We start from the raw sequence: 57671 nt of genomic DNA, 5'->3' as shown, positions 1-57671 counted from the left end.
CGAGACCTGTCATTCTCCATTTGCAGATGTGTAGAAGTATTAATCCATTAATGGACAATAGGGCATGTAAAGGGCAGATTTTCCGTATATTCGCCTCCTTATCCCCGAATTATGGGCGTAAGTCGCATGGTCATGGAGATATATCTATCCTTTAATGAGGAGAACAGCCGGCAAATATCTGATGGAAAAGCCCCACAAACCACAGGAAAATAGCCACACAACGGTATGATACACAATAATTATTGAAGAAACGTGCTCCGCTCCAGCGGACAGCATGTTGTGTTTTCGTTTAACCGAAAATGAACGGTTTAACGGAGGATACACCGATAAATCGTTACTTATTTCAAGCTCCGGCGTCGCTTTTTACATATCTAACTATAATTCATTTGAAATCACAAAACAGATTGAACCGAATGTGGTTAGTTTGTCTGTTTGTTTCATGTCCGAATCATTAGTATGCTATGTTGCAAAGTTCGTATTCATTATGAAAAAATCCGCTTACGAGAACAAGGTATTCAGGTAATTTGCCATCCTTTCCCCAAAGAAGTTCGATGTTAAAAAGTTCAGCAAGCGTTTTGGCTATGTCAAATCCGAAGGCTTCGAGTGACGGACGCACTTTTTCCGGGTGTCGGCATGGTGTGCCGCAGTTACGCGTACACTCGTTATTGGGGCAGTGAAGACATTTACCTATATAGGCAAATGAACGCCCTCCATATTTCCGTTCCATATCCAATAATTCGCTCTCGATTCGTATTCGTTCCGGTAAAATGAGTTTTTGTGTATATTCAATCGGAATATCTTTGTCTTCAGGGATTATCTTCGTTGCCATAAGATGTGCATACTTGTATTGCCGGAGAAACGATTCCGTATCAAAATCAAATGGAGGACACCCCCAACTTTTGCCATAATTGGTACATTGTTTGCAAAGTTCAAGAAAATGTGGTTCGTCACGGAATTCGGCGATATATCCTTCAACAGTGATGTCTGAAGTAAAATTTTCTACAGTGTATGTACTCATTGTTTCAAAATCATTGTACCGCATAAGGAGTCAAAACGAATGTTCTCATTTTGGAAAAGTCTGTCAATGTATCCGCTTTTCCGCATTTCAGACGCGGTCAAGCAGTTTAAATTCAGGGTATCTAACAATACTATCGAATCGCACATGGACAACGCGATGTCAAGTTCATGTGTCGAGAACATGATACATTTTTTCTCGTCGTGGACAAGCCTACGAAGCAACGCCACAAGTTCGTAGCGATTAGGCATGTCAAGAAAGGAAGTCGGTTCATCAAGGAGAATGATAGGAGTATCCTGTGCCAATGCACGAGCAATCATCACACGCTGGCATTCGCCATCCGACATTTTATCCATCGTGCGGTTTGCATAAGCCTCCATTCCCACCGAGATGAGCGATTGCATGACTATCTCCTTATCCGCCTCTTGCATCCTGCCTATCCAGTTGGTATAAGGAGCACGGCCTATGGCTACGACATCTTTGCACCGCAGGTTGGCGATGCGCGTGCGCTCGGTCGTGACGACGGCCAGCGTTTTTGCCATATCTTCGGTTCTCATGCAGGCGATGTCGTGCCCGTCGAGAATGATTTTTCCGGAATAACACCGGTTCAGACCGGCTATGGCGCGGAGTAGCGTCGATTTCCCTGTCCCGTTTCTTCCGATAAGGGCTGTCAATTGACCTTTTTTTATCGTGGCATTTACCTCGTGGAGCAACGAGTTCTCTTTGTAACCTATGGAAAAATGCTGTAATTCTATCATGCGGTGATGGATTTGTTGCGTAAAACCACCCATACGACGATTGGGATTCCCAATAGAGCTGTAATGGCGTTGATCGGCAAGGTGAATATTTTGGAAATGACGTCGCAAAGAAGCAATATCGATGCTCCTGAAAGAATTGTTCCGGGTAGAAGGACACGATGATCGCTATTTTGGAAAAGCATTCTTGTGACATGAGGCATAGCGAGACCTATGAAACCTATCGGACCGCAAAAAGCGGTTATCGTTCCGGCGAGCAGCGTTGTCGAGAGAAACAATAGGCCGCGTGAACGCTGAATATTCAGTCCCATCGTTATGGCATACTCTTCTCCAAACAACAAAAGATTAAGCGACTTGATTGTTATTACAGCCAATAACAACCCGACTAATACTGATGGAACAAAGATGGCAAGTTGTTGCGCTGTCACATCCCCTAATGCTCCCATCGTCCATATCACAAACATTTTTAGAGACTCGTCATTGGCTATATACTGCAAAATCTGCACGACAGCGCCTACGCCCGATGAGAACATCATACCCAGAATCAGGATTACCATGATGTCTTTTATTCGCTGTCCAACGGCAGTTATCACGAGCAATACGACAGCCGCACCCACCCATGCAGCTCCGGCAATGCCTATTGATGAACCGAGCCCAGCAAGTACCACGAGTGCCACACCGAGACTTGCACCGGAACTGATACCGAGGACATAGGGACCGGCAAGAGGATTACGGAAGAGGGTCTGCATCTGAAGACCGCTGACTGATAAGGCAGCCCCGGCCAACAGTGCCACTATAGCTTTTATGAGGCGTATGTTGAGTACGATCTTTTCCGTGGCACGGGGACAATCTCCCCCAGTCAGCGCTGCCCATACATCGCGGATTGGAATATTGACAGCTCCCACGGCCAAGTCCAGTAAAAAAAGACCGACCGTGAGCGTAATCAATATGGAGGACAATATAGTCGAACGGGAACGCATCTATTTCAGTTGCTTGTAATACACACACTCTTCCTGCGCCAGTTCGGGATGGAATATCTTCACAAGGTCGCGGAGCACGATGTCAGGATTCACGACAGCAGACTCGTAATAGTCGTTACCCCCGGCTGTGTTGATACGGGCGTTGTTATTATACACCTCTCCATTTTTGAAACATCGGGTATCGGTGAATTTCGGACATGATGCCTTCAATTCGTCAAGGGAGTTCGCCATTCCCACGTTCAGCCACATGTCCGCATCCGACGCGAGTAGGTATGCTTCTTCCAAGTCAACGGGGATAGAAGCGTTTCCCGTGTTCTTCTGGTAGATATAGCGACCGCCTGCATCGGCAATCAAGCGGGCGACATAACTTTGGGTTGAAGGCATGAACCACGAGTCTCCATAAGGGACATTAAGCATAACCGAAGGAGTGCCAAGGATACTGTCGGCCACTTTCTTTTTCAAAGTGTTGTATCTGACCGGGATTGCGGCAAAGGCTTTTTCACCCTTCTCACGTTTCCCTGTGACTTCAGAAAGCACTACCATCCATTCAGCCTTACCGAGAGGCGACTCTTCGAGATAATCGCCGACATACATGAACGGTATGTCGAGTTCTTCGAGTTTGCTTTCCATTGCGCTTGCGCCGTTCACCCCATAGAGCAGAACGAGGTCGGGATCGAGCGAGAGCAGCAACTCGTAGTTGATGTTTCCTTCATAGCCGATGTCACCAATACTGTCGCGGCGAGCTTGGATGTCGGGGTTGGAAATGTAGTCGATTCCCGAAACGCCGGTTATGCGCTGGACTTCACCGATCGCGTCAAGCATGGCGATATGAGTGGAAGACATCGCCACGATGCGTTTGGCGTCTCCTTCGAGTACCTGTCCGGCAAACCCTTCGGGAACCTCTTCGCCGTTGCGGACGATAAACAGCCATGTGGTTACGCTGTCTGCTCCCTGCCAGGGATTCCTGACGGTTATCAGTACGCTTTCCTTCCCGTCCGCCCCTTTGATGTCGAAGCCGGAGGCATATTCGGGAGCATAAAGCAGCAGGTTGAAATCATTGAGTTTTGAACTTTTGTTGTGGCAGCCTGTAAATGCCAGAGAAAGCAACAGAATCAGGCTTAAATTCTTTAATGCGTTCATATTGATGCAGATTATCGTTTACTATTTTTGTTTTTTCCGAACTTGGGCGTTATGCCGATGAATATCTCGAAATTGATGCCCGGCATGGGACGGGACAATACGGAAAGGTATTCTTCATCGAACAGGTTGTTGATGCTGCCCTTTAGCGACAGGTCGGCCCATCGAAAAGAGAGCTGTTTTTCCAGTGTCACGTTATTCATGAAGTAAGGAGGCAGATAGCCCGTCAGGGTATAATCATTACTCGACATGGTATAACGCTGGCTGTAATAACACCACTTGTAGAGCAGGCTCCATGTCCGCCATGACAGACATCCGGTCACCGCTGCGGAAAACTCCGGTACGTATGGCAACTGTTTGCCGACGGATTGGTCTGCCGGACTCATAGGTTCGCTCTCGTTGATCGAGGGAGTCCACGAGAAAGTTCCGTTCATATCCAGTTTCCATTCCCTTCCGAGCATTACATCAAGGTGGGCGTTGGTCTCTGCCCCGTAAGCATGTACCTTCTTGAGGTTTCTGGGAGAGAAGAATCCCTTGGTTGTGGGTAGCCAGATGATCCAGTCGTCGATGTGCGAATCGAACCAGTTGATACCACCGCTCAAAGCATATACATTTTCTTTCCCCACCGAGAATGACAACCCCACGTCGTATGTGAAGCCGTGCTCGCTTTTTAGGTCGGGATTACCGCCCGGCAGAAAATAGAGATCGTTCAGCGTGGGGAAACGGTAGTTTCGGGAGATGGATGCTTTCGCCACGATATTGCCTTTCTTCGACAGTACCCCGTCGATGAAGAAAGCCGGGATAACCGGGGCCCATTCCGTACCGAACATATCCTCGCGAAGAACAAGCGAGGCGGCAAAACGATCGACAGGCCGCCATTTCGCAGAAACGGAACCGGAAAACTCGACACGTCCCTTGTCATACCCGACAACAGCCTTGTTACCTTCCTGCGAGATGATATTTTTGTCCGCGCTTTCCACCAAATGTTGGTGTACGGAAACACCGGCCGTGAACAGCCATTTCTCTGAAGGTGCATAATCCCCGTCCGCACTTCCGTAGAACGTGTTAATCTTACTGCGCGAGCGGGTCATCGAAGCCATTTCGCCGTTTCCCTTGTCCCGCCTGTAATCATAGGCCATCCATGTGTGTATATAGCCACCTTTTACACCGACCTTCCATTTCTCCCGCACGCGTTCCCACGAGAGGACGCTGCGAAACGTCTGCTCCCTTTGGCGGTTCTCGAAGTCCATGCCGTTCCCGTAATCCGTGGTGAGCATCGCCAGTTCCCGGTTGGAATTGATATACCAGGCGTTTAGCCCGAACTTGTCACCTTCGCCCGTGTTATAATAAATTTCCTGCAAAATGTGCAGATCCTTATAAGCCCCGCTGCGGTTGCGCTCCGTCGGATAATAGGAACCGATGATGTTCTTGTCCTCGTCATAGATGTTTTCCTTCTTGTCCCGGTTTCGGTATTTGTAGTCGTTGGGAGAAGAGGAATATACCACACGGGTGGAGGACTGCCAGTGTTTGTTACCGTAGGTCAGGCGGAGAAACTCGTCGAACGTGCTGAACGACCCCACTCCCTGCACGTACTGCAACCCGAATCCTTCATGGTTGGCCGGAGAAGTGGAGAGCCTGACCAGACCACCCAAGCCGCCGCCCGTTTCGTTTACCGACGAAGTTCCGTGCAGCAGCGAGGCATCATCGATAAAGTAAGAAGGGATGGTGGAAAAATCTGTCATGCCCAGCATCGGGTTGTTGATGCGCATACCATTCCACGTCACTTGAGTATGCGAGGGAGAGGTACCCCGGAAAGCTACAGTAGATAACGTGGCGCGTCCGTAGTTCTTGACAAAAACGGATGAGTTGAATGTCAGCACATCGGCCATAGATAAGGCGATGTTCTCTTTCATGGCGATGGAATCGAAACGGGTTCGTTGCACGCCTATATCCTTCATCGGTCGTTTGCCTACCACCGTAACCTCCGGAATACGCAGCACCCTTTTGGTAATGCTGACGGAATTTTTTTGCTGGGCGGCAAGCAGAAAGGGCAGGCTTACCCCCACGAACAATAGAATAAGATGTCTTTTCATTTTTGTCCTCCTTCCTCGTTATTTCCAGCAGAAAGCTCCCGGAATGATTCCCACGTAAAATTCATCGATCAGCTTACCTTGCGGCGAATAGCGATACACGATACCTTGCTGCTGGTAATCAATAGCGTCGGCCACATATACTTCCCCGTTGTTGGGATTGACCGTAAGGCCGTAGTATTTGGTGTCCCGAAACTCCAGAAAAGGTCGGACGGGAACACGGTCGGCTTCCACCGGCATTCGCCAAATATCGTTATTGATCCAGTAAAGCGTATCCCGTGTACCGTTGAGCTGGACTTCCGAAGGCCAGTCGCCCAGCTTGAACTTGAACTGTTTCTCTACGGTGAAAGTCTCGGTGTCTATACGGTAGAGAGACGGTGCCTCGTAGCCGTATGGGCTGCCCTCGTAACCGCCATCCGTGATGGTCCACATCTTGTTGTATTTGTCCATGACCAGCGAAGTAGGCTGTATGCCGATGGTCAGTTCGTCCACGACCTTGTCCGTCTCCGTGTCGATTTTCAGGATGCGGTTCTGGTACGACCAGCAGTTCACATAGACGTACTTGCCGTATTGCACCATTTGTTCGGTGGAACCCGATTCCATGTCCATGTCTGGACATTCGATATAGCCGGTAATCTCGTATGTCTTGGGGTTGATGATGAAGATGCGGTAGTCCCATATTTGCGTCACATAGGCTTTCTCATCCGACAGGAAATGGATATACCGGGGTGAGGTGAAACCTGTGATACGGCCCACTTCCTTGAAAGTATTGATGTCGATGGCGAAAATCACATGCGAGTTGTTCACCACGACCCAGCCTATACCGTCCCGGATAACCATAGATTGGGCCACATCGCCCAACTTGAACCCGTTGGCACGGTAAAACACTTCATTCTCCACTTCGCACGTGGCAGGATCATAGTAGGAAAGCGAGGCATTGCCGTACTGGAAATTTCCCTCGTTGGTGATGAAAAGACCGGAAGCCGATGCCGAGAAATTCTCCATCTCCCCATAATCCCATTTCATGCAACTGCCGAAAACTGGCAGGCAGAAAAGAAAAAGGCAAATCCGTTGTATTGTTCTGCTCATTGTCATTCAGATAAAAAAGAGTACCCGAATCATTACGGGTACTCTGGTTAAGGTATAAGGTTTAATCCTGCTGCGTATATTGTTTGTCCCTCATTTTTTGGAAGGTTGGGTTATACCCACATTTCGTCACACTCCAGCTTTCCTCCGTAATCATTCCGTTTTCTATGAACTTACCGAAGAAAGTGTAGTCGGTGAATTTTGTCAAACCGTCAAAAACAACCCCATGCAAGGTCTTCAACTTCTCCATGGAAAATGTTTCCTGAGAAAGAGATTTCGCTTGTTTTATCTGTAACGTACCATCTATTGTCTGTAACTTAGCACAAGTAATACCTGTTGCTTGATTAACGAACAACCCTTCACCTCCTACGTGAAGCAATTCCGGAAGATTCAGTGATTTACTTTGTAAAGTCATTGCTAAAGAACCTTTTCCCTCTTTATAATATACAGGAGAGGCTGAGCAACAGATTTTGGATAACAAAGGCAACTCACAACTGGTTAGATTGCCGGACAAATAAAATTGTCCACCCACCTCTTTCAATACAGGCATTGAAACAGTCCCCATCATAGGCATTTGGATGTATCCATATCCGTCTACGATTTCCAAGTCAGGGAATTTTGCCTTGCTTCGCATTTGGCCTGTCACATACAGATTTCCATGTACATGTTGAATTGTCGATATGGTATAATCGGGATTGTTAGTGGTTGGCTTACAAGTGAAGTCTTTGATATTCTTGAACATGATTTCAGGGAACTTGTTATTCGTAAGACTGGTGATGACAAAATTTACATTTGACAAATCTTCGGCTGTTTCAATTTTGGAGAGCTGCACCTTGTTTATAATTTCAATCTGGGGAGCTGTTTCTCCGAAGGTTTCAAATCGGGCGTTCGGCAACATCAGTGTTCCGCTCACGTCTTCAAGATAATCCAACGTAATGCTTCCAAGTGTGGTGATTTTACTCCAGTCAGGAAGCTGCTTGAGCGCCGTGAAATTTTTTATCTTTATCTGCCCCTTCACCGTTGTCAGTTTGTCCATTCCACCGAAAGCCTGAAGCACGTCATTTCGTTGGGGAACAAAACTACCGGTAGGAGGAGTTTCCATGTTGGCTTCCATAATAATACTTCCGTTTACTGTCTCGACTTCCGGTAGATTAATGGTTTCCAACATCACGGGGACGGTGTGGAAATCAAAGCCACCGGTCTCTTTCAGCTTAAGGAAGCTCATGGAAGTCAGTTTGGCAAGATTGTTCACGGACAAGACACCTCCGACACTTGTCAGTTCCGATAATTCTAAAGAAGCGATTGTTCCGGCTGCCTTGTTTTCTTCATTGAGTCCCTGGATATTCAGATCCTGACCTACAGTGGTCAGAACCGGAAACTCAAAACTCTGTAACGACGGCGCATTGAACATCACGCTTCCTTCAATAGTTGCCAGTTTCTCGAATAGGACATAAGTCACTTGGTCGTTATATACCGATATGTCTCCGGAGAGCATTTCCAGAGCTTTCATGGAAATCATGTGAAGCTCCGTAGCTTTCGAGGCGACATCGACCGAACCTAACTGCAAACCTCCGGCTGAAACGATATTATCCAACCCTGTCAAGTCTGCACCGTTGTAACTGTTACGAATGACAATGTTGCCTGTAACCTCTTTCAAAGATGCCAATGCAGATATGTCAGTGATTTTTTCTGCCTCTTCCGCATCAGAACCGATAATCAGGTTCCCTTTGACAACGGTTGTTTTGGTTGCGGCAAAAGAAGCTACCTCCTCGGTGGTCTTCAACTCTACATCTCCATCAGATTCTATTTCGCTTTTCACCACCTTATAGGCATATTCGCGGGCATCTCCGTTATAGGATGTCACCCGGAAGGTCCGTTCGTTATCCCAGTCCGTTACCGTTTTTGGATTAGGTATGATTGTTGCAGAAGTGGTGTACTTGAATTCCACTTCGGCATTGTTCAACGATACCGTATAAGGAACGGTTATCGTTACTGTATTGTCCGTAATATCGGCCGTGTACGATTTTCCGTCCACAGTCATCACAACTGACGTGATGAAATTCTCATCTGCATCTTCAGGTATAATTTCATCGTTTTTGTCACATGCTCCCAAAAAGAACAAGGATAGGAGCATGGGAAGAAAATAATTTTTCATACTTGTATTTATTGTTATTTTGTTAAATCCTCAAAAGAAAATACTTCCGTTGAAACTTCGCCCAACCAGCCGCTTTTGGCCAAGACACCGCATTGCACTTTGATAAAATCAATATATTGCAGATTGGCTTCCGTTCCATCGGCATGGATGGCATTGGAAATTTTGAAACCGTTCCTTTGCCCGCTTCCATCTACCGTACTGCCGCCTTCTATCTGGTCGTTTCCAAAATTATCCACATACCCCCAGTCATAACTCTGATTATCCCAATAACCGGTTTGTGAATCTTGGGTGTTGCGGGCGGCCAAACAAGTGCCTGTCAGGGTATAACTGTTTTCCGAAATCCAAGCCGGATAATAATAGTCCTGTGTATGATAAGCGGACAGATAGTCTACCCAGCCGTTTCTACCGTCGGAACTGATCCATTGGACATCCATTTTTTTGCCTTCCGGACGGTAATAGGTCACTTCAAAATTCTGTATTGTTTCTTCCTTGCCTGCTTCAGATCCTTTCAGTTCGTACCACTCGTCATCCGGCAATCCGTTTCCGTTTATATCCTGCATGACCCATACGATACCCGGTTCGGAACTTCCGTCAAAGGCGTTCCCCTGAACACAGAAATCATATTGGTTACCCGAATTGGGAATACTGTGGTCGAAACCGACGATGATATAACCGCCGAAAGAACCTAAAGAGACGTGCAGTTTGTCTTTTAGACGCTGTGTTGCCCATGCGACAGCCGCTTCAGGGGATGTCTCATTGCCGGTCATACCGCCTATCGTGCTCGTTTCGTTGATAAATTGGCCGGGAGCCGGGGTATATTCATAGACTTTATTCCAGAGCTTGGAACTTCCCGAAGCCAAGAATCCGTCCTGCTCTTTTTTGTCCACACAGACGACTTTTACAGTGGCAGTGACAGCCGTCTTTCCTTTGTCGATATTCCTACTTATTTTTTCCGTCGGTGTGTCTTCCAAAACAGTACAGGAGACGGTGTATTCTCCGGGTGCGGACGGCGTGAACTTGAACATGCGTTCCACTTCTCCTTCCATGACCTGACCGTCCACACTCCACTCAAAACGGGGATTATCGAAATACTCCAACAATGGGCGCAGGAAAACAGGACGGTCGGCAAAAGTGTACCTGTCCGTGGATGTTTGCTGGTAAGACGGGGTCGGGAATTTGACAACGTAGGGCATCGTTTCCACGACCTCTACGCTTACGTCCTTTGTTGTTGTCCCATCTATATTGGAAGCGTTGATTGTCACCGTATAAACACCGAGTTCTTTTTCATTGAAGGTATAAGTATTCTCGGTGGAAACGATTTTTCCTTCCCGTACCCATTCGATTTTGAACCCTTCTACATCCGAATGCTGAATATCGGGAGTAAATGTGTAATCGGTATTCCGGACGACTTTTAATCCCTGCGAAGGAAGTGCCAGTGAGATAACCGGAGGGGTGAGTTCTTTCACTTCTACTTTCAGTTCCTCTTCGGCATAGCTTACCGCATTGTCTACTCTTAGTTTGACGTAAAAATCCCCGCATTCATTCCATGTACGTTGAAGAGACGGACCCGAAGAAACCAGCGTACCGTCTATCGTCCAAGCAAAAAGAGCATCTTCAACATTCTGGTATGTCGGGGCGATAGTCAATTCATGACCGACCTTGACCGTGTAAATGCCGGTCTCGCTGTCAAGTTCTATTATAGGTTGTCCTCCTACTTCTTCGGTAATGACTTCATCCTTGTTGCAGGAGGTAAACAGCATACAGGCAAAAATAATAAAATAGTAAAAACGATGCATAATGTGTGGATTTTAGAAAAATAACAGGGATACCCCGACAGAAGGGATATCCCTGTATTCTTTTTATTGTATGGTGATATCATCGATACAGATATAAGCCGGAGTATTCAAACCGTATGCTCCCGAATCCGAACCCTCGAAGTTGAATTTCACACTTTGCACCTCTTCGGCATTGATTTCCCAATAATCCCATGTCGTGATAGGATCAACCTGTTGTTGGCCGTCACGATAATCGGCTAAAAGGCGTTTGTAAGTGCGGATCAGACCGCCATCCGCATCATAACACTCCAGATTCACTTGGAAATACCCTTTCATCTCTTTCAGAGGAGTCGCTACCCCCGTAGGACCGAACTGATTACCATAAGTGATGACACCATAAGTGTATGAGGTGTTGCAGATCCACAGGCCGACCAATTTCCGGGGAACATTGAAATAAAATTCTGGTTTAGCCATCCATGCCTGATTGTAAGCATCCACATATCCGTAAACGACACCGAAATTGGAGCCGCTATGCCCGGCTTCCTTATCCTGTCCTTCCGCTTCCACCGCAGTGTTATAGACAGAACACTGGTTCAGATAGGAATACCACCAGTCTCCGGTATTCCCCGATTGATTGGAGCGGATGTTCCAGTTGGAAAGTGCGATGCCGCCGCTGGAATACTCTGTGCTTCCACCTACTGTATTAAACATTGAAAGAAAGAGATATTCTTCCGGAGTATTGTCATAAATGGTGGTTACTTGAGGATACCCTTGGTACGAATAAAGATTTTCTCCGGCCGAGGTAGGTCCTGCCAACATGCCGGGATTGAAATCATCGAAAGTGACAGTTAAAGTACCGTCCGGATTTGTCACAGCACGGGTTTGCGAAGTTCCGGAATCAACCGGTTCCATCAAAAAGTCATCGTCCGAGCTACAGCCGGAGAACAAGGCGGTTGCGGTAAATAGACAGGCACCTGCCAGAAAGCGTAATTTTCTTTTCATAGGTCACTCATTTTAATGTAAACATATTATTAACAAACACAAAAAAAACGTTCGTGCGAACTTACACGAACGGGAATATGTCTGTCTTCAAATATTGAATGGCCAATGAGCTATTCCTTATTTGATTACGACCCGTATATCCCGCAGGTGTAAATCTCATTCCAGTCATGGCAGGTCTTCTGACTCGTCCCGGTCATCGTGCCTTCCCGGTATTACACCAGTGGCAAAAGTTCGATGTCCGTTTTTGTGGACTCACAGCAGCGGGTACTGTCCCGGATTTTCACCGGGTTCCCTTTTCATTCGGAAGACGTAAACCTCCCGAAACCATTTCTTGACTGCAAAATTATCTATATTACATATCAATTCCAAATAATTCATAATATTTATAATAAAACACACAAAGCATGACAACCGTACTGTTTTAATTAGAGCATTCAAGTTTACGACAAACGAAGACGGCAATTATCATACACAATATCCATAAACCACCAAAACAGCTTGCCATTTTCCATAACAATGCGTTTTGGAATAGATAACTGTTAGCTGCAATTATGCAAGCAAAAAAAACAGACAGAATAATGACTATTAATATTATGCACCAGAAATTAATCCTATAAATTTATGGAAAACAAGTAAGGGAATGGAAGTTCCGTTGCCGCATGGATGCAGGTGAAGGGCCTTCTCTTTTAACGTTAGATACGCCAATGCACGCCAACGGAAGACTCTGATATTATCTGTTTGGAAAGGATATAGGATGTGCGTTACTTTGTCGCATATTCAGAATCTTAAAAAGAATTTTAGTATGGAACTGACAATTATTGAAACAAGCGCGTATTAGGAGTTGAGAAAGCTGGTCAGCACGCTGGTCGTACAGATGGGCGACTTCCAGAAAAAGATTGCCCCGTCTGCGCCGGACAAGTGAATGGATGTGCAGGACGTATGTGATGGACTTATGCCCAAACACTTTCTGAAGGGTTTACAGCAGCATCCTCTTGAGTATGGCCAGAACGGCAAATGCGTGGCGTGCAAGATACGGGATGACCTCGACCCGGCAGTTGCATTTCCTGCCTATGATTCCAAGGCTGAGCCGCATGGCATTGTATTCACCTACCGGAAAGGCACATTCAGGAGAGTCTTTCTTTTCATCCGTACCCCTATATTTTTCAATCAGTTCGATAGCAATAGGCAATAATTTTACGACATACGCCACTCCCGTTTTTATACGGTTGCCCATCAGCCATGTGCCGCCGTGGAGTCGGTATGGATATTATCGTATGTTATGGCTTTCAGGTCCACATAGGAAAGACCGGTGAAGCACATGAAGAGAAACATGTCTCGCATGGCACGCTGGCGTTTGTATTTCAGCTCCACGTGGATGATTCTCTGTAATTCCTCTTCAGTAAGAAAAGACCTTTTCTTGTATTCCGGCTTGCACTCGAAGGATGTGAAAGGATGGACTCGCAACCAACCCTTTTCCTGCGCGATGTACATCGGCCATTTCAGGGTATTGACACGGTTGAAAGCGGTGGCATTCGCATTGCCTGCCGTGCCGAGCATCCATGTGTAATAGTCCTCAATGAACGACTTTTCAAGCTCGTCAATAGCTATATCCTCGATGTTCTTTTTGGTTTTCATGAAAAGCAAAAGACTCTTGTAGTCGGCAACCAGTCCACGGTAAGTGCTTTCCGCCTTTCCTTTGCCTATCTTTTCTTTATACGATTCAATCTGTTCTCTGAAGAGTACCATAAGAGTATGGCATTCCTTTGAGAAACCTGCATAGCGGTTATATACTTTCTTGGCCGTAACAAAACTGTCATGATCGCAAATGTACTGATGTATCTTTAGGAAAGGCATGGGCGGAGGCTTGCAACACGCCCTATGCGTATTATAAAATGACTACAGCGGAAGGAGGTATTTGTGTACCATTGATTGTTTCTGGTCTGGATGTACAGCGAGGCAAGATAGATACCAGCAACTTGATGCATGTCACTGATTTGTTTCCTACAGTACTGGATTATGTCGGGATTTCCAGACCGGATGTGTACAGGGGCAAGAAGCTTGCACCACTTTATGGAAAATCTCTCCGTGCTACTTTCTCATCAGAAACACCGTCACGCACGGATAACGAGGCCATCTGTTTTGAAATGGCAGAAAGCAAGGCAGTCATAAAGGGACAGTGGAAAGCGACCCTTCTACTTCCTCCTTATGGGGACGGTATGCACTGGAAGCTGTATGATATAAGTCGTGATTATTCCGAGAAAAAAGATTTGTCTCATCAATATACCGACAAACTGAAGGAGTTAGTTTCCGATTGGGAACGTTATGCTACATCTGTAGGATATATTTCATCAGATGGTACACATATTATCGAAGAAATCGGGGCAGAAGATTTTTATGAAATCCCTCTCCATGACGGACATTCTCAAGGTAACTAAAAGAAAATAGTCATTTTTTCCGTACATAAATAAACCACAGATGATTGTGCCAAGAAGAGAAATACCTTATTAATGTGTATTTCTCTTCTTTCTTTTTAATGTCTCTGTGTTTTGTTACAGATAATGTATATAATTAAAGAACAGAAAAAATATGATCTCTATAGAAGTTTTTTCTTCCGGGATGTTGTTCAAGTAAACAATGCGGATGAAATCATCACGGACAAACTGGCTCTCTGTTCCGGAAGTATATGCTGCCTGTGACGTTTCTGATATGGCGTATAAGCAGATTGTCATATCCATGGGGAGAAGGGGCAAAAGCTGCTTAGTCCGCTTTTACTGACCGGATCAGAGTCGTAAGCATGTAGTGTGACCGTGTAATTAAAGAAGAAGGCAGATGCTCTTAATTTATAGGGCATCCGTCTTTATTCTTTCAGGTGCTGATATGTGCTTTGCAACCAAGTTGTATGAGATATGTTCTACCTTTGCAGTGTGAAAGAAAAATATATCTCAGTATGAAAACAATACATTCTAATCCGTTTCAACAACTACATGCAGCAGAATCCTGCTGCCAAGCCCAGTATGTATCCCCATCTGTATCTTCACCTCATGCCGACTCTTGCTGTGCCCATCATCATGCCGATGGAGTGTCCGGTAAATGGAGCTCTCTTGTTTCGGGGATGTTGTTGTTGGCAGGTATCGTGATGAGCTATATCCAGCTAAGTTGGTTTCAGGGTACAATCCAGTCTGTGTGGTATCTGTTTGCCTTTATGCCTGTAGGTTTGCCGGTGTTGCATGCTGCTTGGCACAGCATGCGTGACAAGGATTTTTTCAATGAGTTCACTTTGATGCTCATTGCTTCAATCGGAGCTTTCTGTATCGGTGAATACCCCGAAGCTGTAGCTGTAATGTTACTCTATACAGTAGGGGAGATGTTGCAGCATGGAGCTGTGGAACGTGCTACTAAGAATATTGGAGAACTGCTGGATGTCCGTCCGGAACGTGCCCAGGTATTCCGGAATGGAGCTTTTATCGAAGTGGCACCCAAGGAGGTGCAGGTAGGTGAGCGCATCGAGGTGAAACCGGGAGAAAGAATACCGTTGGACGGTACATTGATAAACGAATCGGCACTGTTTGATACTTCGGCTTTGACAGGTGAAAGTATGCCTCGTTCTATTGAGGTAAACGGTGAGGTGCTGGCAGGCATGATTGCCTTTAACCAGAAGGTTGATTTAGAAGTGAAACGTCCTTACGAGCAGAGTGCATTAGCTCGTATTCTCTCTTTGGTTCAGGAAGCATCCGCACGGAAAGCTCCGACAGAACTGTTCATACGGCGTTTTGCCCGGATTTATACGCCTTTGGTGCTATTCCTTTCGGCACTGGTAGTTATAATACCTGCAGTGGTGGAATGGTTAGCTCCTTCTTTCGATTATGTATTTGCCGACTGGCTTTATCGTGCACTGGTTTTCTTGGTGATTTCCTGTCCTTGTGCCTTGATCATCAGTATTCCTTTGGGATATTATGGTGGAATCGGTGCTGCTTCCCGTGCGGGTATCCTTTTTAAAGGAGGTAATTATCTGAATGCTATCACAAAATTAGACAGCATTGCTTTTGATAAAACCGGAACATTGACTACCGGGCAGTTTGAAGTAGCATCTGTCCAAGCTGCTACCTTGAAGAAAGAGGAATTGCTTGCAATCATCGGAACGGCTGAACAGAAGAGTACTCACCCTATTGCACAAGCCATTCAGCAGTATGTGCGGGGGCAGCATATTTCCTTACATTCGGCCTTATCCATGCAGGAAATAGCTGGATATGGTGTGGAAACCATTATTGATGGAAAAAATGTACTGGTAGGGAATCCACGACTACTTTTGATGCGGAAGACGGTAGTACCATCTAAGGTACTTGAATCTGAAATGACGGTTGTCGTATGTGCTATAGACGGAGTATATGCCGGAGCTGTATGGTTGGCTGACAAATTGAAAGAGGATGCGGTACAAGCTATCCGGCATCTAAAGGAATTAGGCGTAAAAGATATCCATCTGCTATCAGGCGACAAGCAATCATTAGTGGAAAAAGTGGCTCGCGAACTGGAAATTCCGCAGGCACATGGTGACTTGCTACCTGAAGACAAAGCTACCTATATTCAGAAGTTGTCATTTCATGCTACTCGTACTGTAGCTTTTGTAGGCGATGGCATGAACGATGCACCTGTATTGGCTCTTAGCAATGTAGGTATTGCCATGGGTGGTCTAGGGTCGGATGCAGCCATTGAAAGTGCTGATGTGGTAATTCAAACAGACCAACCATCGAAGGTGGCTACAGCCATTGAAATAGGACGTGCCACACAATGTATAGTATGGCAGAATATCATTGGGGCTATCAGCATGAAAGTTATCATTTTGTTGGCAGGGGTCTTGGGATACGCTTCATTATGGGGAGCTGTTTTTGCTGATGTAGGAGTGGCTTTATTAGCTGTGTTGAATTCAATCCGTATTTTGGCTAAAAAATTTAAATAAGATGAAGAAAGCAAAGTATCAATGGCATCCCATTCCGGGCATGCCTTTGACAGAAGTTGATAAAAAAGTGATGTATTGGGAAAAAAAGGCAGACTGGTTCCCTCACGAAAACTCATTAAATTGCCGGAACAAATTGAAGGAATAAGGAAAAGTGGACTGTTGAATACAGCTGTATTGGATTGTGTGGAGGAAAATATTCGGGAAGGTATCAGTACCGCAGAAATAGACCGTTTGGTGTATGAATATACCATGGATCACCAGGGTATTCCTGCAACATTGGGGTATCACGGTTTTCCGAATAGCTGTTGTATTTCGGTTAATGAAGTGGTGTGCCACGGCATTCCTAATGAGAATCAGGTGCTCCATGAAGGTGATATTGTAAACGTAGACTGTACAACGATAGTTAACGGTTTTTATGCAGACGCTTCACGGATGTTTATTATTGGGAAAACCTCTTCAGAAAAAGAAAAGCTGGTACGTGTTACTGAAGAGTGTCTGAAAAAGGGAGTGCAAGCCGCTCAGGCGTTTACTTTTTTGGGTGATGTAGGTCATGTAATAGAGTGCCATGCCAAGCGCAATGGCTTTTCTGTAGTTCGTGATTTTTGCGGTCATGGTGTAGGAATACAGTTCCACGAGGAGCCGGAAGTGTTGCATTATGGTAGAAAGAGCTCAGGTATGCTATTGGTTCCTGGTATGACATTAACCATAGAGCCGATGCTTAATATGGGTACTTGGAAAGTCGTGATGGATCAATCAGACGGATGGACTGTTTATACAGAAGACCGCCTGCCGTCTGCACAATGGGAGTATACCATTTTAATCACAGAGTCAGAGCCCGAAATTTTAGCCCACTGACAACAATGATGATAAAGAAAGAGTAACTCCATAAGAATTACTATAAGGAGTCTCTTTCTATATTAAACTCAATATTTACACCTATGTGGTATTGTCTTTCTCCTAATTTGTCAATACCTTTCGTTGTTGACATTGGCATTCAGGACATACCCCTTTTATGGTATAATTGATGTTTTCGATTGCATAGCCATTGGGAAGGCTGATTATTGGGATTTTATGCTCTTTCATACAGAATGTTCTGTTGCAAGCTTCACAATGGAAATGTACATGTTGCTCTTCTATAGGACAATGTTCCACCGTACTTCTGCAAATCTCATATTTGGTTGATCCGCTTCCATCTTCAAATGAATGAATGGCATGACGTTTCAGGAGTACAGCCAATGAACGGGAAATGGTAGACTTGTCCAATGTGTCAAGCATAGTCTCAAGTTCAAGCAGAGAAACAGGATATTCCAGTTCGGATAATTTACGTAGAGTTAGGATTCTTGCCGGGGTCGGACGTAGTCCCCTGTCCAGCAGTCTGTCTTCACATTGCTTTATTGACATGGATATGAATTTTTAAAGTTCAACAATCAGTAAAGCTATCAAGTGGAAAAGGCGGTATTTTATACCGCCTTTTCCATGCAGTATTCTTTATCTGTTTTAGCACTGCAAAAATACATTTTTTTATTTGCAATCTTGTTGCAAATATGTTTAGAAATAACATTAATTATTGAATTACAGTTTTTTATCGAAACAACAAAAAAACATGCAACAAGATTGCAAATAATCCGCTCTAACTTTGCCGATAAAAGATAAAAATCAAACATTAAAATATTGATATGAAACTTTCTGATTTAAAAAGGGATGACAAAGGAATCATTACGAAAGTACTCGGTAGAGGGCCTTTCAGAAAGCGCATTATCGAGATGGGATTTGTACAGGGACAAGAAGTGGAGGCTGTCCGGAGTGCGCCTTTGGGCGATCCTGTCTATTACAAGGTGATGGGCTATAATGTTTCTCTTAGCAAAAGTGATGCAGAGCTGGTGGAAGTTGTAAGCATGAATGAATATCAACACGAATATGGTACAATAACAGACACGGAGTCACAGGTTAATACACTTACTACTCTGTCACACGAAGATTTTATTCGATTTGCTAAAGACAGAGGGAAAACTATCAATATCGCACTGGTCGGTAATCCGAATTGTGGAAAAACATCTATGTTCAATTTTGCATCTGGAGCGTATGAGCATGTAGGCAATTACAGTGGAGTCACGGTAGATGCCAAAGAAGAGGTGTTCACCCAGGACGAATATACATTTAAAATCATAGATCTTCCGGGAACTTATTCCTTGTCCACCTATATTCTGGAAGAACTATATGTCCGTAAATACTTGAAAGAGGACTAGCCAGACATTGTTGTCAATGTGATTGACACATCGAATCTTGAACGGAATCTATATCTTACCAGCAAGTTGATTGACATGGATACCCACATGGTCATTGCCGTGAACATGTATGATGAACTTGAGAAGAAAGGCGACAGGTTCGACTATGTATCTCTGGCACGGATGATAGGTGTACCGATTATACCCACTATCGGTAAAACCGGTTTCGGCATAGACAGCTTGCTGAAAAAAATCATAGAAGTGTATGAGGCAAAGAACCGCTGACGCGCCATATACACATAAACTATGGCAATACGCTGGAAACGGAAATTGATAGAATGCATAAGGAATTGAAAATCTACGGGAACGTAGCCGAGCGTTTTTCCAAACGTTTCCTTGCCATCAAACTATTGGAAAAGGATGTGGAGATAGAAAGAATGGTCAAGAGATGGGGGAATTATTCCCGGCTGATGGCAGTGAGGGAAAAGGCTATAAACACCATTCAAGATTTGTTGCAGACTGATTCGGAAACCGCTTTCACAGATGTCCGTTATGGCTTTATATCAGGAGCACTCCGGGAGACTTATCATGAAAATCCCATGCATAAAAAAGACAAAACAAAGTTGATTGACCATATTGCCACCAGCAAGTTGCTTGGTTTTTCTCTGTTCATTTTCTTCCTATGGCTCATGTTCGAAGCCACTTTTGTCATCGGAGAATATCCTAAAGGATGGATCGACTCCTGGATGAGCTGGATGGAACAACTGGTACAGGAGAATTTTGCTCCCGGTCCGTTGGCGGATTTGCTGACTAACGGAATTATAAACAGTGTGGGCGGTATCATTGTGTTCCTGCCGCAAATTCTGATTCTGTACTTTTTCATATTACTGATGGAGGATTTCGGATATATGGTACGGACAGCATTTATTATGGACAAATTGATGCACAAAATGGGCTTGCATGGCAAGTCGTTCATTCTGCTGATTATGGGATTCGGATGCAACGTATTGGCTGTAATGGCTACCCGTACCATAGAAAGCCGGAGTAGCCGCATGATAACCATGCTGGCTGTCCCTCTGATGAGTTGCAGTGCCCGTCTGCCTCTCTATGTATTAATATGCAGAACTTTTTTTGCGGAATATGCGGGAACCATGCTTTTAGTCTTATGCCTTACAGGTATTACAGCTGCGGTATGCATGGCCAGATTGTTCAGAAAGTTTTTATTCAAGAACGAGGATGTTCCTTTTGTAATGAAACTGCCTCCTTACCGGATGCCTACTACACGCGCCATCTGTATACATATGTGGGAAAAAGCCAAACAGTATCTGCATAAAAGGGGAAGTGTCATTCTTGTAGCTTCTGTCATCGTATGGTTTCTTGGATATTATCCCCATCATTCTGAAAAGCTTGATGCCCTCGACAAAGAAATCAGCCGGATAGAACAGACAGAAAAAGACTTTTCAACAAAAGAACAGAAGATAAAGGAATTGACTGCCTTCCGAAACTTGAAACAACAGGAAAATTCCTATATCGGCAGAATAGGTCATTTTATAAGTCCGGTGATGAAACTGTTAGGATTTTAAAAAAAAACACCTTATTTTATTCCGTTTTATAATGTGAATATTTGTTCTTATTTCCTTTTAGATACACTATATACAAATTATATGTTCTATTTCTCTTCTTAATATTGTTAAAATTGAAAAGTTCGTGTAATTATAAAAACAAAAAGAGCTTTAATGTATAGTAAAATTTGATTGTCAATCAGCTAAAAGCACTACATTATCAGTGCAATTTATCAATACAAGATGATTTAGTATTAGTGTCACTATATACTAATAAGTTTTTTATTTTGCCTTTTCAGATATTGCACTTATTGATGTGAACATTATATAAATTTACAGTCGGTATCATTATGTGGTTAAAGTTAAAAATATGCTTCGGTTATGCTATTTTAGTTTTACTGTTAGCTTTCATTGTCTATCAGTTCCGCAAGGAACAGGTACTAAGACACATGCTGCGCAAAGAAGAGAAGGAGTTGGCAGCGATACATAGTCTAGCAGAAAAAAGTTACATAGGCCTATTGGATCTTTCTACTCATGCGGAAATTGCCATAACATGGGATGACAACGATTTGAAGAACTACAGTTATAAACGATATGGGGTTTGTGACAGTCTGCAACTCCTAAAGGAGTATGTCCATACTCCCTTACAAAAAAACCGTATTGACTCATTGTGTCTTCTTCTTTGGAATAAAGAAATTCTTCTTTCCAAGACAATGCATACTTTCAATGAATTGCAGAGTATTGGCGATATTGTACAGGAAAGTATCCCTTCCATTATTTTGACTGCTGGGAGACAAGCTGTGCAGCAAAAGAGGAATATGGTCTTGTTTAAATCCGGTACGAGAGATAGTTCTAAGAAGGGAATTTGGGATATTTTTCCATTAAAAGAGAATAAATTTGCCTGTCAGCGACAGAAGGAAGATGGCGAATGTAGGCATTGCTCTTTGTTCATTGTCCCTTCAATCGGAATGGCAACATGTATGCTCCACTCTCTGTCCTTGGAACAGGCTGAAAGATTAGTGCAAATACAGGCACAGATGGACAGCTTATACGTTGGCGGCATGGAACTGAACGAAAGGATGAACAGCATAGTCTCTGAATTTGAACGGGAGAATAACGAACGTTTTGCTGCACGCTACAGAACCTTTGTCCTTGAACGGAATAATTCCTACTATGTGGTAGCCGGCTTGGCTTTGTCTATCTCTTTACTGGCAATTGTATTGTATATCCTCATTCACCGGGATTTGAACCGTCGTCTTCGGTATGAGAGGGAATTTGAACAGTCCGACAATCGGAATAGAGAATTGCTCCGTTCACGTAAGGAGCTGATGGCCTCAGTGGCCCATGACCTGCGTGCTCCGCTGGCAGCTATCAGAGGCTGTGCGGAACAGTTGTCTTCGGAAAGCGATGGTAGTTGCAGGGTCGGTTATCTGGACAATATCCTGCATTCGTCCGATTATATGCTCGCTCTGGTAGACACGCTGATGGAATATCACCGGATGGATGAAGGTGGGACGCACTCCAAAAACACACTCTTCAGCTTGAAAACTCTGTTTGAAGAAATAGCGGACAGCCACCGTCTTGCCGCCCGGCAGAAAAAACTTGCGTTCACTGCATCTTTCTCCGGTCTGGATGTTATGGTCAACTGTGACAGCTCGCATATCCGGCAGATAGTCGGCAACCTGCTGTCCAATGCCTTGAAGTTCACATTTCACGGGAAGGTGTTTCTTGAGGTGGAATACCGGCCGGGAAATCTTCATATTTCTGTCCTGGATACGGGTATGGGAATAGGCCTTGAGGAGAAAAAACGGATATTCGGAGCTTTCGAAAGGCTCGACAATGCGCGTAATATCCCCGGCTTCGGGTTGGGGTTGGCAATCACGGCCCGACTCGTATCCTTGATGCAGGGGCATGTGGAAGTGGAGAGTGTACCCGGTGAGGGCAGCCGTTTTTCTGTTTTCCTGCCTATGCTACCGGCCGGACACCCCGTCTGTCCGGAAGAGAAGTTTTCTCCTGTTTGTGAATTGCCCGTTGATATCCGTGTGCTGGTCATTGATGACAACCGTATCCAGCTGGGAGTCATCAGTAAAATGCTTTCCCGTAATCAGATTCACTGTGACTGCTGCTCGGATGTCCGGGAGTTGATGGATTGTCTGAACAAACAGAAATACGACCTTCTGCTGACCGACATACAGATGCCCGGTACGAATGGCTTCTCGGTCCTTGAGCTGTTGAGGACCTCGAACATTCCCCGGGCATGGGAGATTCCCGTCATAGCCATCACGGCACGTTCCGATAAAAAGGGAGAGTATCTTACCGCAGGTTTTGCCGACTGTCTGTATAAGCCTTTCTCTGAGGAAGAGTTGCTGGCGGCAGTTTCACAGATGGATCGACCTGCTTTTGCTGCCATCATGGAAGGAGAGGAAAACGTGGAAGAGATGCTGGACCTGTTCATAAAGGATACCATGGGTGAACTTGCCGGAATAAGGGACGCTTTTTCCACGGGAGATTATAAGAAGTTGGGAAGTATCATACACAAAGCCGCGCCGCTTTGGGAAATGATCCGTATAAACATTCCCCAAAGTGAACTGAGGGAAATGGCTTCCATGCCTTCCGAAAAATGGGGTGGCTTATCGGACGAAAGAATAGAGGAACTGATTAAAGCTGTGGAACATGCTGTAGAGAAAGCAAAAAGAATAAAGAAAAGAGTATATGGAAACTGTATTGATAGTAGAGGATGACCGTGTGTATGCACGTGCTACCACAAACTGGCTGGTGAAAAATGGTATCAATGCTCGTTATGTATTATCCGTGGACAATGCAAAGGAGTTTTTGGACAACCATGATGTGGATCTGGTATTATCGGATTTTCGTCTCGACAACGGCAATGGCATGGAACTGCTGGAATGGATGAATACACATGGCTATCGTATTCCTTTCCTCATCATGACAGGCTACGGGGATATACCCGGTGCCGTGGAAGCGGTTAAAAAAGGTGCCGTGGACTATCTGCCCAAACCTGTGCAGACAGAAAAGGTACTTGGTATTATCCGGAAAGCATTGGAACGTAAGAGAAGGGACGGCAATACAAAACAAAGATTCTATACAAGCAAAAGCCCTTTGGCATTGAGATTGCAGGAGCATATCCGGCTGGTGGCTCCGGTGGATACGTTAGCCGTGCTGATACGTGGCGCATCAGGGACAGGCAAGGAGTATGTGGCCCGGCAGATACATGTGTTGAGCGGTCGGTCGGATGCTTCTTTCATCGCAGTGGATTGCGGGGTACTTCCGAAGGAACTGGCGGCATCGGAACTGTTCGGTCATGTGAAGGGTGCCTTTACCGGAGCGACGGAAAACAAGACGGGCATGTTTGCCGCCGCCAACCATGGGACACTGTTTCTGGACGAGGTGGGTAATCTGAATGCCGAAGTACAAAGGGCACTGTTGCGTGCCTTGCAGGAAAAACGCTACCGTCCCGTAGGCGGTAAAGAGGAGATTCAGACGGACATCCGTCTGGTAGCTGCTACCAATGAGGACCTGGAGAAGGCGATAGCCGAAGGACGTTTCCGGGAAGACCTGTTCCATCGTCTGAATGAATTTCCGTTGCATGTACCATTGCTGGCAGAGTGCATTGAGGATATTATCCCGTTGGCGGAATTCATGCTGGATGCCGCCAATCAAGAGTTCTCAAGGAAAGTGAAAGGCTTTGACCGCGAAGTACAGAAACGGTTGAAATCTTATTCGTGGCCGGGAAACATACGGGAACTGAGGATGGTTGTCAGACGGGCCACCTTATTGGCTAAAGATGACTGGATAACCACCGGGGAGATAGACATTCCCGATAAAGGCAGGCAACCGGGAGAGTATTCACTTAATGACGAGCGGATGGAACGGGCAACCATTCTGAAAGCATTGGAGGCAACGGGCAATGACAGGAAGGCTGCCGCACGGCTGCTGGGCATCAGCCGGAGCACGCTTTATCTGAAACTGAGGAAGTATCGTCTGGATTAGAATATGTCCGAAATTCGGACACATCATGTCCAATCCACAATGCTTTTATGTACACATCATTTTTACTGCTTTCTATATGGTTTATTTCCAATGTTTTATCTGTGTACTGTTTCAGGCATGGCACTTGTCTTTATTCCGGCAGGATGAGTGGAGAGTTGAATTGTGGAACCTAAAAACATGATACGATGAAGACATTGGTGGAAACCTCTCTTTTTAATCTGTTCGCCTCTTATACAAACGGTGCCGGACCTGCGCTAGGTGAGTTGCCGGCTGCCTATGACGATTTCGTGAACTGCCTTGCTACGCTTTCACCGGCAGGGGACCTGACGGGACAGCTACGTTGTCTGAACTACACAAAAATAGAGCTGGCCTTTATGCGGCAGGCCTGCAACGGAATGGCTGAAGATTGCCGCAATATCCTGTATGACGTGTTTATCGACAAGACGTTGGCGTTGCTGGATGCGGAAGCGGAAATACTGAAGGAGATGCTTCGTCATGGTACTGTGTCTGCCGGATTCCATGCGGAAGCAGTGCGGGGAAGCGGAAGCAAAAGTTCCGTCACACTGACATGGAACGGTACGGACAGCGACCTGATTGAACTGGTGGCCGCACTGATGGCAGCCGGTGCGATAGGTACGGCTGAAGGCCGGAATTTGAAAATTGTGGATGTTATCCGCGTTTTCGAGGAAGTGTTCCGTCTGAAAATCAATGCGCTGTACACCAAGCGTGGCAAGGTGTTCGACCGTTGTACGGACACCACTCCGTTCATCGACTCCCTGCGCAAAAGTTATAACCGGATGCTGGACGCACGGCTGGCGTAAAGGTTGTACGCCAACAGCCGCCAACGGATGACTCGTATGTATGAGGTATTGCAGATTGGCGGCTGAATGTTTTTCTTTGTCGCCGGTTATCATGTCTAAAAATACAAGCTATGTCAATCCTGAATGATATTTGGAACCGCATTGCCCGGAAACCGGACAGGCGGAAAGCGGCGGTAACGGAAACTTCCGGGACGAAAAACCGGGTATATGCGGTGGTTACGGAAGAGGGCGTGATACTGTTTTCCGACACCCCCAAGGGTATGAAGGCACGGAACAGCTATCTGCAACATCTGGCCGACGGCTTCTTCAACGTGACCAAAGTACCCGAAACTTTGCGGATATATGAGATTGACCTGCCTACCAAACGGGTGGCCGGGCTGGCGGACAACTGCATCGAAAAGCTGTCCAAAGCGGATTTGCGAAGCACAGACGCACAATTGCGCAGGTCGGTGGTGAACTTCACCTCCGACAAGTTTGCGGATAGAAGTGTGCTGGACGGTGGGGTGTGCAGGGCAAAGTTCGACCTGCGGCCCGATTTCCATAACTTCGACCGGCTGACAAAAGAATTCGGTTTGGGTATCTCGCCCCGGAACTATGATGTAGCGTCATTGCTGTATATTTCGGAAAACGGGTACGCCGGGATTGTTGCGGCAGACAAGGTGCATCCGTTCAGCTATGAGTATGAGTTCAGGGAACTGGCGGAGAAGCTGGGAGACAGCATGAGGGCACGGATGAACGCGCCTTTGTCGGCACACGACTTCGGCTATGCGGCCTTACAGAAAGAGGCAAAGGAGATGGCGGCGGATTTGTTACAATCGGAGTTCCATATTACGGATGGAGAGTTCAGGTTGGGCGCACGGATAAGCCGAATAGAAAGGATGGAAATGTCACATCCGGTGTCGTATCCGCATTCGGAAGAGGAACAGACCGGCGGGTTACCGGAAACACACTACAGGCAGGAAGCTCCTGAACAGCGGATGTCTGACAGCCAACGGCAGGTGAAGCATGCAGCTTCCATTACCCCACAGAAGAAGGAGAAGAAACAATTAATCCTATAGAATCTATGGAAGAAAAGAAAAAGCAAGCGGTGGAAAGCGGCAGTCTGTATATGACATTGGACGCCTTTTACAGACCCGTGTATCTGAGTATGCGCGGACAGGGGGAAGAGGGATTTTCCCGTTATATCAGTAACAACGTGCGGTCTCATACGACCGGTCGGGAATTTATTCCCGACCACTGAATGTTCCGTTTCGACTTTAAAGACAAAAGTCTGATTCCTCCCATATTCGGTACGGACAATGCGGATTATCTGGAACAGCTCTGTCCTGTACTGGAACGGGAGAATATATATCCGTTGGGGGTGGTGAGACTCCGGGATGCGGCATTCTGTGAGGAACGGGGGATTGTACATCTGTCATTATCAGCGGAACATACGGATTTGCTGGAAAATGAGGATTACAGGCGGCTGCGACATCGTTTCGGAATGAACGGGGATGTGATACGCAGCGGGCTGGCTGCTTTTCCCACCTACATGTCGGTGGAACACGGGCGGAAGGTATTGCTGTTTGACAAGACAGACGGTGGGGACAGGATGCTGGATGAGTTTCTGAGTGGGCTGGCCGAACGTTTTTTTGACGGCAAGCGGAAACCTGAGAGTTTGAGGTTTTATGAGGTGGCTCCGCTGAATGCCGCATGCCGGGCAAAAATAGGTGACGGGCAGACGGTTTCTTCGGATATGGTGAGATATGGGATTTGTGTGGCATGTTGCGACATGGCACCTACGCTGAGGAACTTTAACAGGCTGAGAAAATTGCAACGGCAGCCTATGCCGCTGACCGGAGAACAGGAACGGATAGTCTCGTCACTGGTGGCACGACCGGATAATGTACGGTTCCCGAACGTGGAAATGAGGGTGCGGATTCCGGCAAAGAGAAAAGGACAAGGAATGAACATTTAATTTTTTGATGAATGGAAAAAGAGAATACGAACAGTGGCAGTGTGTATGTCACAGTGGACGGACATCTCAACCCGGTGCATGTCAGTATGAAAGGTACGGGTGAGGAAGGTTTTCTGGAGTTTATGCTGGGAGATGTGGAGAAGGCGCTCAAGGAAACGGAAATGCCTACCATGGGCATGATGTACTATAATGTGCCTGATATGAGGATTATTCCGCGTTTGCGGGAAGGGAATAATGATGATTATCTGCGAAGACTGGAAAAGGCGATGGACGGACATGGGATTAAGCCGCATAGATACCTGGCTCTGTCGGAAGTGGTGTATTGCCTGTGAAAGTACATGGACCCGCTTTCAAGGGACGAGAACTATCCCCGACAACTTACACCGGAGATGTGGCGGGAGATAAAGTCCGCACCACCCGAAGTGATAGCGGAGATGCAGGATGATTTGAAGCATGGGAACACGTATTATACAGGTGTTGAGACGGGTAAAGGGGTGCTGCTGTTCGGTAGGGATTACGTAGGAAACCGTCAATACGGGGATTTTATGGCAACGAATATAGAGAAGCGTTTCTTTGAACCGGACTTTGAGGAAAAGTATCTGAATGTGTATGAGTTACGGGGATGGCCTTCATTGATGGAAGGGAAAGTAAACCGCTGTTGCGATGATTACGGCTGTTTGTTGCCGTTGGAGAAGATTCCGGCAGATGCTTTTGTGGACAAATCGGCATTGAAAAGTATAACGGACAGTGAGCGTTATGATCTTGCTCCTACATGGGAGAACTATTATAGGCTGACTGATTCCGGAAAGGGGCTGGGCCTTACTCGGAGTCCGTATAATTATGACTGGATGACACTGCTGTATATCATGGATAAAGGCTATCCGAGAGACGGACTGATAGATGAATACCCGGACAACTTCAGTTTTTACGATAAATTCGAGAAGATAGAAAACAAACTGCTGGGCCGCAACAGATGGGATGTGTATGATGTGATGCAGGAGAAGGCGAAGAAACTGGCAGGGAAATTGTTGAAAGAGCACTTTTCGGAAATACGGCGGAAAACAGACGTAAAGGAAAAAGAGCATGTGAAAAAAAATAAGGGTATAAAGATATAGGGTGATAAAAAATGGCAGGGGAAAGAAGGTGTGTCAAAATGCACACCTTCATTATTTTACGTACAAAGCCCCGACTTTCACAAGCTGGGGCTTTGTTATTACCTAAAGATTCTGTATCTTTAGGCATAAGAATTTCACTATGACAAAGATACATTTTCGTCCTTACATTCCCAACCAAACCGTTCTTTTTCCTCAAAGAATTGATGAGGATATTGCAGAAAACGATCCGGTGCGCATGGTTGACGCCCTGGTTGAGGGCTTGAATCTTGAAAGTTTCAGAAAGCTGTATAAGGAATGCGGCCGCAGCCCTTACCACCCCAAGATGATGCTCAAGGTCATTCTGTATGCCTATATGAACAACATCTACTCCTGCCGGAAAATTGAAAAGCTTCTTCACCGTGACATCCATTATATCTGGCTGGCCGGATATGAGAAACCGGATTTCATTACCATCAACCGTTTCCGCAACCGGGTGAAGAAGGAAATCAACGAGGTGTTTACGCAAACCGTACTTCTTCTCTCTTCCAAAGGCTTCATCAGCCTGAATGTGGAATACATTGACGGGACAAAGATCGAATCCAAAGCCAACAAGTACACTTTCGTCTGGCGAAAAACGGTTGAGCGGAACCGTGAACGCCTGATGAAGAAGATACATGTCCTGTTAGGGCAGATAGACGATGTCATTGCCCGGGAGAAGTCATCAGAGAACAATGAGGAGGTTGAGTTCACTCCGGCCATGCTGACTGAAATGGCAGGAGAATTGCGTCATGCATTGGAACAGGTTTCCGAGCCATCCGCGAAAGAGGAAAAGACTGAACTGAAAAAGAAACGCAAACAGCTGAAGGAACTGGAAGAACACAGGGACAAACTGCAGGAATACGACTGCCATCTGGAAACACTGCAAGAGAGGAATTCCTATTCCAAGACGGACAAGGACGCTACTTTTATGAGAATGAAGGAGGATGCCATGCGCAACGGACAGACGAAGCCCGGTTACAACCTTCAAATCGGCACCGAAAATCAGTTCATCACCGATTTTGCACTCTTCCCGAACCCTACGGATACACTGACCCTGATTCCTTTCCTGCAATCTTTTTCAAACAGGTATGACCGGATGGCCCATACGGTGGTTGCTGATTCCGGCTATGGCTCCGAAGAGAATTACCGCTTCATGTCCGAAAACGGCATGGAAGCCTACGTAAAGTACAACTATTTCCACATGGAGCAGCGGCCGAGATTCAAACCGGACCCGTTCAAGGCCGAAAACTTCTACTACAATGAAGAACATGACTTCTGCATCTGTCCTATGGGGCAAAGGATGCGGAGGATAGGCACCAGGAATGTGAAAACCGCATCCGGATATGTCAGCGAAAATGCACGGTACAGAGCTGTCAGGTGTGAAGGCTGTCCCCTGCGATGCCGCTGTTTTAAAGCAAAAGGAAACAGGACGATAGAACTGAATCATAGGCTTAGACAATACAAGCGGAGAGCCAAAGAACTGCTCTGCTCAGAGAAAGGACTGAAACACAGAGGGCAGAGATGCATAGAACCGGAAGCCGTGTTCGGACAAATTAAAAACAATATGAACTACAAACGTTTCCGACATTTTGGAAAGGACAAGGTCTTCATGGACTTTGCCTTCCTAGCCATTGCCTTCAATATAAAAAAGATGTGTGCAAAACTGACAAAAGAAGGTATGAACTGGCTGATAGGATGGTTTTATGAGCTTACTGTCGCTTTATTTAGATGCTGGAGACACATAAATCAAAGAAATCTTCGAATTATCGCAGCTTGAAGAAAATAAACCGATTTATATCGGTGATAAACAAGAAAGAAGGTGCATCGTGCATTACGACACACCTTCCTTTTCTTTTTATTTTGTGGTAGCAGTAACCTTAGTTTGAATTTTTTCAGTTTTGTAAATGACATTTTGGCGGAAATAAGCAGTCATAATAGGTATAATTATGGAATGAAAATATGGAAGGAGTAGAAACCGATGGCTGGGTTACGGAAATGGTTAGATATGTTATCTGTCCGGATGAGGATATTTGGTATATTTGGAGTGACAATGCACGCCAACGGATGACTTTAATTTTGAATGTTTTGTCAAGTGTGGAAATATGCTTTTATTTGCTTTGTAAATAGTGAAATTATAAATCAAATTGTTATGGAATTAGTTGTTATAGAGAAACATGCGTATTTACAGTTAAAACTGCAAATAGAGAGTTTATCCGCCCAGATTGAATCCGTTAAAAAGAAAATTGGTCCGGTTGAAATGGAAAAGTGACTGGATGCCCAGGAGGTCTGTCTGGCTTTGAATATCTCCAAACGAAGTTTGCAAGGCTATAGGGAGTACGGGATTATTCCATATTCTTGTATAGGCGGCAAATATATGTATAAAGAGAGTGATTTGGCCAAAATATTAATTCAAAAAGAAAGATAACATATGGACGGAGTAATCACAAGGCAGTCAGAAGAGTACATAATGATGATGAGGATGCTTAAGAAATGCTCAAAAGAGATACTTGAATTTCAGGATTTGCCTGTTCCTATAGCTGGTGAGGTCTATATGACCGGTGAACAGATATGTGGCATGTTGCATATCTCAAACAGAACTTTGCAAAAGTTACGTGATGAACGGGGGATAGCTTATACTGTCATAGGGGGTAAGTTCCTTTATCCTCTTTCTAAATTGCAATTGTTATTGGAAGAAAATTATAGAAATTATATTCGTTAAATCAAGTGGATAATTTGTATTTATGCTATTTTTTTGCTACTTTTGTAAAAGTAAGTAAGAGTGTAACAGGAAGAAAGTTGCAGCATATACGCGGTGAATTATTCGGTGTCATAGGAGCAGAGGCTTTTGGTAAGATACTGATAATGAATAGGGAAATTAAAAGTTAATCGTTCCCTGTCTCTCCGCAGAACTCCAAAGACAAAAAGGACTCAAAGTATGACAAATCCCGTAAAATCAAGGTTTTACGGGGTTTTTTATTTCTCTTCTCGGACATCTATCAGTAATTTGGGTTATATAATCAGTAATCTGGATACCTATGTAATAATAATACCCGCTACTTTTGTATCGCTATAACAATTGGATTTATATGTTTCAACTAAATAATATATCGTATGAAAAGATTGGTATTGTTTATGATGGCAGTTATGCTGTTGTCTATTATTGTTAACGCACAGAAAAAAGGTGGTAAGACACTGGTAGCTTATTTCTCGGCAACGGGAACAACGGCAAGGGCTGCCAAGTTGGTGGCAGAAACTGTCGATGGGACTCTCTACGAAATACAGCCTGCGAAAAAGTACACGGCTACTGATTTGGACTGGCATGACAAAGCTTCGCGCAGCAGTGTGGAAATGTCGGATTCCAAATTGCGTCCTGCATTGTATTCTAAACTGGGGAGTCTCGCGGAGTATGATACTATTTATATCGGTTTTCCTATTTGGTGGAATTTGGCTCCAAGAATTATCAATACATTTATAGAAAGCGGTGATTTTGCAGGTAAAACGGTTATTCCATTCGCCACTTCGGGAAGCAGCAGTATTTTTAATGCAGAAAAGGAATTACAGACGAATTACCCCGGCATAAACTGGGGAAAAGGCAGGCTGCTGAATGGAGCGAGCCGGGAAACTGTCAAGCAATGGATTAAGAAATGAATTTCCAGCCGAAACTTAAAGAAGTAGAGATGAAGAACATGGTAAAAAACATATGTGCGGCGATGGTTATTAGCCTTTGTGCTGCGGGACATTTGTCTGCAACAGAAAATAATCCTAATAATGATAATAAATTTATGGAAGAGAATTTGAATCTGATTCAGGAGTGGGACAAGACATTTCCACAGAGTGATAAAGTAAACCATAAGAAGATAACTTTCCACAACCGTTACGGCATTACACTTACTGCCGATTTGTATGTACCCAAGAATGCGACGGGTAAATTGTCTGCCATTGCCATCAGTGGCCCGTTTGGTGCCGTGAAGGAACAAGCTTCGGGCTTGTATGCGCAGACATTGGCAGAACGTGGATTTCTGACGATTGCTTTCGATCCATCCTATACGGGGGAAAGTAGCGGCCAGCCCCGTTATGTGGCTTCGCCGGACATCAATACGGAAGATTTCAGTGCAGCGGTCGATTATCTTTCCACCCGTGACGATGTAGATGCAGAGCGCATCGGCATTCTCGGTATTTGTGGATGGGGAGGCATGGCGCTTAATGCAGCGGCTATCGATACTCGCATCAAGGCTACAGTTACGGCAACCATGTACGACATGAGCCGGGTCAATGCTAACGGTTATTTTGATTCTATGAATGCCGATGCACGGCACGAATTGCGGCGCCAGCTTAATGCTCAGCGTACGGAGGATTATAGAAACGGTACATTTGCTCTTGAAGGAGGTGTAGTAGATCCGTTGCCTGCCGATGCTCCACAATTTGTGAAGGACTACCATGCCTATTATAAAACACCGCGCGGCTATCATAAGCGGTCACTCAATTCTAACCGCGGATGGAACAAGACTTCACCGCTTTCGTTCATCAATATGCCTATCCTTTCATATAGTGATGAAATCCGTAGTGCAGTGTTGATGCTGCACGGTGAGAAGGCCCATTCACGTTATTTCAGTGAAGATGCTTTTAAAAAGTTGCAGGGTGATAATAAGGAGCTGCTGATTATTCCCGGTGCAAACCATGTAGACTTGTATGACAATATAGAGGTAATTCCATTCGGCAAAATAGAGAGATTCTTCAATGAACATCTTCGATGACCGCCTTTAATGTGTTAGGAACCGGACATACCTTTCTTTAGCCTGGTTCAGCAATTCCTCTTTCAGGCAGATATCTTTCCGGAAAAGCGAAAGCTCCGGGAAGATTTCTTTTTTCTTGGACGCCTTGTTCCAATTTCCTACTACATGCCCCTTATAGAGAAGTACCGGAAAGAACAATCCGTTGTTGGTGAAAGCTTTGGAATAGTCTTCTTTGGGTAGGACGTTCGTCCGGTCCTTGTAGCCTATCAGGTATTCATCGTAGGAGGGAAGAAGGTGCAGGCTGTCGGTCGCCTTTCCTAATGTCCGGCAGGAGTCATGGATGTACCATGTCTGGCTGTGCCATTGTTCGGACATCAGTTCCGGTTCTATCAGAGAAATGGCTTGCCTTGCTTCCGTTAAAGGCAAACCGGACCACCAGGAGAAGTCTTGCAGGGTAGCGGGGGCATGGCTGCGGAAATAGGCTGTAGCCAGGCGGGCCAGCGCTTCTTCTTTCGCTAGTTCGGGGGTAGGTGGAACTCTTTCGTCCAGAAGGGCATAGGTGTGTTGCCGTCCACGGCATTCTCCGCTGCACACAATGCCTTCGACTTCGGCACGCGACATGAAGCGGGTCATGTGGTAGTTGTCTGCAAGCAGTCCCGAATGTTCAAAATGTTCCGCAATCTCTTGTTTCGTCAGGCTTCGCTTCCCGCTGAGGATATTCCCAAGTATGGTGTAGCTTCTTTCATATTGCTGTTCCGTGATTTCCAGACCATACCCTTTTGCATAGGAATCATTGGCAGATTTGATGCGTTGTGCAGAGAGTTTCAGCATCCAACGAATGTCTTCTGCTGCTACCAGGTGCCATGTGGGGCGCATTACGTGGGTTCTCAGTATTTCCCCTTGATGCAGGGCTTTTTCCACAGCTTGAATTCCCGGTGACTTCAGCCTCATACCTACGGCCCATTTCACCATTGTATAGTCTTGTGCCTGCATGGCGCCCATCCAGGAGACCAGTTCTTTCGGGTGGCGGAAGAGTGGAGTGGACAGTTGCTGGTTCTGTAAGCGTATTTCAGGGATTCTCATGTCGGTATGGTATTCGTTTGTATCAATAGGAATCGCAAAGATAAGAAAAGCAGGTCATTGTAGGGTATATCGTGTCCGCAATTATATTCTTTTGTTTCTTTTAACACCAGCTAATATAGCTATCTTTTATTTTTGTAACGCACAAATTGGGAAAATATTCATAATAAAACAACCATAAGAACTTTTTTATGACTATGAGAACAAATTGTATTTTATTGTTAGCTATTTTGTTGGGAGCTTTTCCCTTAAATCGTGTACATGCCGATGAATCTGGAAGCATTATTCTGTACACTCCTTACACAAAAATTTCCGTGACGCCCGGAGCGTCCATTGATTACAGCATTGATTTGATTAACAATACGGACGGGATTACAAATGCAAATCTCTCGGTCAATGGATTGCCGGGCAGTTGGAAGCATGAAATCAAGTCAGGCGGCTGGACCCTCAGCCAGCTTTCTGTACTGCCCCAGGAAAAGAAAACGTTCAATTTGAAAGTGGAAGTTCCTCTAAAAGTAAATAAAGGAAGTTATCATTTCACAGTATTTGCCGGAGAAACCAAACTGCCGCTGGAGGTGGTCGTGGCCCAGAAAGGAACTTACCAGACCGAGTTCACTACCGACCAGCCCAATATGCAGGGCAATTCCAAGTCCACCTTTACCTTCAATGCCACTTTGAAAAACCAGACGGCCGACCAGCAGCTGTATGCGCTGATGGCCAATGCCCCCAGAGGCTGGAGTGTCGTGTTCAAGCCCAACTATAAGCAGGCCACTTCTGCCCAGGTGGAAGCGAACAGCAGCCAGAATGTGAGTATAGAGATTGTCCCTCCCGCCAATGTGGAAGCCGGCAATTACAAGATTCCGGTACGTGCGGCTACCGGTACGACTTCTGCCGACTTGGAGCTGGAAGTTGTTGTCACGGGTTCCTACGAGATGGAATTGTCCACGCCCAGAGGATTGTTGAGTACCGAAATCACAGCGGGAGATGTGAAGCGTATCGAGTTGGTGGTCCGGAATACCGGCTCTTCATTGTTGAAAGATATCCAGCTTTCTGCCAATAAGCCCGTGGACTGGGAAGTGTCTTTTGAGCCTTCGAAGATTGATATGCTGAAGGCGGGGGAAACGGCCAATGTCGTAGCTACCATGAAAGCATCCAAAAAGGCATTGCCCGGAGATTATGTGGCTACCATGACGGCCAAAACTCCTGAAGTGAATACAGACGCCCAATTCCGCATTGCCGTGAAAACCCCGATGATATGGGGATGGGTGGGCGTTTTGATAATAATCGTTGCCATAGGTGCCGTATGCTATCTGTTCCGTAAATATGGAAGGAGGTGAGCATGGACGAGCGAGTGATTGCATTGACAGACTTGACCAAGCAGTATGGGCGCTTCACTGCCGTAGACCGCATTTGCTTGACTATCCGTAAAGGGGAGATTTTCGGATTATTGGGGCCAAACGGCGCCGGCAAGTCAACTACCATCCTGATGATGCTGGGACTGACGGAACCCACTTCCGGCTCTGTGGAGATTTGCGGTATCGACTCTACCAGGCATCCTATCGAGGTAAAGCGGAAGATAGGCTATCTGCCCGAAGATGTGGGGTTTTATGATGACATGACCGGTCCGGAAAACCTTATATATACTGCGCGTCTCAATGGCATTTCGGATGCCGAAGCGAAAGTCAGGGCGCTGGAGCTGATGGAGCATGTGGGGCTTGCCGGACAGATGAAAAAGAAGACCGGGAAATATTCGCGCGGTATGCGCCAGCGATTGGGACTGGCGGACGTGCTTATCAAAAATCCGGAAATTATAATCCTGGATGAACCTACTTCGGGAATAGATCCTGCCGGTGTTCAGGAGTTCATCGAGCTCATTAGGCAGTTGAGCCGGAAGGAGGGACTGACCGTCTTGTTCTCTTCCCACCACCTGGACCAGGTGCAGAAAGTTTGCGACCGCGTGGGACTGTTCAACAGTGGGAAGCTGGTCACCTTGATTGATATGTCTGATTTGAAGGACAAGCATCAGGAATTGTCTGATATTTATAGCCATTATATGGAGGAAGGAGGGGAAAGGCATGAATAAAGTCAATTATCCTTTTTGGGTAGTCGTTAACAAGGAAATATCCGACCATGTGAAAAGTTGGCGGTTCATTATCTTGATGGGAATCATTTTGCTTACGTGCATGGGCTCACTCTATACCTCGCTTACCAACATAGGTGCCGCCATCAAGCCCAATGACCCGGACGGTTCGTTCCTTTTCTTGAAGTTGTTCACAGCCTCGGACGGCACATTGCCTTCTTTTGTGCAGTTTATCAACTTTCTGGGGCCGTTGTTGGGGATTGCGCTGGGATTCGATGCTATAAATTCGGAACAGAACAAGGGGACGTTGAGCCGTATGCTGTCACAGCCCGTTCATCGTGATTGCATTATCAATGCCAAGTTCGTGGCTGCATTGATTGTGATAGGTATAATGCTGTTTGTACTAGGATTTCTCGTAATGGGCTGCGGGTTGATAGCGATAGGCATTCCTCCCACAGCAGAAGAATTTTGGAGGATTGTATTCTTTCTCATAATCAGTGTATTCTATGTGGCATTCTGGCTGAATCTGGCCATTCTGTTTTCGCTTTGCTTCCGTCAGGCGGCCACCTCGGCATTGGCTTCGGTGGCGGTATGGTTGTTTTTCAGCGTGTTCTATACGATGATTGTCAATCTGGTTGCCAAGGCATTGAGCCCCTCGCAGCTGGCATCTCCTTATCAGATAGTCAGTTACCAGAAATTTATTCTCGGTCTGATGCGTCTGGCACCTAGCGAACTGTTCAATGAGGCGACTACAACACTGCTGATACCTTCCGTCAGAAGTTTGGGGCCGCTCACTATGGAGCAGGTTCAGGGGGCCATTCCCAGCCCGCTGCCATTGGGACAGAGTCTTTTGGTGGTGTGGCCGCAGCTCACCGGACTGATTGCAGCTACTGTTATCTGTTTTGCCCTTTCGTATGTCATATTCATGAGACGGGAAGTCAGATCACGGTAATGATAAGTATGTTTTATTGAGTGTTGAAAGTCCGTTCCGGCATTGGTTGCTTGAACGGACTTTTAATATTATTTGCCCGAACATTTGGTAATTCCAAAAACTTCCCTTACTTTTGCGCCCCGAACAAGGAGAGGTGCTCGAGTGGTTGAAGAGGCACGCCTGGAAAGCGTGTATACCCCTAAAGGGTATCGGGGGTTCGAATCCCCCTCTCTCCGCAACAGTTCTGAATAAGATGAAAAACTAGCGGGTAAAGGTCTACAAATCATAGATTTGTAGACCTTTTTTGCTTGTACTCCGTTTGCTTTAAAAGACTTGGAAACTACGCCTTTGTAAATTAATTATAGATAATGAAAGCTGGATGACATCTCCTTTCATAATAAGGCGATGGGATAATGCATTGCCACTGCAAAGCAAGTGCATGCTTTTTGCAGTGCTACTGCATTCAGCTTTGCAGTGGCGCTGCAACACATATGCAGTGTCACTGCAGCATATATGCAGTAGCGCTGCAACACGTTTGCAGTCACACTGCAGCAGATGTGCAGCGACGCTGACCCGGTAGGTGTGTACGGGATTGTATCATGTTTCGTTAAGAAGATATTATAAAGTATCCTTTGAATGTCGTATTTTTGTCTATCCGTAATTTAGAGTAGTCAAAGAAAACTATGAAACACACTCGTATGAAACTAAAAACAGCGGTAAAGAACCTTCATGAAGGCTGGAAATTCCGGCAGGCGAGACTGACCAATTGGTATCCGGCTACAGTTCCGGGAGTAGTCCACACAGACTTACTGCAGAACAAGATTATTGAAGACCCGTTTTTCCGGTTGAACGAACGGGGATTGCAATGGATTGACAAGGAAGACTGGGTTTATGAAACTTGCTTTACTCTTGCTGCCGACATGATGCGGAAAGAGAATATGGAGCTTGTGTTCGAGGGGCTGGATACTTACGCTGACGTTTATTTGAATGATGAATGTATACTGAAAGCGGACAATATGTTTCGCCGCTGGTCTATCCCCGTTAGGCAGTACATCAGGGAGGAGAATAATATATTGAAGGTGTACTTCCATTCGCCGGTAAAGATAGACGTCCCCAAATGGGATGCACTTCCCTACCAGTATCCGGCATCCAATGACCAGTCTGAAAACGGGGGCTTGTTCAACAAGAAGATAAGCATTTTTGCCCGTAAGGCAGGTTATCATTATGGCTGGGACTGGGGGCCGCGTCTGGTTACCTCCGGCATCTGGCGTCCGGTGTATATCATGGCTTGGAGCGATTTGAGAATCAACGATGTGTTTATCGAGCAGAAGGAAGTCGGTGCAGGCAGGGCCGTGATTGCCGGACATGTGGAGCTGGATGCCGATAAGGATATGGACGGAGTGCTGGTCACGATAACAGACGAGGCTACCGGAAGAGTGCTTGGCGAGTGGCAAGCGGATTTGAAGCGAGGCACCAATCGGGTGACCGTTGATTTTGTCCTTCACAAGCCGAAGTTGTGGTGGAGTAATGGACTGGGGGAGCCTTTCCTTTATCGTTTCCGTACGGATATCATTGCAGGTGGGGAATTGTTGGACTCTAAAACCGAAAGGGTGGGCATACGATCTTTGAAGGTGGTACATCAGCCGGATAAGGACGGGCATACTTTCTATATAGAGCTGAACGGGCGTCCGGTTTTTGCCAAAGGAGCCAATTACATCCCTTCGGATAACTTCCTGCCGCGCGTCACTCCCGAGAATTATAAAAAGACGATTCTCGATGCCGCCGGTGTAAACATGAATATGTTGCGTGTCTGGGGCGGAGGTATCTATGAGAACGATGTCTTCTATGATTTGTGTGATGAGCATGGAATTATGATTTGGCAGGACTTCATGTTTGCCTGCAGCATGTATCCGGCAGAAGGCGCCCTGCTCGATAATATCCATCAGGAGGCGGTGGACAATGTGAAACGTTTGCGCAATCATGCTTGCATTGCTTTGTGGTGTGGAAATAATGAATGCCAGGATGCCTGGCTGGGCTGGGGCTGGAAGCGTGAGATAGAACGGCAGAACAAGGAATATGCCGACAAGATTTGGGCACAGTACCGGCAGCAGTATCATGTCACCTTACCCGGGGTGGTCAGGGAGTATGCACCCGGAACCTTCTATTGGCCTTCTTCTCCGTTCGCATTCGAGGGAGAGATGTCCGGTACTACTGACGGGGACCGCCACTATTGGAGTGTCTGGCATGGTAAAGCACCCATTTCTGATTATGACAGCGAGAAATCCCGCTTTTTCAGCGAGTACGGCTTTCAGTCTTTTCCAGAGTTCGACTCCGTCAAGCGCTATGCTCCTTACCCCGAAGACTGGGATATACGTTCCGAGGTGATGATGTCCCATCAGCGTGGTGGCGACCATGCCAACGGGCTGATTGAGACTTACCTGTTGAATGAATATAAAAAACCGCGTGATTTCCGGGCATTCCTTTATATGAACCATGTGCTGCAGGGAGATGCCATCAAGACGGCCATCGAGTCGCACCGCCGCCAAATGCCGTATAATATGGGGACGCTTTTCTGGCAGCACAACGACTGTTGGCCCGTAGCTTCCTGGGCGAGCCGTGACTATTACGGACGCTGGAAGGCGCAGCACTATTATACTCGCAAGGTCTATGATGACATCCTGATTTCTCCGGTAGTGGAGGGGGATGATTTGAAAGTATATGCAGTGTCCGACCGCTTGGAGAATACTTCCGGCCGGCTGCAGCTCCAGGTCTGCCGGTTCGACGGAACCGTGGTTTATCACTGGGACAAATCTGTCGGCATTTCCGGTAATGACAGCCGTGTCTGTTTTTCCGCACCGTTTGCCAAGCTGCTGGAGGGGGCAGGTAGAGGAACGGTATATGTCCGCGTAGACTATACGGACAAATCGGGCAGGGTGTACCATAACAACTACTGTCTGGACAAGCAGAAGAATATGAATTATCCGAAAGTGGATTTGCAGGTCGAAGTCCGTTCCATTGAAGGCGGATATGAAGTGACGGTTTCGGCAGACAAGTTTGCCCGTGCCGTATGCTTGTCCGTTGCTGACAATGAAAGTGTATATAGCGACAATTATTTTGATGTCCAGCCGAAGAGCAGCGTGCAGGTACAGGTCAGGACGCGATTGTCTGCCGAAGCGTTCAACGCTTCGTTGAGGCTGACTTGCCTGAACAATGAATTCTGATAAGTTATGGAAAACAAAGCGGAGCAACATATTGAAATGTTACTCCACTTCTCATTGAGATGTTGAAAAATGTGTTTTCAGGAGATTTAGTTATTTTCTTTTTTAATGTCTATGGTCATGAACCGTTCACCGTCATATAGACTTTTGACGCGGATGTTCAGTCCTTTTTTCTCTTTCAGTTGTTCCGCTATATTGTCCAGCTTGAAGGAGGCCAGTCCGGTGCCCAGTGTGAGCTGGCTGTCATTGTAGGCATTGTGGCGGAATTCGAGATTGACGTAATCCAGTTTGTCGTTCTCGCCGGTGGATGCTTCGTTGATGACCAGGTTCAGCATGTGCTTCTTATCTTCGTTGTTACTGTGGTAGAATTGATACTTGATGTTCAGATACTCACCCGTAATCCATAAATCCGTGGCGTTGATGTTGTCGTCTCCGATACTGTCTGCCTTTTCGGCAGGCATGGAGTAGATGTCTTTGGTCAGAATGTTTTCGATGTGCTTTATTTGGGCATTATATTCGTAGCCTGGAAGTTTCTCTTCCAGTTCGCGGAAGTAGATGAAAGCCCTCTGGCCGTCTATTACGGCATAGTTGTGAACATAGGTTGTGTCACTGGGATATAGTTTACTGCCTTCGTCCAGTGAGAAATAGTAGTCTTTTCCTTCGATGACCTTCACCGTACCTACGGCGAACAAAGTGTCATATTCGTCATCCCAATCGTCCAGGCATGATTGCAATACAATGGCAGTCAGGAATAAAAGCATGGATGCTGCCAATGTCATTCTCAGTTTCTTCATAAGTGGTAGGTTTTAGCTCTTTTTCTGTTTAAAACTTATTTTTGCATTCAGAAAATGCGGTGAAAAGCTAAATACTGCGTAGTATACTGTTAAAGAAATGAAAGTATGATTTTCTTCTCTGCCTGATGCAGTATTTTTGCGCCGATTGCATTTATAGGGTAAACACGTGTTAAAAGAGAGAATGGAAGAACAGGAATTGGCAGAACGCTGTAGGCAAGGAGACAATCTTGCCCGCAAAGAACTGTATGAGCGCTATGCGGGACGCATGCTCAGCGTATGCCTCCGTTATGCAGGTGACCGGGAGACTGCCCAAGACCTGATGCATGACGGTTTTCTGAAACTTTTTGATTCTTTCGATAAGTTCACTTGGCGGGGAGAGGGTTCTCTGCGGGCATGGATGGAACGCGTAATGGTGAATACGGTGTTGCAGTATTTGCGGAAAAATGATGTGATGAATCAGTCATCGGCCTTGGAGAATGCACCCGAAGCTTATGAGGAACCGGAAGGTTCGTCAATAGATGTCATTCCTCAAAAGGTACTGATGCAGTTTATCAGTGAATTGCCTGCCGGCTATCGTACCGTATTCAACTTATATATTTTTGAAGAGAAATCCCATAAGGAGATTGCTCGACTATTGGGAATTAATGAAAAATCCTCTGCCTCGCAGTTGACGCGTGCTAAAGCGACTTTAGCGGCAAAAGTACGTGAGTGGATGAAAAGAAATGATTAAATGAAGGAACGTATGGAAGATGAATTGTGGTTGAAAAAGATAAAGGATAAGCTGGAAGACTATTCCGAACCGTTGCCGGTTGCCGGATGGGAGCGGTTGGAAAAGGAATTGTCCCTTTCCGGAACTCCGATAACCGGATCGCATAGGATGATGCCTTTCCGTCGCTGGGCGGTGGCTGCGGCAGCTGTGCTGCTGGTGGCAGTATCGTCCGTCAGTCTGTGGCTGTTGCAGAGTCCGGTAGGGAATGAAATGCGGCATACGTCAGTGCCTGCTTTGGCTGTGGCTCCGGATGTCTTGCCGGAACAGACGATGCCTACCGTACAGACTAATTCCATAGAGCCTGCCTATCGGGCACATGGAAATGCATCGGTACGGGATAGGGAGGCAAGTCGCCCTTTGGTTGCACAAGATATTAGAATACCGGTTGACGATGAGCGGCAGGAGGAAATGTTGCCGGTTGAAACTGCAGATGAGGCTGTCGGTATTGGGCAGCAGGCGGAAGAGCCGGTAATGGAAGATACGGACCATGAGACCACAATGCAGGCAGAGGAACCGGAGAGAACAAGGAAAGACCGCTATCGTCCGTCAGGCCGGGACAAACTGCATCTTCCGGAAAGAAACAGTTCTGGTAGGGATACTAAAGGATGGGCGGTTGGCTTGTCCGTTGGAAATACGGGAGGTTTTTCATTGGCGAATGAAGGGGAAGCGAATGTCATGTCGGACTACATGCCTGGAAGTCCTATTTATGGCGGTAACGTAGATTTATCCTCTACGGCCAATGGTATTGTTACCATTCCCGACGGGCAGGAACTGGTTTTCAAGGATGGTATGCCCTATCTGCAAAGACGCGAAAAGGAGATTGCGGATATAGACCATAAACAACCGCTCAGTTTCGGTGTTTCGGTGCGGAAAAACTTGGCGAAGGGTTTCTCTGTGGAAAGCGGGCTGACGTATACCTATCTTGCTTCTGACGTAAGGTATGAGGGCAGCTCGGAAAAGATAAGCCAGAAGCTGCATTATATTGGCATTCCGATACGGGCCAACTGGAACTTTGTGGATACAAAGAACTTTACGATGTATGTTTCGGCGGGGGGTGCCATTGAAAAATGTGTGTATGGCAAGATTGGTACTGAGAGTGAGACTGTGAAACCGGTACAGCTTTCTGTCATGGGTGCTGTCGGTGCCCAGTATAACATAAGCAATAGGGTTGGCTTGTATGTGGAACCGGGAGTATCCTATTTCTTTGATGACGGTTCGTCGATACAGACTATACGCAAGGAGAACCCGTGTAACTTTACGTTGCAGGCCGGCATACGTCTTACTTATTGATGGCAGGACAGACATGTTTTTGTCCACTTTCTTGTAGATTCTGAATTTTCTTAATAACTTTCGGCCGTGTTTCTTCGTTGGTGGATGAAGGGACACGGTTTTTTATTGATTGAGAAGAAAGAAAGTAGGTCGGGACATGCCCGGCAATATAACAAACACGTAGTAAAATAGACAAAATGAAGATTAAAAAGAAAGTAGCCTTAAGCGGGCTATTGCTTTGTTGTGCAATCACGGCAAAAGCACAAGTGTGTATTACTCCCCAGGCGGAACAACGTGCCAGGGAGTTGGTTTCTCAAATGACTCTGGAAGAAAAAATCGATTACATTTCCGGTCCCAAATCTTTTTATATCCGTGCTGTGCCCCGGCTTGGCATACCCGAAATCAGGATGGCCGATGGTCCGCAAGGCATACGTAACAATACTCAAAGTACCTTGTATCCTTGTGGCATCTTGTCGGCTTCGACATGGAACCGTAAGTTGGCCAGAGAACTGGGACATGGTTTGGCCCGGGATGCAAAGGCCCGTGGGGTAAGTATTCTGTTGGGGCCCGGAGTCAATATCTACCGTTCTCCTCTATGCGGGCGAAACTATGAGTATTTTGGTGAAGACCCTTATCTGATGGGCGAAACAGCCAAAGAATATATCTTGGGAGTGCAGGAAGAGGGAGTCATGGCTACGGTGAAGCATTTTGCAGCCAATAACCAGGAGTGGAGCAGACATCATGCCAGCTCGGATGTGGATGAACGCACGTTGCAGGAAATTTATTTTCCCGCGTTCCGAAAAGCTGTGCAGGAAGCAGGAGTAGGAGCGGTCATGGATAGCTATAATCCGCTGAACGGGGTGCATGCCACCGAAAACAGCTGGCTGAACATTGATGTATTACGCAAGCAGTGGGGATTTAAAGGTATCTTGATGTCCGACTGGACATCTGTATATTCCGGTGTGGGAGCCGCTAATGGAGGGTTGGATTTGGAAATGCCCGTCGGTAAATTCATGACCAGGGAGATTCTTATTCCGGCAATAGAGAATGGTATCGTGAAGGAAGAGACCATTGACGCCAAAGTCCGGCATATACTCCAGACATTGATTGCTTTTGGAGCACTTGATACTCCGAGAGAAGATAAATCTATCGCTAAAGACAATGCACAGTCTAAGGAAATTGCACTTGACTTGGCGAGGGAAGGAGTAGTGTTATTGAAAAATGACAACGGTACGTTGCCTTACCGGAACGGTAGAACATTGGTAATCGGGCCTAATGCCGATATTATTCCCACAGGAGGGGGAAGCGGATTTGTCACCCCTTATTCGGTAGTGTCGCTCTATGACGGTATGGTTCAGTTGAAGGGCGGCAGACAGATAGAGCTGCTGTCTGACAGCCTTCTTTATAAGGATATGTCCCAACAGATTTATACGGATGACAGTTTTACGCAAAACGGTTTTAAGAGCGAATATTATAATACTCGTAATCTTACCGGAGAGCTCTTTCAGGCTGCCATAGAGCCTGCCATAGACTATGCCTGGAAATACGGTGCACCGTTCGACGGCATGCCGGTAGATCAGTTTTCTGCCCGTTGGACGGGAGTTTACAAGGCTGACAAGGATGGAACTGTCAAGTTCCAGCTGGCTGGCGATGATGGATACCGTCTGTTTGTAAACGATAAGCTGATTACCGGAGATTGGGGGAACCATTCATTCAGTACCCGCAGTGCATTTATGCAGGTCAGTGCAGGGGAGATATACCGGTTGCGTATTGAATATTTTGATAATGTGGGTGAGGCGACTGTCAGTTTCCAGGCAGGAATGATGGATGAGGAGCGTTTGGCCTCTTCACTGAAGCATGCCAGGAATGTTGTTGTATGTGCCGGGTTCAACAGCAGTACAGAAGGTGAAGGGTTCGACCGTCCGTTTGCATTGTCATACGGGCAGGAATATCTCATTAATAAAGTGGCTTCACTTCATGATAATGTGACTGTGGTGGTGAATGCCGGAGGTGGAATAGATTTCCGCAATTGGGGGCAGAATGTACAAGCTATTTTGATGGCATGGTATCCGGGGCAGGAGGGTGGAAAGGCCCTTGCCGAAATCATTACGGGCAAGCTTTCGCCAAGTGGCAAACTGCCGGTCAGCATCGAGGAAAAATGGGAAGATAATCCGGTATATGGTAATTATTATGACAATCGCAATGTACCTCATAAACGGGTGCAGTATGCCGAAGGTGTTTTCGTAGGTTATAGGGGATATGACCGGAACGGAAAGCAGCCGCTCTATCCTTTCGGGTATGGACTGTCATACAGTAGTTTTGAATACAGTAATCTGAGTGTTGAGAAGACGGGGGGAAACCGGGTTACAGTAAGCTTTGACATCAAGAATACCGGAAAGATGGATGCTGCAGAAGCGGCTCAGGTATATGTGCGGGATGTGGATTGTTCTGTTCCGCGTCCATTGAAGGAGTTGAAAGGCTACGATAAGGTTTACTTGAAGAAGGGTGAAACCAAGCGCGTTCGGATATTGCTGGATGAGGAAGCCTTTGCCTACTATGATGTGGAATCACATCGGTTTGTAGTGGAAAAGGGGACTTTTGAGATTCTGGCAGGTCCTTCTTCGGCTGATTTGCCATTGAAGGCAACTGTTGTTTTATGATAAAATAAATATCAAAACAAGAATGGTGGTATGAAAAAGATAATAATACTGATGGTTTGTCTGTGGGGACTTGGTAACACCTTTACCTTGGCACAAACTACGGAGAAGGAGAAATTCATCTTAGGCTTGATGAAGCAGATGACGCTGGACGAAAAGATAGGCCAGCTTGCACAATGCACCTACCGGGGGAATTTTACCGGACCCGACGGTGGAAATATTCCTAAGGAAGAATACGTACGGCAAGGCAGAATAGGCTCTATGCTGAATGTGATAGGAGTAAAGGATATACGCCGTTATCAAGAGCTTGCTTTGCAATCGCGTTTGCGCATTCCTTTAATTTTCGGACTGGATGTTATCCACGGCTATCGTACCGGATTTCCGCTTCCGCTTGCTGAGGCTGCAAGTTTCGATTTGGCCATGATTGAGGAAGCTGCACGCTACAATGCTTTGGAAAGTGCCGCCGATGGTTTGAACTGGGTTTTTGCCCCGATGGTGGATATTTCGTGGGACGCACGTTGGGGACGCGTCATGGAAGGGGCCGGTGAGGACCCTTATTATGGTTCTCGGGTAGCGGAGGCGCGTGTCAGAGGCTTGCAAGGAGACGATTTGGCGGACACGACGACTGTCATGGCATGTATGAAACATTTTGCCGGATATGGTGCACCGATAGCAGGAAAGGAGTATAATAGTGTGGATATGTCAATGGGCCACTTTGCCAATTTTTATATGCCTCCCTATAAGGCGGCCATAAAGGCAGGAGCAGCTACCGTGATGAGTGCTTTCAATGATTTTAATAATATTCCTTGTACTGCCAATGATTTCTTGCTCAACCGGCTATTGAGAGAGCAGTGGGGATTTAAGGGATTTGTTGTGTCCGATTATAATTCGGTAGAGGAATTGGTGAACCACCGTTATGCTGCTGACAAGAAAGATGCCGCAGCCAAAGCGCTGAATGCTGGTCTGGACATGGAGATGGTAAGTACCTGCTACTTGACTTATCTGAAGGAGCTTGTTCAAGAAGGGAAAGTAAAGGAGAGTGTGCTTGATGATGCAGTACGGCGTATTTTGGAGAAGAAATATGAGTTGGGATTGTTTGAGGACCCTTTTCGCTACTGTAATCCGGAAAGAGCAGCCAGAATACTCAATGCACCCGAAGTCCGCAATGCTTCGCTCCGTATGGCCGAGCGTTCCGTTGTATTGCTGGAGAATAGGGAATCCGTGCTTCCGTTGACGGCACAGACGAGGAAGATAGCCTTGATAGGAGGACTCTCAAAATCCCAATACGATATGGCAGGCGCTTGGGCCGCCACTACGGACCGGAGCAAAGTGGTGACCTTGTATGATGCACTGGTCCGGAAAGGACTGGAGGTGAACTATGCTGAAGGCTATGATATGAAGAGCAATCAATTGACTGGACTGCAGGAAGCATTGCAGGCTGCTGAGGCTTCGGATGTCATTGTTGTGGCGGTAGGCGAGAGATTCGGTCAGAGTGGCGAGAAGGCTTCCAAAGTGAATATAGCCATACCCGAGGGGCAGCAGAAGCTGGTGTCGGAACTGGCAAAGACTGGAAAACCTGTCATTGCTCTTGTCATGTGTGGGCGTCCGGTAATCTTCAATGAGATAAGGGAACATGCTGATGCGGTACTGTGTACTTGGTGGCTGGGGAGTGAGGCCGGCAATGCCATATGCAATGTGTTGTGGGGAGAGTATAATCCTTCGGCTAAATTGCCCATGACATTTCCTGCACACGTAGGGCAGATTCCCATTTATTACCAGAATAAGAGTACCGGTCGTCCTACCGCATTGCAACAGACTTATAAGGCATCCTATATCGATGCTTCCACTGAGCCTGCCTATCCTTTCGGATATGGGCTTTCGTATACGGATTTTGGATATTCTGATTTGAAACTGCTGCCGTGCAAGGCTGCAGGCGTCCATACGGAGGTGTCGGTAAAAGTGACTAATACCGGTAAGTGTGCAGGAGAGGAAGTAGTCCAGTTGTATGTGCAGGATAAGGTAGCGTCTGTTACGCGCCCGATAAAGGAATTGAAGGGCTTCAGGAAAATTCATCTGAATGCGGGTGAAAGCAAAACTGTAGTTTTTCAGATAACTGACGATGCACTGGGATTCTATGACAATGAGATGAATTATATGGTAGAACCTGGTGATTTCGTCTTTATGGTGGGTGGCAGTAGTGATGATGTACAGCAGATTACCTATAACTTGGAAGAATAGGGTTCTTGTCCTATAAATGAAAAGCAAGGCTGTCCGGATATGATTCCAGACAGCCTTGCTTTTCTGTTTTAGTTGGTTATCACATTCGTGAAATACTCTTTGAACAGTTTTTCTGCCTGTTCCAGTTGTTCCGGAGTATTTTCCTTTACTTCTTTCAATTTGTAATCCCATCCCATGGCTTCGTATTTGTGAACGCCCAGACGGTGATAAGGAAGTATTTCCACCCGTTGTATCTGCCGGTATTTGCCGAAACTTTCACCCAGTAGGCGGATGTCTTCTTCCGAATCGCTGTAACCGGGAACCAGTACGTAGCGCAACCAAAAGGGGCGCCCATGTTCTTCGAGCCAGGCAGCGGTGCGGAGTGTCTGTTCGTTGCTCCGTCCCGTTAGCGTGCGGTGGCGTTCGGGATTGAATTGCTTGATGTCCAGCAGCACGAGGTCAGTCAGACTAAAGAGCTCTTCCACCTTTTCATTCCAGATGCCTCCGTTACTGTCCAGACAGATATGGATGCCGTTCGCCTTCAGCTCCTTGAAAAGAGGAATCAGCGCTTCTGCTTGCAGGGTAGGCTCACCGCCGGAGAAAGTAATACCTCCTTTCTTCCCGAAGAATGCCTTTTGGCTGATAGCCATTTGCAGAATCTCTTCCGGAGTGGTGGGAGTGCCTCCTTTTACATCAATCGTATCCGGATTGGCACAATACAGACAACGGAACGGACATCCTTGCAGGAAAACGACGAGCCGGAGACCCGGCCCGTCGAATGTTCCCATACTTTCGTAGGAGTGTACATTTATCATATTACATTCTTTCGTGGAATGAACGGCTGATGACTTCCAACTGATGCTCGCGGCTCAACTTCACGAAGTTCACGGCATAGCCGGAAACGCGGATGGTGAGTTGCGGATACTTTTCAGGATGTTCCATGGCATCTTCCAGCATTTCGCGGTTCAGTACGTTTACGTTCAAATGGTGGGCACCTTTGGTGAAGTAGCCGTCCATCATGGTTACCAGGTTCTCTACACGTTCTTCCGGTGTCGGGCCCAGTGATTTGGGAACAATGGAGAACGTATTGCTGATGCCGTCCTGCGAGTCGCGGTAGCGCAATTTGGCTACGGAGCTCAAGGAAGCGATGGCACCGTTCTTGTCACGTCCGTGCATTGGGTTGGCACCCGGAGCAAAGGCAACACCTTTGGCGCGTCCGTCCGGAGTGGCACCGGTCTTCTTGCCGTACATCACGTTGGAGGTGATAGTCAGCAAGGAAAGGGTGGGACGGGCATTCTTGTAGACAGGCAGCTTTTTCAGTTCTTCGCTGAAATAGTAAACGAGGTCTACTCCCAGGTGGTCCACACGGTCGTCATTATTGCCGAAGCAGGGGAATGAGCCTTCGGTGTCGAAACCTTCGGTCAGGCCGATTTCGTTGCGGCGTGCAGTGACTTTGGCATATTTGATGGCGGACAGTGAGTCTATGGCGATGGAAAGGCCGGCGACACCGTATGCCAGATTGATGCGTGGGTCGGTATCGATGAATGCCATCTGGGCTTTCTCATAATAATACTTATCATGCATGTAGTGGATGATATTCATGGCCTCGTTGTAGACACGGGCTATTTCAGTCAGTACCTTCTTGTAGTTGGCCATAACTTCCTCAAACTTCAGTGTTTCGCCGGTCAATACGGGAATACCTTTCACCATGACAGTTCCGGTGTTTTCGCAACGGCCACCGTTGATGGCAAGCAGCAGGGCCTTGGCAAGGTTGGCACGTGCACCGAAGAACTGGATTTGTTTGCCGATGGCTTGGTAGGATACACAGCAGGCGATGCCGTAGTCGTCGCAGTTGCGCACTTCACGCATCAGGTTGTCGTTTTCGTACTGAATGGAGCTGGTATCTACAGAAACTTTGGCGCAGAAATCCTTGAAACCTTCCGGCAGTTCGGGACTCCACAATACGGTCAAGTTCGGTTCCGGAGAAGGACCGAGGTTGTATAGCGTCTGCAAAAAGCGGAAAGAAGTCTTGGTGACTTTCACGCGTCCGTCGTTGAAACGGCCGCCAATGGCTTCGGTCACCCAAGTCGGGTCACCGGCAAAGATATCATTGTATGATTGCATACGCAGATGGCGTACCATGCGCAGCTTGATGACGAACTGGTCTATCAGTTCTTGCGCAAACGTCTCGTCAATCTTTCCATGAGCCAAATCGTATTCGATGAAAATATCGAGGAAAGAAGATACGTTACCCAGTGACATGGCAGCACCGTCCTGCTCTTTGATGGCAGCAAGATATGCCATGTATACCCATTGCACGGCTTCTTGGGCAGATGTAGCCGGGTGGCTGAGGTCAAGCCCATAATATTCACCCATTACTTTGATATCTTTCAAGGCTCTGATTTGTTCTGCCACTTCTTCGCGCAGGCGGATACGTGCTTCGGTCATCGGGCCTGTAAGGTTACGCAAGTCCTCCTGCTTGGCTTCGATAAGTCGGTCGATGCCGTAGAGTGCCAGACGCCGGTAGTCACCGATGATACGTCCGCGGGCATAGTTGTCGGGAAGACCGGTCAGAAATCCCAATGAGCGGAAGGAACGGATTTCTTCGGTATATACATCGAATACGCCGTCGTTATGTGTTTTGCGGTAATGGGTGAAGATGTCTTTTACTTTATCGTCCACTTCCACTCCGTTTTCACGGCATGCTTTTGCTACCACGTTGATGCCTCCGAAAGGTTTGATGGAACGTTTCAACAGTTCATCGGTCTGCAAACCGACAATGAGTTCATTGTCCTTATCAATATATCCGGCTTTATGAGAAGTAATGGTAGATACGGTGCTATTGTCCAGTGAACGGACGCCATTGTTGTTTCTTTCTTCTTCGAGAGCTTTCAGACAGATGTCCCAGATACGTTTGGTACGTTCGGTAGGTCCCTGCAGAAAAGATGCATCTCCGGTATAGGGTGCGATGTTTTTACTGACGAAATCACTGACATTGATTTCTTTGCTCCAAAGCCCATTGGTAAAGGTTTTGTTCAATTCCATAAAATTTGTTTTTGTTAGTAGGTTAGATAATGTTATCCTTTAGAGCGCGCAAAAATACTGAATAAATTCCGTAATTTTATAAGAGAGATTCCCCTTTTTATGTTGAACAGCATAAAATAACTATTATTAGGTAGTGAATGTCCGGGGGAGTAGAGATGCTAATACTTTCTTTATATGTGGTTTACGAACAGAAACAAGAATCGGATAATAATCTGCATTATTTACAAATAATGTAGGTTTAAGAACAGTCGTATTCTGAACCTAATTCAGTCGTATAGTGAATGCCATTCAGTCGTATACTGAATAGGGTTCAATCGTATACTGAATGTGACTCTTTGTAAGCATACTGATATTCAGTAAGTTATAAAATATTATCTTGCCATTGATAAATTTTAACAAACAGCCTAAATGCCGTTATGTTCGTTCCGTAGTGGGTATAAACAAGAATTTTGGTATAATTGCTCTGTTTTTGTGCAGAAAAGTTTGTAGAATAAAAAATGATTTGTATCTTTGCACCGCTTTAAAAGAAAAGCACTTCTGAAAAAGAAGTTTTGGAGAGGTGGCAGAGTGGTCGATTGCGGCGGTCTTGAAAACCGTTGTGCTGCGAGGCACCCGGGGTTCGAATCCCTGTCTCTCCGCAATAAACGCTGAAAATCAGCAAATTGCAAAATAAACACCCAGTTTTACACCCAAGAATGTAAAACTGGGTGTTTTTGTATTATTTAAGAAATGGATTTTTGCTGGGGTTTATTAAACAAGATACTATTTCTTCTTAAAATAAAAAGATACATCAAAGGTTGCCTATGTACATGCGAATGCATTAGATAGGCAACCTTTAGTTATTTAAGTGGCATTGCATTACTTAGGAAATGTGGCTTCAATTTGTTTGGCAACACGTTTTATAGCACCTCTAATGTCTGCAGATACGCTCAATCCTAATGTACTGTATGCACCACGACATGAAGCTATCGGGCGACCCGTGAGGAAATCTATGAAATTCACAGTTACAATGGATTCTTCTTCTAAAATATCTACCCCATATTTTACCATAAGCAGTTTTGACTGTTGTGTTGCAGTCATTTCATTTATACGCATATCACTGACCAACGTAAGTCGAGAGCCTTCTACTGCATCAAACAACTGTATTTCGTATTCCATCAGTTGGGCAGGAATGTGATAGGTGTCATTGTTGATGATTGAGGCATATTCATATTTAGACAAATCTGCATTTTGCGACACAACGCTTTTAGAGGTTGTGCAAGATGATACGGCTATTCCGATAAAAAATAGGAATGTGATAATTACTCTATTCATAAATACTTATTTAGGTTCGATATGCAAATAATAGCTTTCTTCTGCCGATTCCTCCTCATCAGGAAGCTGATGCAACATCAGCATGCGGGTGGTTTCGTTTTCCCAATACCTTTCAGCCACTACACCTTTTTCAGGCAGACATTTGAATAGACTTTCTTTGCCGTTGGCATTTTCTCCAGTACCAATACTGTTTTCCATCAGTATCATGACTGCCTTTTTAGTTGTCGGCAGAAAGTCTGCATCCGGCAGCAATTTATGGTTTACTGGGACAAATAGAGAATAAGGATTATAGCCCTTGGCAACAATGTCATACAACTTGTACTCATAATTTCGATCCAACAGACAATAGGCCGTCAGATTCGTAGGCTTCTGTAGATTAATTGCGCCCCATTCAAGTCCCAAAAAATCGCGGTCATAAAGCGTGATGCGATGCGAAGTTTCATATTCCACTTTTCCATCGCGGTAGCCTTTCAGATGGCTCTTTACCGTACCGCTCTTGAAGAAGTGCGAACTCCATTGTGTAGTGATATGTGTTTCTGCGCTTTCTGCAGAAACTTTGTTTTCAGCCACTTTGAATGTGTGAGGAAAATCATCTGCGCTCCACACAATAGAATCATAATAGTGTGTGAACTCAGGGATGTCTATGGGTGAATATTCACCGTTTATATCCGTGATTCGAAAGGTAATCAAATCGAGAGGCGCCGGCAGCGGACTTTCAATCCTCATAAAGGGAGTATATTCGGACATTATCATCTTGAACTTCGCTTCTTCTGGTATAGGTTCTTGTTCTGGATCTGTTGGTCCATCATTGTTAATAGCTCTGGATAAACAGATAAGCGTATAAACCTTTCTTTCTCCATCATTGGCTGAAATCTGAATCTCTTCGTGTGCAACATCATTAGAAGTCGATGGAGGAAAGTGAATTTTCACCTGATTGCCTTCTATCTTGAGGGTGGCCCATCCACAATCGTATACGTAAGAATCTCCTGATATGGGGTTGAGCACATCATAATTCTCGCAAGTCATTACCATATTGCCTCCCTTGCCATTCGTCTCAAAAAAATAGGACGGAGAAACGTCTGTGGTTGATTTTAAAAATTGGACGTTTGCAGGCGTAATGATTTCATATGACCACTCCATGGGTCTTGCTGGTAAAACATCATCCTTGTCGCAAGCCGTTAAGAGCAGGCAGACAAGCACCATAAAAGGCATGAACATTTTATTCATATTCGTATCATATACTCTATTGGCCCCATTCGAGTGGCTAAATGGATGATGAGAAACGTGAGCCAATTATGCTTCATCCTAAGCAATCAGATGAACATACCGTTTCTTTGATTTTTTATTCTTGGGTAGATGATTCTACACAAATGTAAAATTAGTCATTTAATCGAGATTTTGCTTTATGTTGAACGAATTTATAATTTGAATCCTCTGTTTTTTTGTTCTCTCTGCACCGAATTACGCAGATTCTGCTCTAACTTTTCCCATTGTTCCTTAAACCATTGTACTATGGGCTGTCGGTTTATGGTCAGCACCAACTTATGTTCTTCGGTCAAATCGTCCTCAATCTTGCAGACCGCATCCTTTATTTTGAATGACTGTCTATGCTGTGTGGAGTACAGCTTGCCACTGCAAACGATGGGCTTCCTTTTAGCCAAAAGTACGTCTATCATTTCCTGTGTAAATCCAGCTGACTTGCAGAACTTCTCCATTTGCAGCATTTCTCTCATAATGGGGAACCATTTGAACGCTTTGCCGATGATTTCATTCAGCTCTTCTATTTTCTTCACCTTCATGTTCAGCTCCTGTCGGTGTACCTCCTGCTGGCAGTGTTTCTCTGTGCTGTGACGCTCTTCCTGCATCCTCATGTGGTCGTTCAGCAGACGAATCTGATTGTTACGTTTGTCTATTTCACCCTGTAGCTTTCCGTTGGCTTGTTCCAGCTCCTTCAGCTTACCGCTACCGAAAAGAGAACCGACACCGCTGGCAATGGCTGTCATGGCATCCGTAGCCTTGTTTTTCAACTGCTCGGTTCTGGCTTCACTTTTGATTTTAGCCAGCTCGCTTTCCGCCCGTTCCTTTTCGGCAAGCAACAGACCGATGTTTTCCTGTATGTCCTCTGTCTGGTTCAGCAGGTCACGGTAGTATTGGGCGGTGGTGGTATGCCGGGCTTCCGAGCCGACAATGCCTCGCTTCAATCCGTATTTGGCCATAGCCAGTGCATACCCGTCCTGATAGGCTTTCAGTTTATGCCGGGTCATGATGTCATTGGCTGACAGCCGTGCTGCACCGCTCGGTTTCTTGCGGTAGTTTTTCTTCACCAGCTTTTCTGACTTCTTCTTTCTGCGTTCAGTCTGGACGATAGGGATGAGGGTGGCATGGATATGGGGTGTTTCCTCGTCCATGTGCAGCACGGCCGAAACCACGTTCTCGCTGCCGTAGGTACGTTTCATCCATTCCACGCTGTCCCTGCACCATTCATCCAGCTTGCCTGCCTGCTCTATCTGCTTCATGTCCTTGGGGCTTCCCGATAGGATGAAGCGGATGGCACGTACCTGGTTGGTGCCTATCTTGCGTGTCAGTCCGGCACTTTTCAGCCTGTGGCTGATGGCTTCGTTGCGGTTGGTTACTCCACTGGGGAACTCAATCAGCTCACGGTTGAGATGCGTCCGTGTCGGATCTGCGTTCTTCGGGGTGGTCTTTCTTTCGATGTGGTCGGACATCTTGCTGTCCGACCCGTGCGCTTTGTCAAGATGCAATACTGCGAATCCCATGTTCTTCCTTTCTTTCTGATTCGTTAGACATTTGTTTTCTTACCCCTCTTGGGGGCGGCATAGCCGTTCATCGGGGGTGTCCAGAGGGGTGGAACCCCGTTGGCTCATTGGGGGATTTTTAGCGTTACTTGTAATGCGGCTCGAAAAATCCCCTAATGAGCTACGACTTTTTCAGCATGGAAAAGTCCACGCGCCCGTCCCTACATGCTGAGCCCTCTGCCCCGTTTGGTTGGTTCCTCCCCGGTGGCTTCTTTTCCCTTTTGTCGGCTTGCTGTTTCAGCTTTCATCCGGATGGCTTCCGCCTGCTTTCCGGCTCTCTGCTGTTGTAAGTATTCGTTCAAGTCCTTGCATCCTCTGTAAATCTGCGAAGCGTCCCGGATGTATCGGTCTCTGCCGTATTCCATGCGGATTTGCCGGAGTGCTTCCAGTCCTGCATGGTCGTTGTCGAAAAAGCAGTGGATGCGCTCATAGCTGCCCAGCGGATAGAGAGCCTTGTTCACGTTCGATACGGAGTTCAATACAATGTAGTCCTGCCCGTCCAATTCCGGATAATCCGGGCAGCTCTCCTTTCTCAATGTCAGAAAGGAAAGATAGTCCATGAATCCCTCGAACACATAGCAGGAAGTCCTTGCTTTCCCCGATTGTTTGATGTGGGAGATTTCCTTGGGCGCGATGCAGCCCTTGAAATAGGGGTTACGAACCTCAAACCCACCCGAGCCGTTAGGGAAGGCGATGGCAAAGTAACGCTTGCCGTTGTGGGTGTAACGGGCTTCGCTACATTCTCTTTTTGCCAGCTCCAGATTTATTCCTCTTTTCTGCAGGTATGCAAGCAGGGCAGGAGATGATAACGGTACTATCTCCAGCTGCTGGAAGCTCGGACCGAAAGAGTCCTGCTTGCCAAAAGAGAAAGATACCGGGTGTACATGCGGTGTCTGTTCCGCAATCCGCTCCAGCAGGTAAGGTACATGGTCGGTAGCATACAGGTGTGCAGCCAGTTCAATGATGCCGCCCCCTTTCCCTAAACGTAGGCTCGGTACAGAACGCCTTACTGCCTTTCGGCAGTAGGTTTTCCCGTACCTGCCCCCAAACCGTACTTGCATGTCTCCACGCATACGGCTCTCCGTTGATAACATGACTTTATTTAGCATGGCTGTGTATTTTGGCATAACACTTTTCACAGACAACCAATGTCTTCCTATGCTTTTCAAGCATCAGCCTGTCACATTCAGTTTTTCCTTTAAGCTGATTTAGCTTTCTGACATGACGCATGACTACAGGTCCGACTTTTCCACATAATTCACATGTTCTCGCATCCAATCGCTCAGTAAGTGTCGGCTGTGGAATTGCGATTGTGTAGGATAAGTCGTTTACCTCCGTATAGTACATTGGTGGTTTACGTTTGAATCCCTCATTATAGAATTTCCTGTACCGTAATTTACCTTTTGCATCCTGATATGGCACTATAATGTCATTCCCAACCTTATATTTGTCAATGACTTTGCTTACAGTGCTATTGGTTTTTCCTGCAATGGTATGGTACATACTGTACTCCATGATGTATCCAAACTTTGAGAGCGCGTATGCCACGTTGTTGGCAATGCAGTAGTAGTTGTAGAACCCTCTGATTTCAGAGTTATATGCCGCCACTATGTCCTCGATTTTCTTCTTCATAAGATTGCCTCTGAACTTTGCAAACCAAACTTGTCGGCCATTTTCTACCTTGTATCTGATGGCGCTGTATTCTTCCAGTTTGTTCCGCACCGTTTCTATGGCGACCTTTAGGACTATCTTACCGTTGTAATAACGGGCTGGCACATTGTTCTTGTCCCGCTTGATAGCATCAGACTTACGGACTGAAACATCGAAGCCAAGAAATTTCGCGGGCTTTTGTGCGTTTGTTATCAATGTCTTTTCCTGTGACAGTTCCAGCTTGAGGTTTTCTTCCATATACTTGGTAATGTCCGACTTGATTTTAACGCACTCTGCCTTGCTTCCGATAACACCAATGAGGAAATCATCTGCGTATCTTACGTATCGAAGCCTTCTGTATGTTTCATCCATACTGTCTCTGCTCTCAATCTTTTGCCTTTCACGTCTCAGTTTCTCATACTCATCCCTAAGCTGTAATC

General features: G+C 46.1%; 42 protein-coding genes, 2 tRNA genes, 3 pseudogenes and 1 riboswitch (1 of these 48 running past the window's edge). Of the genes and pseudogenes, 27 read left to right on the top strand and 20 right to left on the bottom strand.

Annotated features, from left to right (window positions below; genetic code table 11):
- Positions 1–451: 451 nt before the first annotated feature.
- The 10 genes and pseudogenes from EYA81_RS02510 to EYA81_RS02460 form a co-directional block, all read right to left on the bottom strand.
- On the bottom strand, positions 452–1018 hold the full coding sequence (locus EYA81_RS02510) for a DUF2284 domain-containing protein (RefSeq protein WP_060386388.1): 567 nt from the start codon (positions 1016–1018) through the stop codon (positions 452–454).
- On the bottom strand, positions 1015–1773 hold the full coding sequence (locus EYA81_RS02505; protein WP_165491350.1) for an ABC transporter ATP-binding protein: 759 nt from the start codon (positions 1771–1773) through the stop codon (positions 1015–1017). Before EYA81_RS02505 ends, EYA81_RS02510 begins: the two co-directional genes overlap by 4 nt.
- The gene (locus EYA81_RS02500; RefSeq protein WP_060386390.1) at positions 1770–2750 is read right to left on the bottom strand and encodes an iron ABC transporter permease; all 981 of its coding nucleotides are present in this window, start codon (positions 2748–2750) and stop codon (positions 1770–1772) included. Before EYA81_RS02500 ends, EYA81_RS02505 begins: the two co-directional genes overlap by 4 nt.
- Entirely contained in the window at positions 2751–3890 is a 1140-nt protein-coding gene (locus tag EYA81_RS02495; RefSeq protein WP_060386391.1) for an ABC transporter substrate-binding protein, read from the bottom strand. It lies immediately after the preceding gene.
- A gap of 11 nt (positions 3891–3901) precedes the next feature.
- A complete protein-coding gene (locus EYA81_RS02490) occupies positions 3902–5980 on the bottom strand; it encodes a TonB-dependent siderophore receptor (RefSeq protein WP_060386392.1) in 2079 nt (692 codons plus the stop codon).
- A gap of 18 nt (positions 5981–5998) precedes the next feature.
- Positions 5999–7066, bottom strand: coding sequence for a YncE family protein (locus EYA81_RS02485; RefSeq protein WP_117667440.1), 1068 nt, complete (start codon positions 7064–7066; stop codon positions 5999–6001).
- A 61-nt stretch (positions 7067–7127) separates the two neighbouring features.
- Complete coding sequence (locus tag EYA81_RS02480; protein ID WP_060386393.1) at positions 7128–9218, bottom strand: epidermal growth-factor receptor (EGFR) L domain protein; 2091 nt, start codon at positions 9216–9218, stop codon at positions 7128–7130.
- Between the two features lie 14 nt (positions 9219–9232).
- The gene (locus EYA81_RS02475; RefSeq protein ID WP_060386394.1) at positions 9233–11014 is read right to left on the bottom strand and encodes a PKD-like domain-containing protein; all 1782 of its coding nucleotides are present in this window, start codon (positions 11012–11014) and stop codon (positions 9233–9235) included.
- Positions 11015–11077: 63 nt separating this feature from the next.
- The gene (locus tag EYA81_RS02470; RefSeq protein WP_060386395.1) at positions 11078–11995 is read right to left on the bottom strand and encodes a DUF4465 domain-containing protein; all 918 of its coding nucleotides are present in this window, start codon (positions 11993–11995) and stop codon (positions 11078–11080) included.
- Between the two features lie 151 nt (positions 11996–12146).
- Positions 12147–12339: riboswitch (cobalamin riboswitch) on the bottom strand.
- A gap of 635 nt (positions 12340–12974) precedes the next feature.
- Positions 12975–13837, bottom strand: a pseudogene (locus tag EYA81_RS02460) (phage integrase SAM-like domain-containing protein); the annotation flags it as partial.
- A 50-nt stretch (positions 13838–13887) separates the two neighbouring features.
- On the opposite strand from EYA81_RS02460, the gene EYA81_RS02455 reads away from it, so the two are divergent.
- From EYA81_RS02455 to map, 3 genes and pseudogenes are all read left to right on the top strand, one after another.
- Complete coding sequence (locus EYA81_RS02455) at positions 13888–14430, top strand: hypothetical protein (protein ID WP_060386396.1); 543 nt, start codon at positions 13888–13890, stop codon at positions 14428–14430.
- Positions 14431–14942: 512 nt separating this feature from the next.
- Positions 14943–16949, top strand: a complete 2007-nt coding sequence (locus EYA81_RS02450) for a heavy metal translocating P-type ATPase (protein ID WP_131225334.1) — start codon at positions 14943–14945, stop codon at positions 16947–16949.
- A gap of 1 nt (position 16950) precedes the next feature.
- Positions 16951–17804: pseudogene (gene map / locus EYA81_RS02445) on the top strand (type I methionyl aminopeptidase).
- A gap of 102 nt (positions 17805–17906) precedes the next feature.
- Here map and EYA81_RS02440 read toward each other — a convergent pair.
- Complete coding sequence (locus EYA81_RS02440; RefSeq protein ID WP_060386398.1) at positions 17907–18350, bottom strand: Fur family transcriptional regulator; 444 nt, start codon at positions 18348–18350, stop codon at positions 17907–17909.
- Positions 18351–18625: 275 nt separating this feature from the next.
- On the opposite strand from EYA81_RS02440, the pseudogene feoB reads away from it, so the two are divergent.
- From feoB to EYA81_RS02375, 14 genes and pseudogenes are all read left to right on the top strand, one after another.
- A pseudogene (gene feoB, locus EYA81_RS19860) lies at positions 18626–20754 on the top strand (ferrous iron transport protein B); the annotation flags it as partial.
- A 332-nt stretch (positions 20755–21086) separates the two neighbouring features.
- Positions 21087–23477 (top strand): hybrid sensor histidine kinase/response regulator, encoded by a 2391-nt coding sequence (locus EYA81_RS02430; protein WP_060386402.1) that lies wholly within the window; start codon positions 21087–21089, stop codon positions 23475–23477.
- The gene (locus EYA81_RS02425; protein WP_060386403.1) at positions 23449–24747 is read left to right on the top strand and encodes a sigma-54 dependent transcriptional regulator; all 1299 of its coding nucleotides are present in this window, start codon (positions 23449–23451) and stop codon (positions 24745–24747) included. Before EYA81_RS02430 ends, EYA81_RS02425 begins: the two co-directional genes overlap by 29 nt.
- Before the next feature lie 185 nt (positions 24748–24932).
- Entirely contained in the window at positions 24933–25568 is a 636-nt protein-coding gene (locus EYA81_RS02420; protein WP_060386404.1) for an RteC domain-containing protein, read from the top strand.
- A gap of 110 nt (positions 25569–25678) precedes the next feature.
- On the top strand, positions 25679–26626 hold the full coding sequence (locus EYA81_RS02415) for a DUF6047 family protein (protein WP_117742427.1): 948 nt from the start codon (positions 25679–25681) through the stop codon (positions 26624–26626).
- Positions 26627–26631: 5 nt separating this feature from the next.
- Positions 26632–26808: a hypothetical protein gene (locus tag EYA81_RS19110; protein ID WP_002562197.1), complete on the top strand. Its 177-nt coding sequence runs from the start codon at positions 26632–26634 to the stop codon at positions 26806–26808.
- Positions 26809–27525 carry a DUF6047 family protein gene (locus EYA81_RS02410; protein WP_060386406.1) on the top strand — a complete coding sequence of 239 codons (717 nt, stop codon included), beginning with the start codon at positions 26809–26811 and terminating at the stop codon, positions 27523–27525.
- Between the two features lie 11 nt (positions 27526–27536).
- Complete coding sequence (locus EYA81_RS02405; protein ID WP_060386407.1) at positions 27537–27857, top strand: hypothetical protein; 321 nt, start codon at positions 27537–27539, stop codon at positions 27855–27857.
- Positions 27858–27863: 6 nt separating this feature from the next.
- On the top strand, positions 27864–28640 hold the full coding sequence (locus EYA81_RS02400) for a DUF6047 family protein (protein ID WP_224207122.1): 777 nt from the start codon (positions 27864–27866) through the stop codon (positions 28638–28640).
- Between the two features lie 139 nt (positions 28641–28779).
- Positions 28780–30435: an IS1182 family transposase gene (locus EYA81_RS02395; RefSeq protein WP_118434923.1), complete on the top strand. Its 1656-nt coding sequence runs from the start codon at positions 28780–28782 to the stop codon at positions 30433–30435.
- Between the two features lie 492 nt (positions 30436–30927).
- Positions 30928–31083: a helix-turn-helix domain-containing protein gene (locus EYA81_RS02390; protein ID WP_082709332.1), complete on the top strand. Its 156-nt coding sequence runs from the start codon at positions 30928–30930 to the stop codon at positions 31081–31083.
- Between the two features lie 3 nt (positions 31084–31086).
- Positions 31087–31377 (top strand): helix-turn-helix domain-containing protein, encoded by a 291-nt coding sequence (locus tag EYA81_RS02385; RefSeq protein WP_060386410.1) that lies wholly within the window; start codon positions 31087–31089, stop codon positions 31375–31377.
- A gap of 392 nt (positions 31378–31769) precedes the next feature.
- A complete protein-coding gene (locus tag EYA81_RS02380) occupies positions 31770–32306 on the top strand; it encodes a flavodoxin (RefSeq protein ID WP_117974355.1) in 537 nt (178 codons plus the stop codon).
- Positions 32307–32335: 29 nt separating this feature from the next.
- Positions 32336–33412 carry an alpha/beta hydrolase gene (locus EYA81_RS02375; protein WP_171030432.1) on the top strand — a complete coding sequence of 359 codons (1077 nt, stop codon included), beginning with the start codon at positions 32336–32338 and terminating at the stop codon, positions 33410–33412.
- 6 nt (positions 33413–33418) lie between these two features.
- Here the strand turns inward: EYA81_RS02375 and EYA81_RS02370 are convergent, their stop codons facing one another.
- Complete coding sequence (locus EYA81_RS02370) at positions 33419–34474, bottom strand: winged helix DNA-binding domain-containing protein (RefSeq protein ID WP_131225333.1); 1056 nt, start codon at positions 34472–34474, stop codon at positions 33419–33421.
- A gap of 188 nt (positions 34475–34662) precedes the next feature.
- Between EYA81_RS02370 and EYA81_RS02360 the strand changes: the two genes are divergently transcribed.
- From EYA81_RS02360 to EYA81_RS02340, 5 genes are all read left to right on the top strand, one after another.
- A complete protein-coding gene (locus EYA81_RS02360) occupies positions 34663–35808 on the top strand; it encodes an NEW3 domain-containing protein (protein ID WP_117600372.1) in 1146 nt (381 codons plus the stop codon).
- A 2-nt stretch (positions 35809–35810) separates the two neighbouring features.
- The gene (locus tag EYA81_RS02355) at positions 35811–36554 is read left to right on the top strand and encodes an ABC transporter ATP-binding protein (protein ID WP_117600371.1); all 744 of its coding nucleotides are present in this window, start codon (positions 35811–35813) and stop codon (positions 36552–36554) included.
- Complete coding sequence (locus EYA81_RS02350; RefSeq protein WP_117600370.1) at positions 36547–37503, top strand: ABC transporter permease; 957 nt, start codon at positions 36547–36549, stop codon at positions 37501–37503. The genes EYA81_RS02355 and EYA81_RS02350 overlap by 8 nt, the downstream gene beginning before the upstream one ends.
- Before the next feature lie 127 nt (positions 37504–37630).
- A tRNA-Ser gene (locus EYA81_RS02345) sits at positions 37631–37718 on the top strand.
- A gap of 447 nt (positions 37719–38165) precedes the next feature.
- Positions 38166–40703, top strand: coding sequence for a glycoside hydrolase family 2 protein (locus EYA81_RS02340; RefSeq protein WP_117600369.1), 2538 nt, complete (start codon positions 38166–38168; stop codon positions 40701–40703).
- Positions 40704–40789: 86 nt separating this feature from the next.
- Here EYA81_RS02340 and EYA81_RS02335 read toward each other — a convergent pair whose 3' ends face one another.
- Positions 40790–41494 (bottom strand): NigD-like protein, encoded by a 705-nt coding sequence (locus tag EYA81_RS02335; RefSeq protein ID WP_117600368.1) that lies wholly within the window; start codon positions 41492–41494, stop codon positions 40790–40792.
- Positions 41495–41675: 181 nt separating this feature from the next.
- Here EYA81_RS02335 and EYA81_RS02330 point away from each other — a divergent pair, with 181 nt between their 5' ends.
- The 4 genes from EYA81_RS02330 to EYA81_RS02315 all read left to right on the top strand — a co-directional run bounded on the left by EYA81_RS02330 (position 41676) and on the right by EYA81_RS02315 (position 48427).
- Positions 41676–42224 carry an RNA polymerase sigma factor gene (locus tag EYA81_RS02330; protein WP_005831669.1) on the top strand — a complete coding sequence of 183 codons (549 nt, stop codon included), beginning with the start codon at positions 41676–41678 and terminating at the stop codon, positions 42222–42224.
- A complete protein-coding gene (locus EYA81_RS02325; protein WP_117600367.1) occupies positions 42225–43553 on the top strand; it encodes a porin family protein in 1329 nt (442 codons plus the stop codon).
- A gap of 176 nt (positions 43554–43729) precedes the next feature.
- The gene (locus tag EYA81_RS02320; RefSeq protein WP_131225332.1) at positions 43730–46192 is read left to right on the top strand and encodes a glycoside hydrolase family 3 protein; all 2463 of its coding nucleotides are present in this window, start codon (positions 43730–43732) and stop codon (positions 46190–46192) included.
- A 30-nt stretch (positions 46193–46222) separates the two neighbouring features.
- Positions 46223–48427: a glycoside hydrolase family 3 N-terminal domain-containing protein gene (locus tag EYA81_RS02315; RefSeq protein WP_131225331.1), complete on the top strand. Its 2205-nt coding sequence runs from the start codon at positions 46223–46225 to the stop codon at positions 48425–48427.
- 68 nt (positions 48428–48495) lie between these two features.
- Here EYA81_RS02315 and pflA read toward each other — a convergent pair whose 3' ends face one another.
- Both pflA and pflB read right to left on the bottom strand, forming a co-directional pair.
- Positions 48496–49221, bottom strand: a complete 726-nt coding sequence (gene pflA, locus EYA81_RS02310) for a pyruvate formate-lyase-activating protein (protein WP_117600364.1) — start codon at positions 49219–49221, stop codon at positions 48496–48498.
- Between the two features lies 1 nt (position 49222).
- Complete coding sequence (pflB, locus tag EYA81_RS02305; RefSeq protein WP_117600363.1) at positions 49223–51451, bottom strand: formate C-acetyltransferase; 2229 nt, start codon at positions 51449–51451, stop codon at positions 49223–49225.
- Between the two features lie 553 nt (positions 51452–52004).
- On the opposite strand from pflB, the gene EYA81_RS02300 reads away from it, so the two are divergent.
- Positions 52005–52089, top strand: a tRNA-Ser gene (locus EYA81_RS02300).
- A 220-nt stretch (positions 52090–52309) separates the two neighbouring features.
- Here the strand turns inward: EYA81_RS02300 and EYA81_RS02295 are convergent.
- From EYA81_RS02295 to EYA81_RS02275, 5 genes are all read right to left on the bottom strand, one after another.
- Positions 52310–52765, bottom strand: a complete 456-nt coding sequence (locus tag EYA81_RS02295) for a hypothetical protein (RefSeq protein ID WP_131225330.1) — start codon at positions 52763–52765, stop codon at positions 52310–52312.
- 6 nt (positions 52766–52771) lie between these two features.
- Positions 52772–53977 (bottom strand): hypothetical protein, encoded by a 1206-nt coding sequence (locus EYA81_RS02290; protein WP_131226407.1) that lies wholly within the window; start codon positions 53975–53977, stop codon positions 52772–52774.
- A 206-nt stretch (positions 53978–54183) separates the two neighbouring features.
- Positions 54184–55542 carry a MobV family relaxase gene (gene mobV / locus EYA81_RS02285; RefSeq protein WP_131225329.1) on the bottom strand — a complete coding sequence of 453 codons (1359 nt, stop codon included), beginning with the start codon at positions 55540–55542 and terminating at the stop codon, positions 54184–54186.
- 200 nt (positions 55543–55742) lie between these two features.
- Positions 55743–56675: a toprim domain-containing protein gene (locus EYA81_RS02280; RefSeq protein ID WP_226791199.1), complete on the bottom strand. Its 933-nt coding sequence runs from the start codon at positions 56673–56675 to the stop codon at positions 55743–55745.
- A 4-nt stretch (positions 56676–56679) separates the two neighbouring features.
- A protein-coding gene (locus tag EYA81_RS02275) for a reverse transcriptase/maturase family protein (protein ID WP_004308094.1) crosses the window boundary here: on the bottom strand, positions 56680–57671 show its 3' portion. It continues 817 nt past the right edge of the window; the window shows 992 of its 1809 coding nt (coding positions 818–1809); its start codon lies beyond the right edge, outside the window; it ends in the stop codon at positions 56680–56682.

The sequence above is a fragment of the Bacteroides sp. A1C1 genome (genome assembly GCF_004328515.1).
GTDB lineage: Bacteria > Bacteroidota > Bacteroidia > Bacteroidales > Bacteroidaceae > Bacteroides > Bacteroides uniformis.
The sequence above is the reverse complement of the archived record's forward strand: the minus strand, read 5'-3'. Positions and strand labels throughout refer to the sequence as shown.

Bases quoted from the DNA above. Each gene is read 5' to 3' on its own strand.
- EYA81_RS02510 (WP_060386388.1), bottom strand. From the start codon at position 1,018: ATGAGTACATACACTGTAGAAAATTTTACTTCAGACATCACTGTTGAA.
- EYA81_RS02505 (WP_165491350.1), bottom strand. From the start codon at position 1,773: ATGATAGAATTACAGCATTTTTCCATAGGTTACAAAGAGAACTCGTTG.
- EYA81_RS02500 (WP_060386390.1), bottom strand. From the start codon at position 2,750: ATGCGTTCCCGTTCGACTATATTGTCCTCCATATTGATTACGCTCACG.
- EYA81_RS02495 (WP_060386391.1), bottom strand. From the start codon at position 3,890: ATGAACGCATTAAAGAATTTAAGCCTGATTCTGTTGCTTTCTCTGGCA.
- EYA81_RS02490 (WP_060386392.1), bottom strand. From the start codon at position 5,980: ATGAAAAGACATCTTATTCTATTGTTCGTGGGGGTAAGCCTGCCCTTT.
- EYA81_RS02485 (WP_117667440.1), bottom strand. From the start codon at position 7,066: ATGAGCAGAACAATACAACGGATTTGCCTTTTTCTTTTCTGCCTGCCA.
- EYA81_RS02480 (WP_060386393.1), bottom strand. From the start codon at position 9,218: ATGAAAAATTATTTTCTTCCCATGCTCCTATCCTTGTTCTTTTTGGGA.
- EYA81_RS02475 (WP_060386394.1), bottom strand. From the start codon at position 11,014: ATGCATCGTTTTTACTATTTTATTATTTTTGCCTGTATGCTGTTTACC.
- EYA81_RS02470 (WP_060386395.1), bottom strand. From the start codon at position 11,995: ATGAAAAGAAAATTACGCTTTCTGGCAGGTGCCTGTCTATTTACCGCA.
- EYA81_RS02455 (WP_060386396.1), top strand. From the start codon at position 13,888: ATGACTACAGCGGAAGGAGGTATTTGTGTACCATTGATTGTTTCTGGT.
- EYA81_RS02450 (WP_131225334.1), top strand. From the start codon at position 14,943: ATGAAAACAATACATTCTAATCCGTTTCAACAACTACATGCAGCAGAA.
- EYA81_RS02440 (WP_060386398.1), bottom strand. From the start codon at position 18,350: ATGTCAATAAAGCAATGTGAAGACAGACTGCTGGACAGGGGACTACGT.
- EYA81_RS02430 (WP_060386402.1), top strand. From the start codon at position 21,087: ATGTGGTTAAAGTTAAAAATATGCTTCGGTTATGCTATTTTAGTTTTA.
- EYA81_RS02425 (WP_060386403.1), top strand. From the start codon at position 23,449: ATGGAAACTGTATTGATAGTAGAGGATGACCGTGTGTATGCACGTGCT.
- EYA81_RS02420 (WP_060386404.1), top strand. From the start codon at position 24,933: ATGAAGACATTGGTGGAAACCTCTCTTTTTAATCTGTTCGCCTCTTAT.
- EYA81_RS02415 (WP_117742427.1), top strand. From the start codon at position 25,679: ATGTCAATCCTGAATGATATTTGGAACCGCATTGCCCGGAAACCGGAC.
- EYA81_RS19110 (WP_002562197.1), top strand. From the start codon at position 26,632: ATGGAAGAAAAGAAAAAGCAAGCGGTGGAAAGCGGCAGTCTGTATATG.
- EYA81_RS02410 (WP_060386406.1), top strand. From the start codon at position 26,809: ATGTTCCGTTTCGACTTTAAAGACAAAAGTCTGATTCCTCCCATATTC.
- EYA81_RS02405 (WP_060386407.1), top strand. From the start codon at position 27,537: ATGGAAAAAGAGAATACGAACAGTGGCAGTGTGTATGTCACAGTGGAC.
- EYA81_RS02400 (WP_224207122.1), top strand. From the start codon at position 27,864: ATGGACCCGCTTTCAAGGGACGAGAACTATCCCCGACAACTTACACCG.
- EYA81_RS02395 (WP_118434923.1), top strand. From the start codon at position 28,780: ATGACAAAGATACATTTTCGTCCTTACATTCCCAACCAAACCGTTCTT.
- EYA81_RS02385 (WP_060386410.1), top strand. From the start codon at position 31,087: ATGGACGGAGTAATCACAAGGCAGTCAGAAGAGTACATAATGATGATG.
- EYA81_RS02380 (WP_117974355.1), top strand. From the start codon at position 31,770: ATGAAAAGATTGGTATTGTTTATGATGGCAGTTATGCTGTTGTCTATT.
- EYA81_RS02375 (WP_171030432.1), top strand. From the start codon at position 32,336: ATGAAGAACATGGTAAAAAACATATGTGCGGCGATGGTTATTAGCCTT.
- EYA81_RS02370 (WP_131225333.1), bottom strand. From the start codon at position 34,474: ATGAGAATCCCTGAAATACGCTTACAGAACCAGCAACTGTCCACTCCA.
- EYA81_RS02360 (WP_117600372.1), top strand. From the start codon at position 34,663: ATGACTATGAGAACAAATTGTATTTTATTGTTAGCTATTTTGTTGGGA.
- EYA81_RS02355 (WP_117600371.1), top strand. From the start codon at position 35,811: ATGGACGAGCGAGTGATTGCATTGACAGACTTGACCAAGCAGTATGGG.
- EYA81_RS02350 (WP_117600370.1), top strand. From the start codon at position 36,547: ATGAATAAAGTCAATTATCCTTTTTGGGTAGTCGTTAACAAGGAAATA.
- EYA81_RS02340 (WP_117600369.1), top strand. From the start codon at position 38,166: ATGAAACACACTCGTATGAAACTAAAAACAGCGGTAAAGAACCTTCAT.
- EYA81_RS02335 (WP_117600368.1), bottom strand. From the start codon at position 41,494: ATGAAGAAACTGAGAATGACATTGGCAGCATCCATGCTTTTATTCCTG.
- EYA81_RS02330 (WP_005831669.1), top strand. From the start codon at position 41,676: ATGGAAGAACAGGAATTGGCAGAACGCTGTAGGCAAGGAGACAATCTT.
- EYA81_RS02325 (WP_117600367.1), top strand. From the start codon at position 42,225: ATGAAGGAACGTATGGAAGATGAATTGTGGTTGAAAAAGATAAAGGAT.
- EYA81_RS02320 (WP_131225332.1), top strand. From the start codon at position 43,730: ATGAAGATTAAAAAGAAAGTAGCCTTAAGCGGGCTATTGCTTTGTTGT.
- EYA81_RS02315 (WP_131225331.1), top strand. From the start codon at position 46,223: ATGAAAAAGATAATAATACTGATGGTTTGTCTGTGGGGACTTGGTAAC.
- pflA (WP_117600364.1), bottom strand. From the start codon at position 49,221: ATGATAAATGTACACTCCTACGAAAGTATGGGAACATTCGACGGGCCG.
- pflB (WP_117600363.1), bottom strand. From the start codon at position 51,451: ATGGAATTGAACAAAACCTTTACCAATGGGCTTTGGAGCAAAGAAATC.
- EYA81_RS02295 (WP_131225330.1), bottom strand. From the start codon at position 52,765: ATGAATAGAGTAATTATCACATTCCTATTTTTTATCGGAATAGCCGTA.
- EYA81_RS02290 (WP_131226407.1), bottom strand. From the start codon at position 53,977: ATGCCTTTTATGGTGCTTGTCTGCCTGCTCTTAACGGCTTGCGACAAG.
- mobV (WP_131225329.1), bottom strand. From the start codon at position 55,542: ATGGGATTCGCAGTATTGCATCTTGACAAAGCGCACGGGTCGGACAGC.
- EYA81_RS02280 (WP_226791199.1), bottom strand. From the start codon at position 56,675: ATGTTATCAACGGAGAGCCGTATGCGTGGAGACATGCAAGTACGGTTT.